This is a genomic window from Vreelandella sp. H-I2 (genome assembly GCF_052959335.1).
On record NZ_JBRAMC010000002.1, the window covers coordinates 285005 to 342675 of the forward strand.

Genomic DNA, 57671 nt, shown 5'->3' on the forward strand with positions numbered 1-57671 from the left:
CGATATTGCCGGGAGCACTGTAGTCGCGCGGGCGAATCTCATACTTCTCGGAGTCGAGGTACTCCTCTTTGCCGGGTACTGGCGCGCCTTCACACAACTCGAACCCTGAGTACATGCCCCATAGCCCTGAACCCATGGTGGCCAGCGCCGCACGAATCAAAAAGCCAGCCCGCCCAGACGATTGCAGGAAGTAGGGGTTAATATCGGGTGTATTGACGAAGAAGTTGGGCCGGTACCCATCACGAAGCGGCGATTCATTGAGTTGAGTAAAATACTCGGTCAACTCGGCCTTGGTATGACGCCAAGTGAAGTAGGTATAGCTTTGAGTGAAGCCCAGCTTGCCCAGGCGCAGCATCATGGCCGGTCGGGTGAAAGCTTCGGCCAGGAAGATGACGTCCGGATCACGGCGACGAATATCGGCAATTAACCATTCCCAGAAGGGCAGTGGCTTGGTATGCGGATTATCAACACGAAATATTTTTACGCCTTCATCAACCCAACCTTGAACGACATCACGAAGTTCGATCCATAACGAGGGGATGGCGTCTTCGGCGTAGAAGTCGACGTTGACAATATCCTGATACTTTTTGGGCGGGTTTTCGGCGTAGCGGATTGAACCGTCGGGCCGCCAGGAAAACCAGCCTGGATGCTCTTTTAGCCATGGGTGGTCCGGTGAGCACTGAATGGCGAAGTCGAGCGCTATCTCCAGCCCGTGTTCATTGGCGACACGTACCAGGTCGCGGAAATCTTCACGGGTGCCGAGTTGCGGGTGAATAGCCTCATGCCCGCCTTCTTCGCTGCCGATGGCGTAGGGGCTGCCTGGGTCATCCGGTCCTGCTTCAAGGCTGTTGTTAGGGCCTTTGCGATGCGCCCGACCGACCGGGTGAATGGGCGGAAAATAGAGCACATCAAAGCCCATATCGCGGATCAATGGCAGGCGCCTATGAACATCCTTGAACGTACCATGGCGATTAGGATCGTCGGTTTCCGAGCGGGGGAACAGTTCGTACCAGCTGGCAAAGCGCGCCTTGAGTCTCTCCACTTCAAGCGGATAATGCGTGTCGCTTCTGGTTAGATGCGGGCGAGTATCCGCTTCGTGCATCAACCTGGCGGTGTCACCGTCAAGCAGCAGCGCGACACGGTCGGCATCATGCTGTGCTAACTGAAACTGCTCATGGACGGCTCCTAATGCTGCGCTGAGCACTCCATTGTCGTTTTCAGAGGCGCGCTCAGCCGCGCGTTCGATCAGTTGCCTGCCTTCTTCAAGCTCGAGCTCGACCGGCACCCCCGCCTGGTGTTTTTTGGAAAGTTCGTAATGGTAGGTGGCATAAATATCCCACCAGGCTTCGATGATAAAACGGTGGTCTCCCACCCGCTGAGGCGTGAAACTTCCCTCCCAGATATCCAATCCGAGGGGTTCTATCTGGCGCATGGGTACGCGTTGCTGTTGGCCCTGATCGTCCTGCCAGCAGATCGCGGCTGACAGCACATCATGACCGTCAGCGAAGATGGTCGCTTTTACAACGACCGGTTCATTAACAATCGCTTTAGCAGCAAAACGTCCCTGGTCAAGGGAGGGGGTGACGGATTCGATGGCAATGCGTGGTGCCTGTGTAGCCGCTATTACCTGGCTTGGATCCTGCTCTTGCGCCGGGACTGCCCCGGACGTGGGATAAACAGTTGAACTCATCGCATGCTTCTCCTTGCAACGCGGAAACGACAGCGGAGATCTCCGCGCTGCCTCATCTCTAGATAACGGCGTTATCAGCCTGCTGCACTAGCTCCAATAGGGCCAATGAGCGACCTTCCATCCTATGTTCCTCACCAAAGGCGCGCTGGAAAGGGGTTTCCTCTATGGTGTGGCTAGTATCAAGGCGGCATAACCAACCGCTGCCGCTTGGTGCTTCCGGTAACTGAAAAGCCACTGCGTCGTGGTGAGCATTGAAAATTAGCAACAAGGTGACATCAGCGCCGGCACGGCGTATGCCCGTCGGCTGGGCGCGACCGTCCAGTAACAGGCCGAGTGTGCGTGCCTCGGCATCCTCCCAACGCTCAATGTCCATTTCGGCACCATCCGGCGCGAGCCATGTGACTTCTTTGAGCCCCATTTCCTCGTTGTACTCGCCGGAGAGGAAGCGTCCACGCCGCAGAATCGGGTAGCGTAGTCGAAGCGCAATCACCCGCCGGAGGTACTCGATCATGGCGTGGGCGTCACCATCAAGGTTCCAATCCACCCAACTGATCTCATTGTCCTGACAATACGCATTATTGTTGCCCTGCTGGGTGCGCAAGAGCTCATCGCCAGCCAGCAACATGGGCGTTCCTTGGGAGAACAGGGTGGTCGCAATGAAGTTGCGGATCTGACGCAACCGCAGTGCTTGTATCTCGGCATCGTCACTGGGACCCTCTGCGCCATGGTTCCACGATAGGTTGTGGTCATGGCCATCCATGTTGTCCTCACCGTTCGCCTCGTTGTGCTTATCGTTGTAGGCAACCAGGTCGTAAAGGGTATAGCCATCGTGGGCAGTGACGAAGTTGACCGAGGCGAACGGACGCCGACCACGACGTTGGAAAAAGTCCGCCGATGCCATCAGCCGGGTGGCCAGTTCCGGCAGTTGTCCTTCATCCCCCCGCCAAAAAGCGCGCACGGTATCACGGTAGCGGTCGTTCCACTCCGCCCAGCCCGGCGGGAAACCGCCGACTTGATAACCGCCGGGACCACAGTCCCAGGGTTCGGCAATCAGCTTTACCTGGCTGAGGATAGGGTCCTGGCGGCAGGAGTCGAGAAAGCCGCCACCCTCGTCGAAGCCGTGGGGCTCACGCCCGAGTATCGTCGCTAAATCGAAGCGGAAGCCGTCTACACGCATTTCTGTGGCCCAGTAGCGCAGCGAGTCGGTGACCATCTGCAATACGCGCTGGTGGCTCAAGTTCAAGGTGTTGCCGGTGCCGGTATCGTCGATGTAGTAGCGCGGCTCTTCGGGCATCAGCCGGTAATAGGAGGCGTTGTCGATGCCTTTGAGTGAAAGCGTGGGGCCTAGCTCGTTACCCTCTGCGGTGTGGTTGTAAACCACGTCAAGGATGACTTCCAGGTCGGCGGCGTGATAACGGGCCACCAATTCCTTGAATTCATGGATACTTTCACCCGAGATATAGCGCGAGTGGGGGGCGAAAAACCCCAGCGTGTTGTAACCCCAATAGTTGCGCAGCCCCTGCTCTAAAAGGTGCTGATCATCAACGAAGGCGTGGATCGGCAATAGCTCCACCGATGACACCCCCAGTGAGCGGATGTAGTCGACGACATCGTTGACCATCAAACCGGCGAAGGTGCCGCGTAGCGCTTCGGGTACCGACGGATGGCGCATGGTGTAACCGCGAACGTGGGTCTCGTAGAGAATCGTATGATCCCAAGGCAGTTGTACCCCGCGCGAGCGCCCCCAGGTGAAGGCAGGGTCGATCACCCGGCAGCGTGGCATAAACGGCGCGCTGTCTCGCTCATCGAAACTCAAGTCGCCATCGGGATGACCGATGGTGTAGCCGAATAGCGCCTCGTCCCATTTCAGGTCGCCGACGATCTGCTTGGCGTAAGGGTCGAGTAGGAGTTTATTAGGGTTAAAACGGTGGCCTTCTTCGGGCGCGTAAGGCCCGTGCACACGGTAACCATAGAGCTGGCCAGGGCGGGCGTCAGGTAGGTAGCCGTGCCATACTTCGTCGGTGTATTCGGGCAGCTCGACACGGGCAAGCTCCCATTCGCCGGTTTCATCAAACAGACACAGTTCAACGCGGGTGGCATGGGCTGAGAACAGCGCGAAATTAACGCCTAGTCCATCCCACGTCGCTCCCAGAGGAAACGACCATCCCTCGTGGACGCGTGCGTGCTGCATGACACTGGGAGATTCATCGGTGGCAACGGACTTATCGCTGTCCCGCGAGGCCTGGCTTGTATTCATCGAATTCGTCCTTGAGCCATTGGGGCATTCAAGTGTTTAACTAATGTTTTAGCTACGGTCTTAACGACAGTTTTAACGACAGTCTTAACGACAGTCTTAACTACGGTCGTTCGTCTTAGTCGTTTTAGGTTTCTTCGCCTTTGGGGTAGTTTTTTTCGCTGTTTTGGCCTCTGTCTTTTTAGCCGCCGCAGTCTTACCCGTCTTCTTGCTTGTGCTCGTCTCTTCGGTAGTCGCCAATGAGTCGCTGCTACGGCGAGGACGGCGAGTGCGTGCCACGGTAGCGGAATCGTCAGGCAACGGTTCCATCGGACTCGCTGTATCGGCGGGGTCGGCGGGTGTTTGAGTTGGATGGCCACGATCCTGTACCGGCACGTCCTCGCCAGTCACTTCATCGAAAAGCACGTCATCGACAGGCACTTCATCGACCGGTATCTCCTCGTCAGGCATGTCCTCGCCTGTCAGGGCTTCTTCCTGAAAGGGAACTTCTGCATCTAAGTAGGGATCGCTTTCAGGGTCTTCCAGGGGCAAGCGGTTTTCCTGAATGCCGATCTCGTCCTCTTCCAGTGGCAAGTCATCCTCCAAAATAGGAGTTTCGTCTATTGGCTCGCCTACTTCTTCCAGTTCAGCTTCATTGCCCGCCACTTGCTCCGCGGCAACGATCTTCAGGGCTCTATCCCAATGGCGTTGCTGCTGTCCCTCGGGGCGTCCTTCTGCTTCCCAGATGCTGTAGGCCAGTTGACGTACGCGTTCTTCGTCAGTCATGTCAGCTCTTCCTATGTGCTATTTAGATGTGTCGCGGTATTGATGTAATGGCGAGGTAATCCAATCGCTGCTATCCGTGCCGTCATCAAGCAGGAAAACACCCACGGGTAGCTCCGCCAGCAAGGTGGCGATAGGCACACCTTGCTTACTGATCTCCAGCGATGACTCGGTCAATACGCTTTGCCAAAGACCGGCTTCGGGGAGCAAGTGCGTATCTTCCCAGCGTTGCGGGAGGATATGCGGTTGCTCGGCCTCGCCTAGTAGTTCAGTGGCCAGCCTGGGTACCACCACCAATAATTGGTAACCCGCGTAGCGTCGGGTAAAGGCCACTATGTGGTCGGCATGAACGCCGCTTACCGAGAGAGGATAGTAATCGCCGTGGATGAACAGCATAGGATAACGATGGCGTAGAGCCAGTAACTTCCCGATGATTGCTTGCTTAATGCGTCCATCACGCCACGTTAACAATGCATCTGTAGGCGTCAGCGCTTCATCCAGCGCCGCTTTACGCATCGCATGGTCGACAGGGCGGCGGTTATCGGGATCGACCAAGCTGTAGTCCCAAAATTCGGCACCCTGGTAAAGGTCGGGCACGCCGGGTACGGTCAGACGCAACACCGTCTGAACCAGGCCATTGATCGCACCCGGCAAGTCGAGCTTACGTGCCGCCGCCGCGATGGCGTCGCGCAGTGGCGGCGTCGTCATCAAGTCTTCGAGGAAAGCGCGAGAGGCGGACTCATAAGTATCATCGGGCCATAGCCAGTGGCTGCTTAACTTGGCTTCACGCAAGGCCTTTTGCTGCCACTGCGCGAGCCGCTGGACAAACGCCTGCATCTCGTCGTTGTCTAGCGGATCAAGCGTTGGTGACCAGGCACCCAGCAGGATTTGGTAAAGAATCAGTTCATCACCCGGTGAGGGGGCGGGTCCGTCGCGCAGCGACCGACGTAGTGGTGCTGCTAGCCGACGCCAATGCTCGACATGGTTAGCAAAGTCCGTGGCCTGTTCACTCAGTGCTGCCAGTCGCGCACGGACATCCTCGCCACGCTTGTGGTCGTGGGTGGCCGTGGTCACCATGGTGCGGGGAAACTGGTGACCACGCCGTACGTTCGCCTCATGAAAGCGCTTGCGAGAATGGCTGAAATGCTCGCCATCGAAGCCCACATCGTTACGTGAGATCAACACGGCGCTACGATACCCTGCGGTGTCCTCCACAGCTTTGGCGGCGACCGGCGAGGTAAGCTGCTGAAAGCGCACAATCGCGCGCTGGCGCAGTCGGCGCTCTTCATCATCAGCGACGTCACAAGGCGCTTCGCCGCCCAGCCAACGTTCCATTGCCTCTAGAACCGCAATGTCGGGTGGATTGAGTGCTTGTCGAGCCCCCTTCATTGCTTGAGCGAAGAAGGGGGCATCGGCATCAGGGCGGCCTGCATCGTCGGCATAGCTGCGGTAAATAGGAAAGTGAACAATTAATGCTTCGAGTGCTCGGCTGATCGCCGCTAGGGTAATATCCCGGCTGGCAAGCTGAGCTCGGGCAACAGCGTGTAAGCTACGAGCGCAGGCTGCAAATTCGCTGGCCAACAGCGAAGTGAGTATCTCGCGCCTGGCTAGGTGTACCTCGGTGGTAAAATCATAATCACGACCACTAACGTCATGCCATAGCCGGCTAAGGGGGGCAGCGCCAGCCGGGTCGTGCTGTATTCCCGAAACCTCGTTCATAAATTCGTAGCCACTGGTGCCGTCCACTCGCCAGTCGCAATGTAACGTCTCGCCATCACCTAATATCTTTTCTACATAGAGAGCAACATGGCGCGGTGCCTCTGCTGGTCGCTTTTCCTGCAGGGCATCAAGGCGCTGACGCAGTCGCAGGCAGTAGCTGCGAGGGTCGGCAAGCCCATCAACATGGTCGACTCGCAACCCATCGACCCAGCCTTCTTCAACCAGCCGTAACGGTAGGGCGTGAACAGCTTCAAAAACCTCCGGAATTTCGACACGTACCCCACCCAGTTCGGTAACATCGAAAAAACGCCGCCAATTAATTTCATCGGAAGCGGTGCGCCACCAGGCCAAGCGGTAATGCTGGCGCTCGAGCAAGGTATGAAGACGAGTAGCACCGTGGGGGTTCGCACTGCCGAACAGGGCGATGACAGCGTCAAGAGCCTGTCGGGCAGCGGGGGATTCCATTACCTTGCGTAGCTGATAGCGCGCATCGCCAGCAGCGGTATAGGCGTCTTCACGTTGCTGGAGGGCATCGAAAAAAGCTGCCTGTTCGTGCAGCGCGTTGTGGTCGGCAAAACGCAGTATGTCGCCGTAGTGACGTGGGTCGATGGGAAAGCGGTGCTCATGATAGTCGACATGAAACCCGGCCGTGTCGGCATCATAGCCAAGAACCAGTTCGCCTGACTGCAGTATCTCAGCGTAAGCGTCGCCTAAGAACGGCACAAGCAGCTTTCCGGTAAGCTGCGGATCATCTGAATGCCAGTCGATATCGAAGAACTCGGCATAGGGACTGTCGTTGCCCCAGGCGAGTACGTCCTGCCACCAGCGGTTTTGTGAACCGCCCACGGCCAAGTGGTTAGGGACGATATCAAGGATCAGCCCCATGCCGCGTGAGCGTAGACGCGACACCAGGCGTTCAAGCGCCGCCTCGCCGCCTAGCTCAGGGTCGATGCGCGTTGGGTCGATGCCGTCATAGCCATGGGGCGAACCCGCCCGTGACGCCTGCAGCGGTGAGGCGTAGAAATGACTAATACCCAAGTTGGCGTAATAGTCTATCCAGTGTTCGGCATCCGTCAGGGTAAAGCCGCGGTGAAACTGCAGCCGAACGGTAGCAAGGATCTCATTCATGCGTCGTCCTCCCAAACAGGGCGGACCGCGATGGCTTGCCATGGGAGATGGCCTTGCGTGTACGCGTCAGCTCGGCAAGTCGTTCACGAACCTCATCCGATACCAACAGGTCATTGGCATTGGCCGTCCAGCGCCGACGCCAATTAGGATGCTCATCCACCGTGTTGGGTAGGTTGGCTTGCTCTTCGAGCCCTAAGGCATCCTCGACCGGAAGTAATATCAGCGGTGCGGGGGTGGCGCCCAGGTGCCGTGCGCAAGCATTAAGTACTTGCGAGGCGGGAATGTCGGCTGCTTCCAGCGTTTCTGTGGTGGGCGTACCACCCAGCAAGCCCAGCGTAGTGGCCAGCTTGGCCCGCTCCTGGCGGCGAACTTTCTGTTCGCTCTCAGCGCTTTGAGTCGACTTGAGCAGGCCCAGCCGGCTGCGCCATTCGATGTCACGGCCCGCCCACCAGCCCGCGACGGTGGGCAGGTCGTGCGTCGATGTGGTGGCCATGGCATCGGAGGACCACTCGCCTGCAGCCAAGTAGTGTTGCTCTTCGTCCTGTTCGAACCAAAGCACCTGCATGCCCAATATGCCGCGTGCGGCAAGGCGTTGGCGAAAGCCAGGGGCGACAGTGCCCAGGTCCTCGCCAATAACGATGCCACGATGACGCCAGGATTCCAGCGCCACTAAGCGCAGCATATCTTCCAGCGGATAAGACAGGTAACCGCCTTCCGTGGGAGGAGCGCCATGAGGCACCAGCCATAAGCGCATTAGGCCGAGGATATGGTCGATACGCAGCCCGCCAGCATGAGCGAAGGCACTCCGTAGCATGTCGATAAAGCTACGAAAGCCTGAGTGCTTCAAGCCAAAGGGTGAAAAGGCAGCCAGACCCCAATCTTGACCCTGACCATTAAATAGGTCGGGAGGGGCACCGATAGAGACACCTTCCAGCATGTCCGTTTGGCGGCTCCACGTTTGACTGCCACCGGCATCAGCCCCCACCGCCAGATCGGCGATCAGCCCAATCGTCATGCCGCCCTCTCTGGCTGCGCGTTGGGCACGCGATAAACTGTCGGCGGTTATCCATTGCAAGAAAGCATGAAAACCTATTTCGTGGGCACGCGTCTGGGCAAAGCGGGCAATCTCCGGGCTGGCTGGGTCGCGAAGTTCGGTTGGCCATTCACGCCAGTTGCCGGGGCCGATTTCTCTCTGTAAGGCTTCGAAGCGGCAATGGTCTTCCAGTAGGTCGCCACCTGCCCGCCGAAACGCCTGCATGTCCTGGCGTAGCGCCTGGGCGGCGTTATCTTCCCGGGCCATAAAATCATCGTAAAGGTAACGCAGCCAGGAGAGCTTGGCGCGCGCAGCTTCCGGCCAGTCGAGGAAGTCATTGGCTTCCAGACGGCGTAACTCCGCCTGCAGCCCGTTACGGGCCTGGGCCTCATGGACGCACGCTTCGCCGAACAGGTTTTCAGCGGCACTGTAAAGCACGTTATAGAGTAGCCGGGTGGAGGGGGAATAAGGGCTATAGCGCTCAGGGTCGGCGCTGAACATGGCATGGGTCGGGCTAATCGCTACGGCATCCGCGCCTTGGTTGGCAGCTTGGGCGACGCAATGCTCCAATGCTAAAGCATCGCCGATACCGCCATCCCCGGGTCGGCGCAGCGCATAAAGCTGTGTCGCCAAGCCCCATAGCCTTGGCGCGGTCTTACCGCTGGCATCGGCCGGGGTGTAACACTGGTGTGGGGCAACGGCCAGGGTCAACTCGGTGTTTGCTATATGTAGCTGGTGATAGCCAATCTCCGCTACGCCGGGCATCGTGCCATCCTTGTTTAGGTAGCCTTCTACGCGACCACCTTGCTCAAGCACCAAAACAAAATCGGTGCCGGGGGGCAGCACCGAGGGCAGCGTGATCGGTGTTTCGCAGTCAACAGTAAGCAGCGGTGGCCACTCGGCAGGGCTTTCCGGCGTATGCAAACGCTTTAGGCGCTGCAAGCCTTCGTCCATGGCGGCCTCATTGTCGGTGGGAAAGCCGAGTATGCCCAGCAAGGTGCGTTGAACCTGTGCAGATAGCTGACAGGGCTCGCCGTCACTATTTTCCCATTCAAGCAATAATCCAGCCGCTTCGGCGAGTTGTCTCAGCTTATCTTTCATGCGCTTACCTCCTCGTCACCCGGATTATGGCGCAACCAAGCGGCGGCAGCGCGAGGCGGTATCCGGCCGCTCTGGGCAGCCTTTGCTACCCCCTCGTCGGTTTCATGGAGTAATTGGCCTACTCCCAGCCCCAGGGTGGCCGCTGGATGCTCCCCAAGGTTGAGTGCTATCACCAGGTGGGTTTCGTCATTCATTTGCCAGCGGGCCAGCACTGCTTTGTCGCCGAGTGCTTTAGCGCCCAGCGCTACGGCGCCTTTTAGACGTGGCACGATATGATGATGACGAAGCTTCAATAAGGTGCGATAGCGCGCCATACAGGCAGCATAGGAAGATGTTTCGCGCACGTCGAAGTCGGGGATTGAGGCTTCGAAAGTCGTTAGCGCATTAGGATCAGGAATCTGCTCGCGGCTCTTTTCATCAAGAAAGGCGCTGAAGTCGGCAAACTCTGCTCGCCGCCCTTCACGAACCGCTTGGGCGAGATCTTCATTATGTTCAGTGAAGAATAAGAAGGGCCGCTTGGAGCCCCACTCTTCGCCCATGAACAATAGCGGGACCATTGGCGAAAGCAGCAGCAATACCGTGGCCGCCGCCAGTGACTCGGCATTGGTGAGCACACTCAGACGCTCGCCGAGGGCACGGTTGCCGGTCTGGTCATGATTTTGCAGAAACGCTACGAAGGCAGTCGGCGGAAGATGAGCACTGGGCTCGCCTCTGGAATGGCCATGACGCGACGTGTCTCCCTGAAATATGAATCCTTCGCTGAGGCACCGGGCCAGCCGGGGTGTCGCGTTGTCAACGAAATCGCTGTAATAGCCTTCCTGCTCGCCGGTCAGCAGTACATGCATAACGTTGTGCCAGTCGTCGTTCCACTGAGCAGTAAACTGGTCTGGACTGAGCAGGCTGGCCGTGTTGCCTTCGTTCTCCAACACTAGATGAATATGCCGTTCAGGGGCTATCCGGGCGCGAATTGTCTCAGCCAGTTCGACCAGGAAGTCCTTTTCGCTGATGGCGTGGACGGCATCGAAACGTAAGCCATCCAGGCGATATTCCTCAAGCCACATCAAGGCGTTATCGATGAAATAACGACGTACCATAGGTTGGCGAAAGTCGATGGAGGGTCCCCATGGCGTGACCAAATCCTCACGAAAGAAGGCACCTGCGTAGTTTGCCAGGTAGTTGCCATCAGGGCCGAAGTGATTGTAGACCACATCAAGAAACACCATCAGGCCGTAGGAGTGGGCCTCGTCGATCAGCTCTTTCATGTCGTCGGGGGTACCGTAAGAGGCTTCCACCGCATAGGGAAGCACACCGTCGTAACCCCAATTACGTGCGCCAGGGAATTCAGAGACCGGCATTAGTTCAATAGCGGTAACACCCAGTTCGGCCAGGTAGGGCAGGTGTTGGCGCACGCCTTTAAAGCCACCGAGGGCGCCGACATGCAGTTCGTAAAGTACGGTTTCATGCCAGGGCCGCCCCTGCCAGGTAGGGTTTTTCCATACGTAGTGGTTTGGGTCGATCACCACGCTTGGCCCGTCAATATCACCAGCCTGAGCACGGGCGGCGGGGTCTGGCACTAGGCTTCCCCGCTCATCATTCTCATTGAATACACGGTAGCGATAGCAAGCGCCATGACCACAGGCTACGTCTGCCGTCGCGCAGCCATCACTTTCTTGATTCATGGTGACGCTGGGCAGGCCCTCAACCTCCACATCAACCCGGTGAGCCCCCGGTGCCCATAGCACGAACCGCGTTAGCCTATCCTCAACGACCTGCGCGCCGAAGGTAGGCGTTTGCAACCTGGTTTCTTGGAACTGAGTCTGTCCAAACATTGTTTGTCGCCTCTATCACCGGGTCAGTGTCGCCTCGTTTCCTGCCTGTTCAAGCGCTTGCAGGTACAGCTTGCTGTAGGGGACGATCGACTGCTTCCAGTGATAACGCCCTGTCATCGCAGCCCCGCGCATGGCGTTGAACAGGTCGGTTGACTTGTATACCGCAAAGGCGCGCTGAATGGCATGCATATAGCTACCGAACTGCATGTCGTCAAACAGGAAGCCGGTCACGCCATCCTCAATCGTATCGGCCAAGCCACCGGTACGATGAGCGATCGGTAATGAGCCGAAGCGTTGGGCATACATCTGGCTTAGTCCACAGGGTTCGAAGCGTGACGGCATAAGCAAAAAATCGCTTCCAGCGAAAAGGCAGCGAGCTTGATATTCATCGAAACCGATGTAGGCCGTAATGGCACCAGGAAAGCGAACTGCCAGTCTGCGCAGGGCTTCTTCTACATGGTGTTCGCCGCAGCCCATGAAAACGATTTGGCCGCCCGCATGGACAATAGCCTTCGCTGCCTCAATGGTCAGATCGAGCCCTTTCTGATGTACCATGCGGGATATCACTGCGAACAAAGGGCCTTGGCTGGGGGTTAACCCAAAATGACGGCGAACATAATCTGCATTGGCACGCTTACCGCGCCAATCGTTAGATGAGAAAGCCTGAACCAAATGGCTATCGGTGCGTGGATCCCAGGAGTCGTCAATACCATTGGGAATACCGCTTAAACGCCCCTGTTCGGCTTTGCAGCGAAGCAGCCCGTCCAGCCCACAGCCGAATTTTGGCGTGGTGATCTCTTGGGCGTAGGTCGCACTGACGGTGGTAACTTTCGAGGCGTAGACAATCCCCGCCTTCATAAAGGAAAGCTCGCCATAGTATTCGACGCCATCAATATTAAACGCCTCGTTTGGGATGCCGAGTGCATCAAGGCGTGAAGCATCAAACACACCCTGGTAAGCCAGGTTATGAATGGTGAAAACACTGGGGATGGGCTGCCCTTGGCCGTCCCAATGAAGGTAGGCTGGCGCCAAACCGCACGCCCAGTCATTGAGGTGTAAAAGCTGGGGCTGCCAGTCGAGGTTGGCTTTGCCTAGAGCAATATCGGCAGCCGCTCGTGACAACCTGGCGAAGCGGATGTCATTATCTTGCCAACCTTCATCTTGACCATCGCCGTAGCCGCTTGAGCCGGTGCCATAAGGGGTGCCTGCCCGTTCATAAAGTTCTGGGCATAAAAGCACATAAATGATCAGCCCATCGTCACACGTTATGCGTCCGACATCACACGCTGGCAGCCCAGCAAAGGCAGGCAAGTGACCGACGGTAATAATCTCATGCTCGGACTCGATCATTTCCCGGTAAGCCGGAATTAACACACGCACGTCATGATGTGCCGCTAATGCGCGGGGAAGTGCGGAGGAGACATCACCCAGCCCACCAACCTTAACGAAATCGGTAATTTCTGTAGTAACAAATAAAATGCGTTGTGGTGAATCGAGTTTATCTTTATGGCTTCGATCGATAACGTCATAATGACGATCGTTAATAGATTGATTTGAATGGTATCGGGAGGGCGTTTGGTTATAACTAAAAGGTGTGTCGCTAACTCTGGATTGCACTTTTTCGACACCTTCTACCATGCTCTCTTCCGACATGCTTTTATCTCTCGTAACCTCACTCAAAGCCACATCGCCCATGCTCGACCTCCCTGGATTATCATGGTCAATATCGTCTCACTAGATAGCTCGTTAAAGCTTAATGACTTTTCTAAACGCCGTTGGCTTTCCTGCCTTTAGACGTAGCATCGGAAGTCACTACTTAAGAACTATAGTTGAGAAAGGATAGGTTAGCTAAGTGGAAGACGACATAACTTAAATCAATATCTATGCTAAATACGGATGCTAAGAGACAGTTGGGTTTTGAGCTGGGTTTTAAACTAAGTGCAGTAAAAATTTAAGTTCTTTAACTTTAATCACTTACACGTAGTTTTTAATAAAAGATAAAAGATTTGCGATCTCTGTTTCCAATACGAGCGATTTTTAGCTCTATCAGCCCGAAAGCGAAAGAAAAAACAGGATCAGCGGGGGGGAGAGCAGCGAAAGGATAAACCCGCTGACCACGGCGACAGGCACGCAGCACACGCCGCCATGCTGCTGAATGACGGGCAAAGTGAAATCCATGGAGGTGGCGCCGCCGTAGCCAATCGCCAGTGCAGTGTGACGGTGAATCACTAATGGAATCAGAATGAATGCCAACAGTTCACGGGTAAGGTCGTTGAAAAACGCCACACCGCCCATCAGCGGGCCCAACTGGTCACCAATCAAAATAGCGGACAGCGAGTACCAGCCAAAGCCTGCCGCCATGGCCAGTCCCTCGTTCCAGCGTAGCGACAGGAGTGGGGCGGCTGCTAAGCCTGCCAAGAGTGAACTTAGTGCGAGTGTAACCGCTATCGCCAGCCCCATTCGGTTAAGCAGGATCTGTCTGAGGGGCATGCCGGAGTTGCGCAGCTGACAGCCAATTAGCGCCAGCAGTAAGTAGAGTACCCATTCGGCCAGTAGATCCGCCGTGTGAAAAAGCCCTTCACCCAGGTGCGGTCCTAACAACAGGCCAACCATAACGCCGCCTGCCACCACAGCCACTAGCAGCAGTGAACCCTGCATCGCCGCCAGTTTACTGGTCGGGGCATTTTTCACCACTGGCGAGTTGCCTGCCTTAAAGGTTAAACGGCGCGATAGCCACCAGAGCGCTGTTAGGTTAAACAGTGTAGTAATACTAAAAAGCAGCAAAGCATTGCCGCCTAAACGAGAGAGCTGACTGGTGAGGTTTTCAAGCCCAGCAAGACTCATTCCCATAAATAACAGTATTAAATAGACTGAACTATTCACTGCTTGGTTAATGAGTTTTTGAAAACTCTTGGATCGGACGCGAACTAAGTAACCTAGTACGAGCGGTAACAGAACAATGAATAAACCTGAAAGCATTTAGGGGGCCGACCCCCCCTCTGGTTGAAACTGAGTTAACGTCAGTTGTGTTTCGCGGCGGCCCTCTTTTTGGTATACCGCCGATAGTATCAGGCCGGGCCAGTCGGGGTGAAAGTTGAGCTGCAGAAGTCGGTCGGGCTTCTCAGTATCAATCAGCGATACACTCAGTGCTTCAAACTCACCGGCAGGTACGCTGATGGTCGTTGGCTCAGATCCCTTCTTTTCATGCACATAATATTGAAAATGCTCGTCACGCCCTTTCTGATCGACGAATTCAATCTCACAGGGCGCGCTCTCAGTACAGTTTTCATGCCCTGCTCGGCGGGACAGAGCAAACAGTGCCGTTTGCCGATCTAAGCTGCCAATATCACTTTCGTTCAACTGATAGCTATCGCCCATGCCTAGCACTGAATAACGGCTGCTAAAGAGCAGCGCCTCGATATCATCATCGTTCAGCGTAAAACGGCTGAATTCCTGGCCGCGTGCCACGGTAATTGAAAAGCGCATGTCGCTTAACCAGTGATTCCCTTCGTTAGATAGACGATGAGTGATGGTTGCCCCAGGCCAGCCACGTACTTCAAGACGGTATTTAGCCTCAAAGGGTTGCGGGTCTGGAAGCGTCTCTGCTGCTAAAGTCATGCCACTAGCGCAGATGGCAGCAAGGCTAAACCCTACTCCGGCGAGCGTGCGACCAAGCCGTCGTGCGAAAACAGTGACCAAGGGCGTTTCCTCTAAAATTGGTGTCTTCCTAAGAGCCTTTAGCCAGCACTTGGTTCCCAGCACAGGAGTATAGCCGAGGCGGGGTTTAGCGTCAGTAGCCTGCGTCCGGGTTAACGGTGGAAAGTTTCTCACCTGATTCAAAGGTATGCAGATAGGAAATTACTTGGTCGATGGCATCATTCAGCGGAGTAGGGGCGGCCATATGCGGGGTGACAATCACTCTTGGATGCTGCCAAAGTGGATTGTTCGTGGGTAGCGGTTCCTCATGAAATACATCCAGCAAGGCACCGCGCAAGTGGCCCGGCTGGTCAGTGCTGCCTAGCGCATCCAACAGCGCTTGCTCATCAATCAAACTGCCACGGCCTGGGTTAATCACACTAGCGCCTTTGGGCAGTTGGGCCAGCCGTTCGGCATTGAGAATGTGTTTAGTGGCCGCTGTGTCAGGCAGAATAGTGATCAGGCTTTGCACTTGGCCAAGCAATTCGGTTAGCCCATCATCGCTGTGAAAACAGTGCACGCCAATGAGCTGTTTGGGAGAGCGGCTCCAGCCCAACACAGGGAAGCCAGCTTGTTGCAAAGCGCTGGCCACATAGCCGCCAATCGCACCGAGGCCTAATACACCGACTGGCCACTGGGATTTATCCACTACCTCTTGTGGCTGCCACGTGGTGCTCTGTTGCTGAGTCAGGTAACGATCCATGCTGCGATAGAAATGCAATACACCATAGAGGGCGTAATCGGCCATTAGCTCGCCCATGCCCGCATCACGTAATTTTACGATAGGGACATCGCGGGGCAGCCCTGGCGTTTTCAGTAGATAATCCACTCCAGCGCCTAAGTTGATGATGCCTTTTAGCTGAGTTTGTTCTTGCAGCAAATGTGCGGGAGCTTTCCAAATGGCGAGGTAGTCAGCATTTTTGCGCTCATCCGCTGATGCATCGCTGGTGACGACGGTCGCCTGTGGTAGCGCGTCAGAAAGCGCCTCTTGCCACTGTGCAGCCTCATCAATATGCACGACAATTTTCATTGTTTGTCTCCCGCTAAGGTGGTTATTCATGTCGGCTATGATGAGGAGCGTAAAAGATGGCTGCAAGTGGTTTAACAATGATTAGTTAGCATGCCTCCTCTTGTTTGCCTCGTAAATTAGCGCGTTAGCATCTTTTTTGTCACACCTTCTCTCACGAAAAATATTAACAATGTTCCCGCAGAACTGCGCTTAAACAAGGTCGCGTGGAATCTCTTCGTCCCAGCTTTTGGAAAAAATGCGGCTATCTCCTTCATAGGCATCCATGGTCGCCCGCAAGCGAAAGCTACTGGCGTTGGATGTCATCAACGTGCGGGTCATGCTGCGTACTTCCCAGTCGCCGCGTCGGAAACTACGCTCCCACTCGGTCCAGCCGCTGAGGCTGTTGTAGTTCCCGTAGGTATAAGTATAGCGCTCAGTCACCCGTGAAGAGAGTTCTAGATCGATATCATCGAGACGGAAGGTGCCTTCGTCATTGATGACTTCAAGCGTGGTTTGATCCTGGGCCAGGTCGCGTATTACTCGCCACGATTCTTGGCTGGGCTGCAACAGGGTCACGGCGAGTGGCGGTGCGCCTTCCGGCTCGCCAAACGGGGTCAGCGCCGCTTCTTCCTGAGGCCGGGGCTCACGGCTAGGCAGGATTAGCTGACAGCCAGCAGGATGTACGGTCAGTTTGACAGGAACGGGCGACGGCCAGGCTAGCGGCCAGTAACTGGTTGAGAGCGAGAGCCGCATAGCGTGGCCTGTAGGAAATTTCTGCGCGATGTGTTTAAGCAGTACCCGAACACGGTAACGTTTACCAGACTCAAGAGGCTGAGGGAATTCGTCACTATCACGGTGTGTCAGGTTGAGCAGGCCATAGGAAATCCGGGTCGCTTTGTCGTCGTCGGCAATATCGCTGAGCCGAACTGCTACCATCGCCACCGGCTGATCGGCTTCTATGTCGAGCTCGACAACGGGTTGTCCGCAAATCTCGATGCCCTGATCAAGCCGGGCCGTCTGGAAAATCAGTGAACCGCCGTCCTCGTCGCGTTGATCGTGAGGCAGATCCGGTGGCGCGTTATAAGAACACCACTTGCCAGCAAACAGGCCTACTGATAGCGGCGAACGAACGGTAAGAGGCGTATCGTCGCCAGATACAAACGCCGCTGGCCCTTGGGGTACAGGCAGCAAGTCATGGCCACTGGTGAGACGGAAGTGCTTTGGTTCGATATGCGGTGATGGCCAGCTCGGTTCGGCAATCCAGCGCCCCGGTCGTTCCTCGTAACGGGCCGATGGCGGAACGGAATCCTGCATCCATACGCGCAGCATGGGCTCGTCCATGATGCCCGTTTCCTTGCCTTTCAACCAATAATCCCACCAGCGCAGCGATTCCTGCAAAAAACCGATGGCTGGGCCCGGAACACCAAGGTGGGGGTACTTATGCGACCAGGGGCCTACCAAGCCCTTACGAGGTACGTCGAGCCCCGCGAGCAACCGAAATACAGCATTGCAGTAACCATCGGCCCAGCCGCTAACGGCATACACAGGGCAGCGAATGCGTGAGAAATCCTCACAGACTGAACCATGCTTCCAATAGTCGTCGCGGCGCTGATGTTGGAGCCACGTCGCCAGCCAAAGCCCGCTATGCTCCAGGCGCTCCATCCACATATCCCGCCAGCGTTCACCGACCAATTGCGGGTCGGGTGGGCAAGTATTGGCATCGAACATGGTCGAGGCCCACGATAGGTTATCGCCCAGCAGGCAGCCACCCATGTGGTGGACATCATCGGCATAGCGATCGTCAGTTGAGCACAGCGTAATAACGGCCTTGAGCTCGGGCGGCTGTAGCGCCGCGATCTGAAGGCCATTGAACCCGCCCCAGGAAATGCCGATCATGCCGACATTGCCGGTACACCAGGGCTGTTTGCCTAGCCATTGCAAAATTTCGACGCCATCGTCGAGTTCCTGTTGCAAGTATTCGTCAGTCAGCACGCCGTCCGACTCGCCGCTGCCACGCATATCAACGCGCACCCCGGCGTAACCGTGGCCAGCCCAATAGGCGTGCGTCTGCGCGTCGCGAATCGCCGTCAGGTCTCTCTTGCGATAGGGCAGGTATTCAAGAATGGCCGGTACCGGGTCGCTTTCGGCATCCACCGGGCGCCAGATACGGATGGCTAGGCGGCAGCCATCTGCCAGCGTGATCCAGTCTTCTTCCTCCTGCACGTTGCGGGTGAAGTGGCTGACGATATGCATGGACCTGCTCCTTAGTGAGTAAAACGACGCTCAGCCGACGATATCCTCGAAGCCAAAATGTAGCTGCTCGGCAAGTCGCGCATAGTTCTCTTCAAGCGTGAGGTCATCCTTTGCCCCCATCCACACGTAAGCCATGGCGTAACTATAGCTGTCTTGCTCAGGCAGGGAGGATAAGCGCATACCGGCCTCGACCTGAAGTGTGATTACGGTGCCGGGGAAAGCCTGCTGTAGCGCTTCGATCTCCTCGGCACTGGGGACCTGGCTGACGGTGGCGTCGGTGAAGAACACTCGGTAGAAGAATTTTGCAGCCACCTTGAATGGCCCCTCTCGAAAAGGCATATCGGGTAACTGCCCTAACGCCAGATCCACCGTGACTTGTTGGTGGCTGATTCCATCGACTTTTTCGAACAGGTCGCAATGCGATTGCGCCACGCGGGTATTGATCTCCAGCAGCCAGACGCGATCCTGCACTTCGTCCCAGAAGTATTCGATGTTGAAGGCCGCATTGTCATAGCCAATATGGGCCATGATTTGACGCGTAAGGTCCTGCATCTTAGTTTGAATGGCATCGGGAAGGCGCGATGGATAGCGATAGTAGAAAAAGCTCAGCACCTGCGGATAGCGAATCGAATCGACAATGCCATACGGGACAACATCACCCTGGAAGACGTAGCCCTCGACTGTACATTGCCAGCCGCCGATGATCTCTTCCGCCATACAGTAGCCACCATCGACCGAGCGTACGTTATCAGGCAGGTTGGCGTGTTCCAGCACGTAGTTAAAGGGCTCTGAAATCGTCCCGATGCCTTCACACAAACGCTCGACGGCGTGGGCAAAATCTTCGGGGCTTTCGATGCGAAAACCCAGCCGTGAGCCTGACGACTTGATGGGTTTGACGAAGAATGGGAAATACAGCCCCGCTTCCCCTATATGCTGAAGGGCGTCTGGGTCGAAAGGGTCAAAGGCGGTAAAGCGCGGTATATAATCGGCGATCACTTCCTTCTGAACGAGTCGACTCCAGTACTTGTGTTCGCATTTTAGTAAACTTTCAAGACTGGTCGAAGGCGTGTCCAGTCGCTCACAGAGTAGCGGTAGCATGGTCGAGACGGGGAAATCCATATAACCCACGATGGCATCGATAGGCTCACCAAAGGCTTTCAGCTGGGTTTCGGCTCTGGCCAGCATGTCTTCGATAGGAAAGATGTCCGTATCATTGACTTCTGCTGGTTCGATCACGCCATGGAACCGGTAATTTTCAGCCCCACGTAAATGTGCAAGACGTTGACGATTAAGTTCATCCAGCCCGACAACAAAAATATTCCGATTGTTCATGATCGCCTCCTGGCGAAAGCGCGGTCTTCTCAGCACTCCTTACCCAGATGCAAGGGGCATCAGACAGGAGATGAAGGCTTGCCTGGACTGATCGACAGGCTAGGCGTGAGGAAAGGCCGCTTTTCGAAGTATAGCGGCTTAACATTGCTACGCTTGGCTAATACGTAAGAGAGCAGGAAAGGGGCTGCTCTGCAGGAGATGTTTCGTCAGGCCGAAGAACCTTGATTAATCTGGCAGGGGAAGTTTCCAACTGTTATAACTGAATTGTTACAAGTGAAAAGCTAGATTAAAAATCACGCGATACGACATTATTGCCGCTATCGGTAATGATTCAGTGTCCCTCAAAAGCGTCGCTAGGCGACGAAAGGGATATGGCCTCTCCCATTTTTTTGGCATCCGGTCACCTCGTGGCCATCGGCGGTGCAGAAGACAGAACCTCTGACCTTGAAATCCTCAAGAAGGTCTTTTCCCTAGCTCCTGAGGGTTATCAGGAGGTCGCGGTCATCGCCACGGCCAGCAGTATCTCCGACCAGGTTCTACCCGAATACGAAGCGGCCTTCCTACGCCTGGGTGCACGTGACGTTCATTCGCTGGGTATCCAGGACCGAAAGGCGGCAACTGATGCTGAAACGGTGCGTTTGATCGAGCAAAGCGGCCTCATCTTCTTTACTGGCGGTGATCAGCTGCGCCTGACCAATGTGCTGGGCGGCTCGCCGGTGTTGAAGGCCATCCGCCAACGCTTGCAGGACGGGGCCGTGGTGGCCGGAACCAGCGCGGGCGCAGCGGCCATGCCGGGCACCATGATCTACAACGGTGCCGCCGCCGATGCCTTGCGCAAAGGTGGCGTCAACCTGACCTTCGGCCTGGGTTTCGTCGATGACCTGATCATCGATAGCCACTTTCTCGAGCGCGGGCGCTTCACACGGCTGATGGAGGTCGGCGCCAGCAATCCCGAACACCTGGGGGTGGGCTTGGGTGAGGACGCTGCGGTAATTATTCACCCCCACGGCATTCTTGAAGCCATCGGTTCAGGACATGTCATCCTTATCGATAGCCGGGATCTGGCGAGTTCAAACATTGCCGACCTCGCCATGGGGGAACCCGTGGCCGTCGAGCATATGATCTTCCATGCGCTGGTTAGCGGCCACGGCTTTGACGTTGAGGCTCGACGCTATCTCGTCCCCCACAAACTTGGCGCCATTCTCGCGGTGGGGCGATGAATATTCTTGAACATCGGGCTCTACGAGGCCCGAACTACTTCAGTCGCTATCCGGCCATTTTTATGCGCCTTGATATTGGTGAGCTTGAGGGACGGCCGAGCGACCTTGTGCCCGGTATCGTTGAAAGGTTGACCGCGCTGCTACCGACCCTGCAGGAGCACCGCTGTTCGGTGGGCCGCCCGGGTGGCTTTTTGGAGCGGCTGGAACGCGGCACTTGGGCTGGCCATGTCGTCGAACATGTTGCCATTGAGCTGCAGAACTTGATCGGCTTCTCGGTGGGTTATGGCAAGACCATTGACAGCTATGAGGCCGGTATTTACAGCGTAGTCTATCGCTACCGCGATGAGGCCTGCGGACTGGCTGCCGGTGTCGAGTCAGTCAATCTTGTCGAGCACTTGTTTTGCGGTGAAGCGATTGATTTGCCGGCCATCCTTGGCCGCCTCAGGCAGGTACGTGACGACCACATGCTTGGCCCTTCCACGGCGGCCATCGTCAATGCCGCTACTCAGCGTGGCATTCCCCATACGCGTTTGAGCGAGGAAAACAGCTATATCCAATTCGGTCACGGCCACCGCCAGCAGCGCATCCAGGCGACGGTGACCGGCCATACAGACCTTATCAGCTACGGTATCGCCGACGATAAAAAGTGGACCAAGCAGGTCCTAGGTGATGCCGGCATTCCAGTCCCCCAAGGGCGGGTGTGTAGCTCTTTCGATGAGGCGCTGGACGCCGTTAGTTTCATCGGCTATCCCGTCGCGGTGAAGCCGGTCATCGGTAACCATGGCCGCGGGGTAAGCACCAATGTCGAGGACGACCAAGCGCTGAGTGATGCTTTCAACATTGCCTCGCAACGCAATTCATCGGTGATTGTCGAGCAGTACATTCGCGGTGAGGATTACCGCCTGCTAGTCATTGACGGCAAACTCGTCGCCGCCGCAAGGCGCCGTCCGGCCCATGTGGTGGGCGACGGGGTGGCAACACTCCAGGTGCTGGTCGACGCTGAGAATCGCGACCCGCGCCGCGGGGTCGGCCACGAGAACCTGCTAACCCAGATAAAGTTGGACGAGCAGTCGCTACGGCTAATCGGCCAGCAAAACCTGACCCTGAAGAGCGTGATTCCTGCGGGCGAAATCGTTTTTCTCAAGCCCACGGCAAACCTTAGCACCGGAGGCACGGCGACAGACGTCACCGACGATGTCCACCCGGAAGTGCGCTATGTAGCTGAGCGTATCGCGCGGCTGGTAGGGCTGGACATCATCGGCATCGATTTGCTCGCCGAAACCCTGACGAAGCCCCTCGAGGAACAATCGGCCGCGGTGGTTGAAGTGAATGCAGGCCCCGGCTTTCGCATGCACCTTTCGCCTACCCACGGGGAGTGCCGCGATGTGGGTCGCCCGGTGATCGACATGCTGTTCCCCGACAGCGAATCAACCGGGCGTATTCCCATTGCAGCGGTTACTGGCACCAACGGCAAAACCACCACGGTGCGGCTGCTCTCTCACCTGCTACGTCAGGCGGGACGCAACGTCGGCATGGCCTGCACTGGAGCCATCGAGATAGACAATCATGTCATCCTGCGCGGCGATTATAGCGGCCCCCAGGCGGCAGAGATCGTGCTTCGCGAGCCCACGGTCGAGTGTGCCGTATTGGAAGTCGCCCGCGGCGGCATCATGCGCCGCGGTCTGGGCTTCGACGAGTGCGACGTGGGCGTATTGCTTAACATTGCCAGCGACCACCTGGGCGAGCACGATATCCACACGCTTGATGAGCTGGCGCGCTGCAAGACGGTGGTGATCGATGCCGTTCGCCAGGGCGGTACGGCGGTGCTCAATGCCGATGACCCCCGTGTGTTGGAAGGTCAGCAGTGGGCTCGGGGTGAGATCATCTTCTTCACATTGGACCCTAACTCCCGCCCCGTTCGTCAGCATGTCCACGAACAAGGTGTCGCTTTTACCGTCCACAACGAGCGTATCGTGATGCGTCAGGGCCATGTTGAAGCCGAGTTGATCCCGGTAGTGGACGTGCCAATCACCTTCGAAGGGCATGCCCGCTTTAATGTGGCTAATGCCCTGGCGGCCAGTGCCGCCGCCTATGCGCTGGGTCTTTCGATCGCCGATATTCAGATGGGCCTGCAGACGTTCAACCCCACCCCCGGCCAGAACCCTGGGCGTACCAACCTCATCGACGCAGACGGCATGAAGGTGCTGATCGACTACGGCCACAATGTGCCAGCGCTTGAGGCTCTGAGCGAACTGGTCGGATGTATTCCGGCCCGCCGACGGATTAGCGTGGCCAGTGCACCCGGTAATCGTCGCGACGAGGATTTGTTCACGCTGGGTACCGTGCTTGCCAAGATGCACGACGTCGTCTTTATCTACGAGACCGACGCTCGCGGACGCCTCCCCGGTGACGCCGCTCGGTTGTTGCGCGAAGGGGCCGAGTCTATCCCGGGCGCCTGCCGGGTGGAGGTCATCATGGAAGAGCATCAGGCCGTGGAACGTGCTTTCGAGGAGGCAAGCGAAGGTGACCTGCTGGTCTTGCTGATCGACGATGTCGAAAGCGCTATTGAGCGGATCAGAGGGCGACGCTTCCGGTCGGTTGACGTCACAACGCCAGCCGGTGAGTCGCCATGACGCCCGCCAACGCCCAGAATGACCGGTTGCTGACCCTGCTGCGGGTCGGCAGCATCTATGCGCCGGAACCTCTCGAGGCGAACGATATCCTGATCGCCGATGGCCGTATCGCCGCCCTGGGGCGTGACCTCGAGATCCCCGCGGGCTGGCCGGTGCGGGTTGTGGATGCGCGGACGCTCACCGCGGTGCCGGCCTTTATCGATCAGCACGTTCACGTGACCGGGGGTGGCGGCGAAGGCGGCTGCGGCACCCGCTGTCCGGAAATAACCGCCCATGAGATCACCTCGATGGGGATTGGCACGGTGGTGGGGGTGCTGGGCACCGACAGTATTAGTCGTTCCCCAGCCGGTCTGCTGGCCAAGGTCCGTGGGCTGAAAGCCGAGGGTATATCTGCCTATATGTACACCGGTGCGTATCGCGTCCCGCCTCCCACGCTGACCGGCGATATCCAGCGCGATCTGGCCTGGATACCCGAAGTCATTGGTTTGGGCGAAATCGCTATCTCTGATCATCGATCGAGCCAGCCGCGTCAGGATGAAATCGAACGCCTCGTCAGCGATACCCGCGTGGGCGCCATGCTGGCGGGTAAGCGAGGTATTTGCCATTTCCATCTCGGCGATGGAAAGCGGGGACTGGAACCGCTGCGTAGATTGCTATCCGAGACTGAGATTCCCGCCGAGCAAGTGATTCCCACCCATGTGAATCGCCACCCTGCCTTGCTCGAAGAAGCGGCGGACTATGCGTTAACGTTCAACGCCAGCGTCGATGTCACCGCCTTTGAAGACGCCGGCGACGGTCTGTCTGGTTTTGATGCTGTGTCTCGCTTACTCGAGCGCGGCGTCCCGTCTGAACTCATCACCATGAGCTCCGACTGCAACGGCAGTTTGCCCGAATTCGATACCCAGGGGACCTACCTGGGGATGAAGGTCGCCAGGAACACGACACTCATTGCAGATTGGCAGCGCTTGGTGCGTGAAGGTGTGTTGCCTCTTGAGTCAGCGTTAGGCTTAATTTCCACCAATGTCGCTAGAGTCCTCGGTTTACATGCCCAAAAGGGGCGTTTAGCAATCGGCTTCGATGCTGATGTGACGCTACTCGACAACAAACTTCAGCCGCAGCAGACGTTCGTAGCGGGAAAATGTATCTATGACTTGAGCAGAGTGGAAGGATAACCGCTGTAGCAGTTATAAGCTCGCTCAGCCTAAATAATGATGTTCTATGCACTTTTTGTCATAAAGCCTTTGACCACGAACCAAGGGTGGGTGCTAGTATCGGCTTAAGACGACATTGGCAGGCCTGCTGCGGCGGTGGTCAGGTCGATCCTGTGGCCCAGCTTTGCGTGCCTATCGTAGGCAGTACGCTGGTTCTTGGTGATCTTTAATGGCGAGTTGCCCGATGACTCAGGTTTCCCTGCCTTTCACGCGCGAAGAGTACGCTAACCGCCTGTGGAAAGTGCGCGCTGAAATGGCCAGTCGTGGTATTGACGTATTGATCGTCAGTGACCCTTCCAATATGGCTTGGCTAACCGGCTACGATGGTTGGTCATTTTATGTGCATCAGTGTGTGCTGGTGGGTCTTGAAGGAGAGCCGGTATGGTTCGGACGGCGTATGGATGCCAACGGTGCGCTGCGCACCTGCTGGATTGATCCCGAAAATATTACCTATTATCCGGATTACTACGTGCAGAATCCGGATATGCATCCGATGGAGTATCTGGCCCAGTCGATCATGCCGGATCGCGGCTGGCACTTGGGCGTAGTAGGCATGGAGATGGATAACTATTACTTCTCTGCCAAGGCGTATTTAAGCCTGTTACGCGAGCTGCCCCATGCGCGTTTTATGGATGCCAATGCGCTGGTGAACTGGTGCCGGGCGATAAAATCGCCCCAAGAAGTGGCTTATATGCGCATTGCTGCCAAGATTGTGGAAGGCATGCATTCGCGCATTTTGGAAGTGATTGAGCCCGGCTTGCCGAAGAGCAAATTAGTCTCTGAAATTTACCGTGTTGGCATCGAAGGTTTTGTAGACGAAAACGGCAAGGTCTTTGGTGGTGACTATCCCGCCATCGTTCCCATGCTGCCTACCGGTAAAGACGCTGCTGCCCCTCACCTGACCTGGGATGACACACCGTTTCGCAAAGGCGAGGGTACCTTCTTTGAAATTGCCGGGGTATTTAAGCGCTACCATGCGCCGATGTCACGTACGGTTTTCCTGGGTACGCCGCCCACCGACTTTATCCGCGCGGAGTCGGCTCTGCTGGAAGGCATCGAAAATGGCTTAGCGGTCGCCAAGCCCGGCAACCGCACGGCGGATATTGCCATGGCGCTGGGTGCTGCAATGGATAAGTATGGTTTTGACCGTGGCGGTGCCCGCTGTGGTTACCCGATCGGTATTTCCTACCCCCCCGATTGGGGCGAGCGCACCATGAGCCTACGCCCCTCTGATGAGACTATTCTTGAGCCGGGCATGACGTTTCACTTTATGCCGGGGCTCTGGGAAGAAAACTGGGGCTTGGAAATTACCGAAAGCATATTGATTACCGAAGACGGCTGCGAAACCCTGGCCAATTTTCCGCGCCAGCTATTCGTCAAATAGTCGCTTGTTAAAGAGCCGCCCGTATAAAAAGGAATACCCAATGATCGATCAGTCGAGCCAACTACGACCAAGCCCTATTTCCGCCACCGTGGATTTCGACGCTGACGGCGTGCAGCACGGCTTTTTAAAGCTGCCCATCTCTACCGACGAGTCTGCCTGGGGCGCGGTGATGATTCCAGTGACCGTGGTCAAAAATGGTGAAGGCCCAACGGCATTGCTGACGGGTGGCAACCACGGCGATGAGTACGAGGGTATTACCTCGCTGCTGAAGCTTTCCTCGACGCTGAAAGCGGAAGACGTAACAGGGCGTGTGATCATCGTGCCTTGCATGAATACGCCGGCAGTGATGGCAGGTAAGCGCACCTCGCCAATGGATAAAGGCAACCTCAATCGCAGCTTTCCCGGTGATCCCAATGGTAGTGTGACGCCGCAAATAGCCGATTACTTCACCCGGGTGCTGGTGCCGATGGCGGATATCGTGCTCGACCTACACTCCGGCGGCCGTACGCTGGATATCCTGCCGTTTGGTGCGTCCCACGTGTTGGATAACAAAGCGCAGCAGCAATCCGCCCTTGAGGGCGCCAAAGCCTTTGGGGCGCCTTACGCTATGGTGATGTTTGAACTCGATGCAGAACGGTTGTTCGACACTGCCTGCGAGCGTCAGGGTAAAGTCTTCGTCGCCACAGAATTGGGCGGCGGTGGCACCTCGACACCCCAAAGCATCGCTATTGCCGAGCGGGGTGTGCGCAACTTCTTAATCCATTACGGCTTGGTAGAAGGCGATGTTGAAATGCCGCAAGGCGGGCAGATCTATCTCGATATGCCCGATGCCAGCTGTTATGTGCAGAGCCAACACACCGGCGTGTTAGAACTGTTAGTGGCGTTGGGTGATGAGGTGAAAAAAGGCCAAACCATCGCCTACGTGTATGACATGACGCGCAGCGGTACCGCTCCGGTGGCGTATAAAGCCGAGCGTGATGGCATTTTGATGGCCCGCCGTGCGCCCTCGCTTATCAATATGGGGGACACCCTGGCGGTGATCGCCGATGTTGTTGAACGCCTGGAGGCTTAGCGCCTGGCATGATGAAATTGGACCGGTATGATCTAAAAATCCTCGATATCCTCTCCCGTGACGGGCGGATCACCAAGTCCAAGCTGGCCGAGGCGATTAACCTCTCGGTCAGCCCCTGCTGGGAGCGAGTAAAGCGGCTGGAAAAGGCGGGTGTTATCGAAGGGTACACCGCCCGTATCAATGCGGACGTGCTGGTGCCACGCAACCCTGTTTGGGTGCAGATCGAACTCAAGCAGCACAACGCCGAAAGCTTCTCTCGTTTCGAAGCGCTGGTCATGCAAACTCCTGAGGTGACCGAGTGTGTGGCGGTAGGCGGCGGCGTTGATTACCTCGTTAAGTTTGAAGCGCGCACCATCGATAGCTATCAGCGTTTAATGGATAAGTGGCTGGTGTCTGAAGCGGGGATTGAGCGCTACTTCACCTATATCGTCACCAAGACCGTCAAACGCGAGCCAATTGGCATCGATATCGACGTGGGCTACTAAGCGTTATCGGCGTCAACGCTCTAAGTCGGTAGCGGTGGAAGGGCGCTACCCTTCGTGTGTGAGCCGTAGCGCACCCGGTTGCGCCCCTCGCGCTTGGCTTTATAAAGCGCGACATCGGCGGTTTTGATCAATCTTTCGAGCTCTGTTTCCGGGTCGAATGGCCCAGCACAAACCCCCACGCTGACCGTTACCTTACCCTCTTGCGTGGGCTGGTGGGAATAGCCAAACTGGCTACTTTGTGGCGAATGTTTTCCGCGAGGGCGAGGGCACAGCGTGGCCGCGGGGTGTGTTCGGAACGCAAGATGAGGAACTCTTCGCCGCCAAAACGACACGCCACGTCATCGTTGTCACAGGCGGTGCGGATCGCGCTGGCAACGGCACGTAAGCAGCGATCCCCTTCGGCGTGGCCATAATAGTCGTTAAAGGTTTTGAAATAGTCCACATCGACAATAATGACCGCTAGGTAGCTTTGCCTGGGTGGCTGTTGCTGTAACGCCGCCGCATGGCGATCAAGGGCGCGGCGATTGGCAAGCCCTGTTAGCGGGTCGACGTGGGAAATTCTTTCAAGCTCTGCATTGCGTGCAGCCAACTCTTCGCGCAGCGCTTCCACACTCACGTTTTCCAAGTAGAGCCGCAGTGATTCTGCGCAAAAACGGTAGTTGGCTATCAATGTTAATACCAGCACCGGGACACTCAGTGCCAGATAGTTCATCACATAGTTGCTGTTAGCCCCGGCTAAAAAACCTACCGTGGCATACAGGCACGCGAAGACAAACAGCGAACCATAGAGGCTGTATTCAAAAGGCGGGATGAGAACAATGGTCAGCACCATTAGAAATACCAGGCCCGCGTAAAAGTAGCCCAAGACATGCGGGTTCTCTGAGCTGAATAGAACGGCGCACCACACCACCGTGGCAAGACATACCACCAATACGGCGGCCAGTTCTTTGCGCCGTATCGAAACAGGGCGCTTGTAATAGGCAAAGAGCATGACGGTGGGTGGCCCGACGATGAAACCGCGTAGTAACACCGAACGGATAGCGATATCAGGCAGCAAAAAAATATCGACCAGCGTGTAAGAAAAATAGAACAGTGCCAGTAGTGATGTGTGCAAATGCAATGACCGCAGACGCGTATCGTGACGGTCGATATCGTACTTGTGGCGTACCGTCATTGTGCCGATACGTTGTGAGAGCTGTTGGTAATAGGAAAGTCGAAACACGTTTACCCTCACACAGTTCGTCAAACCATCACGTCATCGCCTTGTTATAGCGGTACGGCTAACTTTATTAAAGAGAAGCCAAGCTTAACCGAGAAATTACCCGCGTGGTGCTGAAATATTTATTTACAATAATTGTTTAGCTTTGAATGAAAGGGCTATGTTGTCGTCTCGACGCGTTAAATGAATATCTCACCAAAAAAAACCACTGCCAAACGCTCATCGACAAAAAAAGTCGCGTGATAAGCCTCGGTTTTCAAAAACACTTCGTGGCCCCTCTCCGTTAACCTGTGTGCATTCGATAGCAAGGCTTAAGAGCGCTTGCTACCAATGCCACACAGTGACTGCAGCGCTCGGTTAGCCAGACTGCATTTGAGGGGAGGTTTCCATGACCACACTATCGACCACGCTCGCCAAGCGCCTGGAAGATCCGCGCCTTTTCCGTCAGTATGCCTATGTGAACGGTAAATGGACGCATGGAGAAGGTGGTCGCGAAGAAGCGGTATATGATCCTGCCACCAATGAAGCGATCGGCCATATCCCGCTGTTGGAAGCCGAACAAATTACTGCTGCGGTAGATGCCGCTGAAGCCGCTTTCGTTCACTGGCGGGCACTGCGTGCCGACGAGCGCTGTGAGCGTTTACTGGCTTGGTATGACCTGATTCAAGCCAACCGTGAAGACCTTGCCACCATCATGACGCTGGAGCAGGGCAAGCCGCTGCCGGATGCCCGTGGTGAAGTGGAATATGGCGCAAGCTTCGTGCGCTGGTTCGCCGAAGAGGGCAAACGCACATACGGCGAGACCATCCCCAGCCATATTCCTAATGCATCGCTCGGTACCATTAAAGAGCCGGTCGGCATTGCCGCGATGATTACGCCGTGGAACTTCCCACTGGCGATGATTACCCGCAAAGCCGCCGCGGCACTGGCGGCGGGCTGCCCTGTAATTATAAAACCGGCCAATGAAACGCCCTTTTCAGCGCTGGCGTTGGCGGAGCTTGCCGAGCGTGCTGGTATTCCTGAAGGCATTTTCAACGTGGTGCTGGGCGATCCGGCGGAAGTCTCAAAGATTCTCTGCGCAGAATCACGTATCCGTGCATTGTCCTTTACAGGCTCTACTCGCGTGGGCCGGCTATTAATTGAACAGAGCGCGCATACCGTTAAACGACTGTCGTTGGAACTGGGCGGCAATGCGCCGTTTATTGTTGGGCCGGATATGGACCCCAAAGAGGCGGCCTATGCAGCCGTAAACGCCAAGTTCCAAACGGCGGGGCAGGATTGCCTAGCCGCCAACCGCATCCTGGTGCACGAATCCATCCATGATGAATTTGTTGAGCAATTCACCGAACGCATGGCGGCACTCACCGTAGGCAATGGCCTACAGAGCGAGATAGACCTGGGCCCGCTGATTCATCGTCAGGCGGTAGAAAAAGCAGCCGCCATTGTCGATGACGCCATTTCCAAAGGCGCCACCATGATCGGCGGTGATCAAAGCCAGGCACCCGGCGAGAATTTCTTCATGCCAGTGTTGCTGACAGGCGTCACGCCACAAATGAAAGTGTGGCGAGAAGAGAACTTTGCCCCTGTGGCCGGTATCACCGCCTATAGCACCGACGATGAAGTCATTGAAATGGCGAATGACACCGAGTACGGGCTGGCCGCGTATATCTACACTCACGATATTCGTCGTATCTGGAAACTGATGCGCGCGCTTGAGTACGGCATGGTCAGCGTCAACTCGGTGAAAATGACCGGCCCGCCGGTACCCTTCGGCGGTGTGAAGCAGTCCGGCCTTGGCCGTGAAGGTGGCGCCACCGGTATTGATGAGTACTTGGAGACGAAGTATTACTGCCTAGGCGCACTTGGCTCGGTATCAGGCAGCTAGTAGCCAAGTCGACAATAATTTAAAACACCCTCCCTGCAATGCGGGGAGGTTTATCGTACAGAGAGAACGCTATGAGCTTGCATCAGGATTTGATCGAACGCGATCGTAAAGTCACTTTCCACGCCTCTACCCACCTGCGTGACTTCGCCCACGGCGATGCGCCGGGCCGTGTGATTACCGGCGGCAAAGGTATCAATATCGTGGACAAAGACGGCCGTGAGTTTATCGACGGCTTTGCTGGGCTTTACTGCGTCAACATCGGCTATGGTCGCACCGAGGTGGCTGAGGCAATTTACAAGCAGGCGCTCGAACTCTCTTACTACCATACCTATGTGGGCCACTCTAACGAGCCACAGATCGAGCTTTCTGAGCGTATCCTCAAGATCGCCGGTATGAACATGTCAAAGGTCTACTACGGCATGTCCGGCTCGGACGCCAATGAAACCCAGCTCAAGATCGTGCGTTACTACAACAACGTACTGGGCCGCCCGCAGAAAAAAAAGGTGATTTCGCGCATGCGGGGATATCACGGCTCGGGCATCGCTTCCGGCTCACTAACTGGCCTGAAGGCGTTTCACGATCACTTCGATCTACCGATTGATACCATTCGCCATACCGAAGCGCCGCACTACTATCTGCGTGCCGCTGAGCAGCACGGTATGACTGAGCTTGAATTCTCTGCTTATTGCGCCAATAAGCTGGAAGCGATGATTCTGGAAGAAGGCCCCGATACTGTCGCCGCCTTTATCGGCGAGCCGGTACTGGGCACCGGCGGTATTGTGCCGCCGCCGGAAGGCTACTGGGATGCGATTCAAGCCGTGTTAGCCAAATACGACGTGCTGCTGATTGCCGACGAAGTGGTGTGTGGCTTTGGCCGTACCGGCTCTGACTTCGGCAGCCACCACTACAATATGAAACCTGATCTGGTCACCATCGCCAAAGGCCTCACCAGCGCTTATCAGCCGCTTTCTGGCGTGATTGTCGGTGAGAAAGTCTGGCAAGTGCTTGAGCAGGGCACCGGTGAGTTTGGCCCTATCGGCCACGGCTGGACCTACTCCGGCCACGCGCTGGGCTGTGCGGCAGGGCTGGCTAACCTCGACATTATCGAGCGCGAAAATCTTGTAGGTAATGCCGCCGAAACTGGCGCTTACTTCCAGCAGCAATTGAAAGCTAACTTCGAAGGTCACCCGCTGCTGGGTGATGTGCGCGGTGTTGGCTTAATGGCCGCACTAGAATTCTCACCAGAGGCCAAGCAGCGCCTGCACTTCGACCCTGCGTTGAAAGTGGGTCCTCGCGTGGCGGCAGCAGCGATGGAAGAGAACCTGATTGCCCGCGCCATGCCCCAAGGCGATATCCTCGGCTTTGCGCCACCGCTCACCATCAATCGTGGTGAAGTGGACGAAATGATTGGCCGCGCCAAACGCGCCATCGACCGCGTCACCGATGAGCTAACCCGCTCGGGCGACCTGAAAACGGGCCAGCAGGAAGCTGTTTTTACGGTTTAACAGCGCTGCTGACACTGCTAAGCATCAATGCCCGCTAAACGTAGCGGGCATTGTTATATAAAGAGTGAGAAAAGAGAGCGTGCTAGAAGCGATAGTTCACACCTAGGCGTATGTCGCGACCTGGCTCGGCCAGCCCCACAATGCCTTCGTAGCCGGGAATATGCTCGAAGTCGGCGTTGCTGGCATGATTGAGATATTGCTTATCAAGCAGGTTATTGACGGTGAGCGTGAGTGCTAAATCCTCACTGCTGGTCGGTAGCCAGCGAACGTAGGCATCATGGACACCGTAACCCGGCTTGCTGATCGTGCCGACCGAGGTATCCAGTGCGCCAATGCCTTCCACAAACTGGCCACGCCAGCCTACCTGCCAATCGCTGTTCACCTGGTAATCCACATGGGCAGCCCAAGTGTCACCGATGGTGTTACCAATACCGTTGTATTCGTAAACGGTCAGCGGCTGGCCGTTCAGTTCGATATCGTTGTGGTGGAAGCTTAATCCTGCCGAGAGCGCTGACCACTGATAACCAACGCTCAATACATAGCCATCGGACTCAAGGTCGCCCACATTTTGATACACCGTCGGTCGGCCTAACGGGTCGGCAATTACATCATCAATGGTGGAGCGATAAAGCTCGGCACTGAGCTGCCAAGGCCCTTGTTCAAAGCGAGCGGCAACTTCGCTATTGCGAGCCTGCTCGCCGCGCAGGTCGGGTGAATTCGCAGCCCCTTCCAGCTTGAAGGCATCATGGGCTTTAGGGCCGCGAAAGGCGCGGGCATGACCAGCGCTTAGCGTCACGCTGTCGGTCACCGACCACTCGGCATCAATATTAGGGCTAACGTCATCTTCCCGATAGGAGAGGCCGCTATTGTCGGTTAACCGGTAGCGGTCATAGCGGGCACCCACGCCCACGCGTAGCGTCTCGGTGAGCTGCAGGTCATCTTGGATAAAGACACCGGCAATTTCTCCACTTTCCCGCTCTTGCGTTGGGTTCTCGGCATAACCCGCGGTGACTTCGTCATCTCGGTAATCGAGGCCATAAGTGACCTTATGGTTACCCACGCGACTGGTGTTAGCGATGCTAACGCCGGTGGTTTCGGATTCACCAAGGTAGCGGCCCCAACGATCCGCCACGTTTTGCTCCACATCGGCGGTGGTGTGGTAAAGGGTGGCATCAAGATCCAACCATGTTTGTCCCTGGGGGCGCAGGCCGTAGTTGAGCGTGCTGGTTTGGCGCTCGGCATCCAGAGAGTAGAGACGGTTGAAGTCACTAACGACCCACTGGGGGCGCTGGGCACGCTCGCCTTCGTCCTGGCGCAATTCATGGCTCAGCGTAAAGCGCTGAGCACCGAAATCGCCAAGCAGTTTAAGCTGACCTAACTGCTGGTTAGCCTCGGTACCCGCCTGCTCGTTGCCGTTGCCATCCTCATAACGCTGCTGGTCGCGCTCTACCAGTGTGCCCATCGCGCTCCACTGGTCGTTAAAACGGCCAAATAGCGTGGTGCTCACCCGGTAGCTCTCTGGGTTGCTGCCGGCACCAGCGGAGATCAGCCCACCGAAACGCTCTCCATCGCGCAGCAGGTCGTCGGGATCTTTGGTGACAAAGCGAACGCTGCCGCCCAGTGCCCCTGGGCCATCGGTGGCGCGGCCAGCCCCTGCACTCACTTCCACACGCTTGAGTAACGCCGGGTCTACGCCTATGCGTCCCGTATGGTGGAACAGGCTGCCACTTTGGGAAGCGCCGTCGATAGTCACGTTTAACAGCGGGTCTTCCACGCCGCGCACATAAAGTTTCTGAGCAATGCCTAGCGAGCCGCCAACGTTGACTTGCGGCTCTTGGTCAAGAATCTCGCCAAGATCCTCTGCTTGGTAGCGCTCTAGTGTATCTTCCTCTACGACACTGTCGCTGTTATTAAGCGAGTCGGCCACTACTTGGACGGTATCAAGCGGCTGTGTTGATTGAGCAAACGCCGTACTGCTCATTAAAGCGGCAACGGTCAGGCTAAGCGAATGACGAAGGAAACGAGCGGTAGGCTGCATGATAACGAGTAAGCTCCCAATTTTTTTCTATTTGATTATTATTCTCGTTTGAGAGGTGTTGATTGGCTACTGTTTTTACAACTGTTACATCTGCTGCGTGTTCGCCGCGTCCTTTGGGAGGGTAATGGTGTGCTCCAATCCACCCTCACGGTGGTTGCGCGTAGCGATCTCCCCACGCACGGCGTTGATTTGACGCAGTGCAAGGGCAAGCCCCAATCCGGTGCCCTCGGGGCGCGTTTGACGTGCATCCGGAGTGCGGTAAAAAGGTGTAAAGAGGTGCGCAAGCTGTGCTTCCTCAACGCCTGGGCCGTTATCACGCAGTGTGAGCTGGTAGTGATTCTTCTGCTGGCGCAGGGAGAGGTAGAGCGTTGGCGTCTGACAAACAGAGCTTGAGTAATGACAGGCATTACGCAGCAGGTTTTCCAGCGCTTGGGCTAGCGCCCGTTGACTGGAATCTTGAAGCGGCGCGCTATCAGGTAGCGACACACACCACTGGTGGCGGGGGTATTCAAAGCGCACGTCATCAATGAGTGCATCAAGCAGGTCCACCAGATCAAAGGTATCGCTCTCAAGGTTAGGGACCTCATGGGTTAACCAGGCGAGCGTGAGCGCATCATTGACTAGCTGGCGCATCTGCTGGCTCTCCTGTTCAAGCCGGGTAAGCTGGCTGGATGTAGCAGGAGATGCCCGCATTTGGCCAATTGTCAGGCTAAGGCGTGTGAGTGGAGCGCGAATTTCATGGGAAAGATCGGCGAGCAGCTGGCGCTGAGCAGTGATAGTGCCTTGAGTTTTTAGCGCCATGCCATCAAAACGGGCTATCAATTCGCCTAGTTCATCGTCTCGCCGCGTGGGCTGGGCCGCTGAGTGCGGTTGCCCATCAGCCAGCGCCTGGGTAGCATCACGCAGGTAGCGCAGCGGGCCCATAATGTGTCGGTATAACAGCCAGGCAATCGCGAGCAGCGTTAAAAGTGGAATCAGCCCATTTACGAGCCAAATAACCGTATTTAGATGGCTGCCAGGGCGCATGCGCTGAGGTAGGGTGATTAAAAAGTGGCGATACCCCCCATCAAAAGTGATATCCATGATGGGGTTGTCGGCAAAATAAAGATGTATCGGCCACTCGATCAATCGTCCCAGCCGATACCCTTCCTGGAATTGTGCCGAGAGCGTACCACCTGCTAGCGGTGTGACATTAGAGGTAACCACGGCCGCCCAGGTGTCTTCTTGGGCTTGCAGTGCATCAAGCCACGCCGCTAATGCCTCCTCATCGCCCGCGTTGTAGAGTGCTTCTGCCTTCGCGCCCCAGGCAGCCAGGGTGCGCTGGTGTTGTGGAGCGATGACGCTCATTTGTCGTTCGGTCCACTTTTCAAGCAGTGAGGTGGCGAGTACCAAGGTAATGCCGCCCACTGCGACGACGCCGCAAAGCTTCCACAGTAAGCGCTGCTTCATTGCAGGCAGTAGCCTTTGCCGTGTTGGGTTTGCAACCGATGGGCATCAAATCCGGCGCTACTTAGTTTTCGGCGAATCCGGCTGACGTGCATATCTAAGCTGCGGTCATAGGAGCTGTATTCACGCTGAAAAAGGCGATGATAAAGATAGCTTTTACTCAGCGTTTGGCCGCGATGCTGGGCCAGCAGCCACAGTAAGCGAAACTGCAGCGGTGTTAACTCCACACTGCTGCCAGCGACATTTATTTCTGCCGTTGCTTGGTTCAGCGAAAGCGCGCCTAACGTTAACCGTTGGGTTTGGGTGACAGGCTGTTGGATCGTACGTCGTAACAGCGCCTCGATGCGTAAGTTCAACTCTATCGGATTGAAGGGTTTCGCTAAATAGTCATCCGCGCCATTTTGCAGGCCACGGATACGCTCCTCTTCCGCACCGCAAGCGCTGAGCATTAACACTGGCAGTGACCCCTGTTGGCGCAGTGTGGCTAATAGCTCTAGACCACTCATGCCGGGAAGCCGGACATCTAAGAGCAGCAAATTAATATCCCCAGCCTGGGCGCGCAACAGCCCGCTTTCTGCGTCTATGCAGTGGGTTACATGGTACCCCTGATGGCTTAACAATGACGTTAACTGCTCGCCTAAAACAGGGTCATCGTCGACAATTAAAAGGTGCATGCTGGTGGTTGTCATAGAATGATAAGGTGCTTTATTCGCTAATGATAATCATGATTGTTTAAGCGCTGATTAGCAAGCCTCCCTGGCTCTGAAAGGGGCAATGGATGTGGAGGTTTTTAATGGGCCCGCTACGCTTAGGCAGAGTCAATGCACAAATGTTTGAAAGGAGACACCTACGATGCAACCGGTATTAGCCTTCGATGTTTACGGCACGCTGATTGATACTCAGGGAGTGACAACCGAGTTAGAACGACGCTTGACGGATGTTGATAAGGCAGGCGAATTTGCACGTCGTTGGCGCGAGAAGCAGCTTGAGTACAGCTTTCGTCATGGGCTGATGGGGGCTTATGTACCGTTTTCTGAATGTACCCGCGAAGCGCTGGTTTTCGTTGACCGGGCACTTCAGACCGGTCTTTCCGATAACGACCAAGATCACTTGATGGCGATTTATGGTGAGCTACCTGCGTTTGACGATGTTGTTCCCGCGCTGGATCAATTGCGCGATGCGGGCATACGCTGTGTGGCGTTTTCGAACGGCACTGCCGACGCCGTTTCAAAATTACTGACTCGCGCGGGCGTTGAGAGCCACATGGATGACGTGATAAGCGCGGATGAGGTAAAACGCTTTAAGCCAGACCCTGCCGTGTACGCTCATCTTCGCAGCCGCCTAGAGACACGTCCGGAACATACGTGGTTAGTTTCAAGTAATCCATTTGATGTGATTGGCGCCACGCACGCGGGATTACGCAGCGCCTGGATACGTCGTAGTTCTGAATCGCCTTTTGACCCATGGGGTATTGAGCCTGATAAGACAGTCACGGATTTAGAGGCACTGGCTGAACGCATTATTCGTTAGGTTGGTAACCTGCCTAGACAAGCCGCATAATGTTGTACGCTTAACGATTTAGGATATGAGCATGTCAGAAAAAATTTACTGCATTGCTGGCTTTAAACCCAAACCAGGCAAAGAAGAAGCAGTGTTTAAAGCGCTTCAGTCACTTGAGCCGAATTCCCATCGTGAAGATGCTTGTATTCATTACACCGTGACACGTCAAATTGACAACCCTTACGCACAGGGCACAGGTTACCCGATTGTTTTTCATGAAATCTGGGCCAGTCGTGAAGAGTTTGAAGCGCACTGTCAACGCAAAGAGATTCAAGACTTCTTCGCTAAACACGTTGAATCGCCCGATGGTGATATTGAAGATGCTAACGTGTGCGTTTACACCGATGAGCCATGGAATTTTGACGCGCCCAAGGTATAACCCTAGCGTGTAAAATAGGCCAACTAGCTAAACGAAAAGCGACACGGAAAAAGGAGCTAACATGACCGATAAAAAGATGAACGTCGAGAGCTTTAACCTGGATCATACCAAGGTAAAAGCCCCGTACGTGCGTTTAGCCGACATTAAAGAAGGCCAGCATGGCGACCGCATTCACAAATACGACCTGCGGATCTGCCAGCCCAACAAAGACCACATGGAGATGCCGGCGCTGCACTCGCTTGAGCATTTGATGGCCGAGCTGTCGCGCAATCATACTGATAAAGTGGTCGATATCAGCCCCATGGGCTGCCAAACCGGCTTCTATATCGCGATGATTAACCACGATGACTATAACGACGTGCTGACCATCATCGAGCAAACCTTGAACGATGTACTCGTCGCAACAGAAGTGCCCGCCTGCAACGAAATGCAGTGCGGCTGGGCCGCTAGCCACAGCCTGGAAGGCGCTCAGGAACTGGCCCGTAACCTGCTGGCCAAGCGCAACGAGTGGACCGAGGTATTCGCTTAAGCGTTCTGTAACCGTACGAACGTAGCAAGCCAAACGCCTCCTGGATGATAGGTAATCCAGCGAGGCGTTTTTAATGGTAGTACTGCAATAAAATGAAAAAACAACAAAATAGAAAACAACGAATGCTAAGCGCTCACTAAAGCTGGGCGGCTAGTACAACAGGCGCATTTTTCATGGGCGAGGCATGGATATGGTGTTGGATACGTGGCTTTTATACTTGATTGCCTGCATTGGCCTCTCGCTTTCGCCAGGGCCAAACGGGTTGCTGGCGCTGACCCACGGCGCGCTCCATGGCAGTCGCAAAACGCTGTTCACTATCGTCGGCGGTGCCACGGGCTTCATGCTGATTATTGTCCTATGTATGTTTGGCATTGGCGCGCTGCTCAAGTCATCGGTCGTTTGGCTGACGGTATTAAAATGGTTGGGTGGGGCCTATCTTGTCTGGCTGGGTATTCAGGTATGGCGCTCGCCGCCCATTACCGGTGAGATCGATATTAATGCAAGCCGAGCGAGCGGATGGCAGCTGTATCGTCAGGGTATTTTGGCATCGGTTACCAACCCCAAGGTGCTGCTGTTTTTCAGCGCCTTTCTCCCTCAGTTTATCGATCCGCAGCGCAGCTTGATGCTGCAATATTTCGTGCTAGCAGGCACTTTTGTCGTGATCGAATGTGCTGTGGAGGGCTTACTCGCCAAGTTGGCCAACCGAATTCGCCATTGGTTGAAGCGCGTCGGCCGAGGATTCAACCGCACCTGTGGCGGCATCTTCATCGCCATTGGCACCGCATTGCCGCTTAGGACGTAAATTCAGTTAACGGAGTCGGCGAGTGCGTTATAGATAACCATTGACTTCCTTATCTGGTGCCCCTATAAACCGGAGACAATCCATCACTCTAGGCCCTCATGTTTCTCTTAATCACGATTGCTACCCTTTCAATCGCGTTTTCGTTCTTATGTTCTATCCTTGAAGCAGCGCTTCTTTCGATCACGCCTAGTTATATTGCTAAGCAGAAAGAAGATAATCCTAAGTTGCACGCCTCACTTACGCACTTAAAAGCCAATATCGACCGGCCACTTGCGGCTATTTTGACGCTCAACACTATTGCTCATACCGTCGGGGCAACCGCGGTAGGTGCCCAAGCGGCAGTGGTGTTTGGCGAGGCCTCTATTGCCATTGTCTCGGCGGTCATGACAATGCTGATTCTGATCCTGTCGGAGATTATTCCCAAGACTATTGGCGCGACGTATTGGCGTGGGCTGTCCCCGTTTTTGCCACGCTTTTTAAAACCGATGATCATTGGCTTGCTGCCTTTTATCTGGATGTCGGAGCAGATCACCCGCCGCCTGGGTAAGTCAGAGCACGATGTCGACCTGCGTGATGAAATTAAAGTGCTAGCTCGTGTAGGTCTCGAAGAAAAAGTTCTGGACGCGGACGAGTCACGCACCATTATCAATATGCTCAACTTGCACGATATTGTTGTAAGTAAAGCAATGACGCCACGTACCGTGTGTGTCACCGTGCTGCCCGATATGACCGTCGCAGAGTTCGACGAGCAGTATGGCAAAACACCCTTTACGCGTTTCCCGGTAATGGACAACGGCGAGCAAGCGTTTGGCTATGTGCATAAAGCCGATATGTACCATGCAGACGATGCCAAAACGATGCGCGAGCTGATGCACCCGATTGGTAGCGTGGACATCTCTCACAATGTTGAGCAAGTGTTTACTTCCATGCTTAAAGATCACCTGCATATGCGTGTGATATACGACGAACACGGCACCTTTTTGGGCTTGATTACGCTTGAAGACATCATCGAAACCATTCTGGGCCAAGATATTGTCGATGAGACTGATAATGTAGCTAATTTGCGCCACTACGCGAAGCAGCAGTGGTTAAAGCGCGTTAAGCGGGAAGATAAAGACGCCAAAACAGGTGAGTAACCCCTAAGAAGAGGGGCTCTGTTTTTGGGTCTAAAACGGCGCCTTCGGGCGCCGTTCTGCTTTTTGATAGCCAGGCTTTTATACGCGCTTGGCGACGAGAGTGAACATTGTCCCACCACTGGCTGTCTTAGCACTGAATGATCTATAGTGAGGGTGTTGTAAGTCATATAAGGTATTAGGGCATTCAATGCCCATTAAGGAGGAAAGTATGTCATTACGTATCAATGCAGTCGTGCCTGATTTTGAAGCCGAGACTAGCCAAGGGCCAATACGGTTTCATGACTGGATTGGCGATAGCTGGGCAATTCTGTTTTCGCATCCCAAAGACTTCACACCGGTATGCACCACCGAATTTGGTGCCGTTGCCACCCTTAGCGACGAGTGGAAAAAACGCAGCACAAAGGTGATCGGTGTATCGGTAGACGGCGTGGAAGACCACAAACGCTGGGGCACAGACATTAAAAACGTATGCGGTAGCGATGTTGATTTCCCTATCATTGCCGACGATAGTCTGACTGTTTCCAAGCTCTTCGATATGCTGCCTGAAGACGCCTACTTACCCGATGGCCGCACGCCAGCAGATAGCGCGACGGTTCGCTCGGTATTTATTATCGGGCCGGATAAGCAGTTGAAGCTTTCAATGACCTACCCCATGACCGTGGGGCGTAACTTTGCTGAAATTCTACGCGCTCTGGATGCGCTGCAAACCACGGCAAAACACGGCGTTGCTACCCCGGCCGACTGGATGGTAGGCCAAGATGTGATTATTCCGCCCAGTGTCTCTAATGAAGACGCTAAGCAGAAATATGGCGAATACGAAACAGTTCTGCCGTATTTGCGCAAAACACCGCTACGTTAAGGCAGTATCGGTAAGCATCAAAGCCAGTACTTAAAGTGCTGGCTTTTTTATTGGTTCATCGTGGGGATTCCAGCGCTAATTGCTCAATTGAACTTGAAACATTTCGGGCCCCGGAGAGTATCTCATTCACGATAATCTCAATTTCGCCTACGCTGGTTTGGCTCGATTTCCCTTGCTCGACTACCTGCTGCATAGATTGGGTTGTACGTTCTACTAGTGCACTATTCTCTTTAAGCACTCGGGTAATTTCTGCAACGGCTTCGCTTGAGCCTTTGGCTAAACGACGCACTTCATTGGCGACTACCGCGAACCCTCGGCCTTGTTCGCCTGCCCGCGCTGCCTCTACGGCAGCATTAAGAGACAGCAGGTTGGTTTGATTGGCAATTTGTGCAATCGATTCTGTAATGCTATTGATGCTTTTCGCCTGTTGATTAAGCGCGGCGATTAACTGCTGCGCTTCTGCTAACGTTTGCGCCGCTTGTTCAGAGTCCTGCATAACGCGCTGTAAATGGCTAAGTCCATTCTGTGCAATCTGTTCTGTTTGAGAAGACGTACTTTGGGCGTTCGTGACGGCACGTGTCGCTGAATTAGCTGCTTCAACAGAGCGAGTAATGTCGGTGGCAAATTTAACGACTTTTACCACATTGCCATGGCTATCACGGATGGGGTTATAGGTAGCCTCAAGCCAGACGCTGGCACCATGAGAATTTATCCGTTCAAACTTACCTTGCATGTACTCGCCCTGGGCAAGGCGTTCCCAGAAATTTGGGTTGGTTTGGAAAAAGTCAGCTGGACAAAACATTTGATGGTGTGCGCCTGCAATTTCTTCATTGCGATAACCCATCGTGCGCTCAAAATTCGAATTAGCATTAAGGATGTCACCGCTTGGGGTAAATTCTATTACCGCCATGGAGCTATCGAGTGCTTCTAATACGGCATTTTTGCGCTCTGCCTCCTGGTGGGCTGCCGTAATATCATTAGCAATTTTAAGCACTGAAATGACGCTGCCGCGCCGGTTTTTTATCGGCAAGTAGGTAGCTTCCAGCCAGATATCGCTACCCTGAGCATTTATACGCCTAAAAGTACCTTGGCGGCTTTCGCCGCTAGCAAGAGCACGCCAAAAATCCTGATACGCCTGAGTGGCTGTCTCAGCGGCATCACAAAACATGCTGTGATGTTGGCCGGCAATCTCCCTAAGCGTGTATCCCATGGTCTTTAAAAAGGGAGGGCTCGCTTCTTTAATCACGCCAGCGGGTGTGAAGGAAATACAGGCTGTGTGTTGCATCAGGGCACTATGATGAGATGAAAAACGCTGAATGGTTAACATTTATCCTTTTTCTCTTTGGTATAGGTTTTGTATAGATATAAGGGTAATTGAATTTTGGTATGAAAGCACTTTTTTGTACCAAAGCAGTACAGGTGGCGTTTTTTAATTAATAATTGATGAGTTTATGGCAGCCGCTGAGCTGTGCGGTGATTAGGTAAGAGAGGTTGGCGATGTAGCCATTGACGAGAGGGCGAGAGGAGGTGTGGGCTTAGCAACATTGCTCACGCTAAACGTGAGCAATGAGCTTGGTATTACGGGTTAGCAATTTTAAGATGGCGAGTGCGCTACGCTTAATTCTTTTTTACTGCTTGCTCTGCTTGCCAAACGTCCTTCCAATCCCAGCCATCCTTCTGGACGTAAGCTACCAATATTTTCTGGTAGGGCAGCGACGCTAAATAGTCATGCATTTCAGTACTCGATTTATCAAATCCAGGTAATTCGGCATATCCGTTAAGCTCAGGAATATTAGGAATATGATGGTTAGGCTGGATAAAGGTGCCGCCGAGTGTGTCAAGAAATTGCTCAAGCGCCCTTTGTGAGATTAATAACTGTTCACGGGTAGTGGTATCTAGCTTTGGACTGGCAAAGTAGATAAGGGCGATAGCTTGATAAAGCCTTGCGATAGCTAGCGAAAGCGCTTTGCTGCTCGTCTCACTATGGTAATAGTGCAGGATTGGATAGGCTAAATGCTGCTGACCCAACGTACTAATTGATTGTTGTAACGGCTGAAGTTGGCTTACTAACGTTACAAATTTTCCATCATCGTTAGTAGCGGCGATTATTTGCCTTGGATCCCTGCCCAGTGCGTTGATAGACAAGGCTGTTTGGCGTTTCTGAATAACATTTGTGATGATATTGAGAATATAAGTGATAGACAGGGTAAAAAGAAAAAAACCATTAGCAGCTGCAATGACGGGGGGAATTCGCCAACCATCAGTGCCTGGGACATAGTCACCATAGCCCAGCGTCGTGAGGGTATAGCCCGTATAGTAGGCGCGTTCAACTAAGCTAGCGGTGGCCTTTTTAGTGGACACCACCACCGCCTGTGGTGCACTACAAAATAGCAAAAACCAACCCAGCCAAGCGACAAGAAACCATGTCATCAGTAATGTCACGGTTATCCATGGGCCCACAGAGGACAGCATGGCATGGCTTTTTTGCCGACGGTGAATACCCAACAGAACAAACCATAAGCCACTCACCAACCGGTTGGTGAGTGGGCCGCCTGAGCTGGACACCGATAGCGTGGTACGAATGGCGTCGTAAACCACCAGCAAAATGAGTAAGACCCCCACCATCCCTGCTAACGTACTTCCAATCACGGTTAACGCTCCTTTCGTATACAGCTGCGCTGCCTTGCGAGCTGTTAGTTCACCATTAGCATGGCTATTCCTGCTAGGTATAGGCCGATTATTGCCATGCTTTCAAAGCCAATACGGCCAGGTCCTTGTTCTTGTCGCTGTAATAATCCCAGCATCAGCACCCCAGTCATTAGTACTGAGATGGAAACCCACAACATTACATGATCGGGCGTTGCGTGATAAATAGAGCCGCCTCGATAAGCCACATCTGACGCGGCGGCAAACAGTGTGTCAAACGCATTGCCGCCAATAATGCCGGCGACCGCCAGCGTTAATGCCCCCCGGCGCACGGCCGCGACGGTCGTTACCAGCTCAGGCAGCGATGTTGCTATCGAGGTCATCAGAACGCCGACGGCAGCTTGGCTAAGCCCCGTTTCTTCCGCGATAACCGTAGCGCTGCGTTCAAGCAGCCAGCCGGTTATGCCAATTGTAAAAGCAAGGCCCAGAAATATGAGCCATAGCCGCATCAATGTCAGCTTTCCTGGTGTCTCATCGGGCTGGTCTTCACGCGTTTCACGAGTTTTAGCGGGGCTCCACATAGGATGCTCCTGGGAACTCCTAACCAGCCGTAAGCCAAATAAGTAAGAAAGAAATAACAGTGGCGTAATAGGGTGTACGTGCCAGATTGTCCACTCAGGAGCAAAACGCCCTACCATCAACAAACTAAGCAAACATAACAGTAGAGCCGCCTGAATTATGTTTCCCAACGAGGCTGCCGCGTGCTCTAAATTGGCACGTCGATGCGCCATATCGGCAATTGTTAAAAATAGAGTCTGCACTGCAATGCCGCCCAGAGCATTACTCATCGCGAGTTCAGGCTTATCGGTCCAGGCAGCGGTGACAGATACCACAATGCCTGATAGTGAGGTAGCCATCCCAAGTAAGACAGCCCCCGCAATGGCCTCGCCTAGACCAGTACGGTCGGCGAGGTCGTCGACAATCCGCGTTAGCCGGGTGCCGATGATGCCGATGACAACGGCGCAAAAGCCGAATAGAGCGAAAGCGACCGTGAGAGAAATATCATTGAGAGATGTGAGCATCCTGTTACCCCAGTTAGGAAATATCGTCTCGACATACCGTTGGTGGTTGAAGTAGCTCATCTCAACGTAGTCTAAGACGATAAGCTTCACGACTCGGATTGTCAGTTTCGTTTTGCTGGGCCAAACCGTCACGACTGCTTCAAAACCCTCTAGCGTGGCGGTAAGAGGCAGGTTGATCCCTAGGATAATTGCCTTTGGCGCACGGACTTAGCTCATGCCCATGAAGGCTATCGTTATTTATTCATTAGGTATTAGTGCGTTAAAGTACGCGTTGGTACCGCGTTAGACTACGCTGTGTCTTTTTCTTTCTATGCTTTTCAAATGCTAACCGAGTTTATGCTGTCCATGGAAAATACGTTGTTATTAGGTTTTTTGGGCAGCTTAACTGCCGGGTTACTTACCGCTGTGGGCGCACTGCCAGTGCTGCTTGGTAAAGCACCCAGCCGAGGGTTTCGCGATCTAGCGCTGGGTTTTGCTGCAGGTGTTATGCTGGCGGCATCGTTCTTCTCGCTGATTATTCCAGCGCTTGATGCCGCGGAAATTTATTATGCGGGTGGCCCGGTACCCGCTGCGATTGTCTGCGCGGCTATTTTGTTGGGCATGGGGGCGATTGCGCTGCTTAATGAATATCTTCCCCATGAGCATTTCACACAGGGCCGCGAGGGGCCGGAAGCCGCCTCACTGCGTCGTGTCTGGCTGTTTGTGTTTGCCATTGCTATTCATAACCTGCCGGAAGGCATGGCAGTTGGTGTTGGCTTTGGTGCCAATGGATTAGAGGGCGGTATGCCACTGGCGATCGGTATCGGTCTCCAGAATATTCCGGAAGGGCTGGCCGTCGCGGTTGCCTTAATGGGGGAGGGTTATTCAAAGTGGCGTTCCTGGTCGATTGCCGCCTTAACCGGACTAATCGAGCCTATCGGAGGCCTGTTTGGCGCTAGTATTGTCAGTGTCTCCCAGGTATTGCTGCCATGGGGGATGGCATTTGCTGCCGGCGCCATGCTCTATGTGATCAGCCACGAAATCATTCCCGAAACCCACCGCTGTGGGCATCAGAAAAAAGCCACCTTCGGTCTGGCGATGGGATTGGTAATTATGCTCTTCCTGGATGTGTGGCTGGGCTAAGCAAGCGTTAGCGCAATACATCCGCGCCGCCGTGAGGGCCTGCCTGGTGGCAAAGGCTATGATCGCTGAGCACATCAATAATATGGCAATGGCCAATATTGCCACCGGCACACTGGTTAATCATTCGCTGAAGCTCATCGCGCACCGCGGTGAGCCGCGCGAGTCTTGCCTCAACTTCAGCAAGATGATGCTTTGCCAATGCGTCTACCTCACCGCAGGGCATGGCGGGGTAATCCGCCATTTGTAAAAGCTCCCGTACCGCCTCAACTGAAAAACCAAAATCTCGCGCATGGCGTATAAACGTCAAGCGACGGATAGCCGACGCCGTATAGCGCCTTTGGTTGCCTTCATTGCGGGGCGCTGCAGGCAGCAGGCCAATGCGTTCGTAATAGCGCACCGTTTCTGGTTTGCAGCCTGAATCGCGTGCCAGTTCGCCAATGCCAATGTAGCGCTCAGTGTTAGTGGCCTGTGGGGGGTGATCTTTCATCGCTTGAACCTCTAGTCGCTATAGGTATTACGCTGTCGCTAAGATAGACGAACTTGGAGTTCTATGCGATGAGTAACACAACATCCACAACGGCTGCGCCGACGACCCTGCGCGTGCAGGGCATGGACTGCGGGGGCTGCGAACGTAAAGTGGAATCCGCACTAACGCGCTTAAATCATGTTGAGCACGTTTCCGCGAGTTCCGTCACAGGCTCCGTGCGGTTAACCGCACCGCCTGGGAAAACACTTCAGCGTGCTGAAATTGAGTCGACCATCACTGCGTTGGGCTATCAGGTAATTGATGAGTCGGCGGCCACGCCTGGCGCGAAGGAATCTGCCCCATGGTGGCGTACGCCTAAAGGGCGTTTAGTGCTTGTCAGTGGTGCACTGCTGGCACTGGCCTGGGTACTTAAATTTGCTTGGCCTAGCCTGGGCACTTGGCCATTTGTCGCCGCGACGGTAGTTGGCCTTGTGCCTATTGTTCAGCGTGCTGGGCAGGCGCTTAAGATGGGCAATCCTTTCACCATTGAAATGTTGATGAGTATTGCCGCTCTGGGGGCGCTTGCCATTAATGCAGCCGCCGAAGCGGCCGTGGTGGTGTTTCTATTTGCGGTGGGCGAGATGCTCGAAGGTGTCGCCGCTGCTCAGGCGCGTCGCAGTATCTCAGCGCTTTCTCAACTCACACCCTCTACCGCACGGTTGCTGGAACAGGGCGAACCCCGCGAAGTTGCCGCCGCTTCGCTTGTGCCCGGCCAGCGGGTACAGGTGCGTCCCGGCGACCGATTGCCCTGTGATGGCAACATTATTGCCGGACACTCTTCAATCGATGAATCCCCAGTTAATGGTGAATCGGTGCCACGGGAGAAGGAAGAGGGCGAGCCGGTGTTTGCCGGTACCGTGAATCTAGATGGTGTGCTTGAGGTCGAGGTGACCCGCAGCGCTGAAAACAACACCATTGCCCGCGTGATTAAACTGGTGGAAGAAGCTCAGGCGGCGAAAGCACCGGTCGCGCGCTTTATTGACCGCTTTGCATTTTACTATATGCCTGCGGTGGTTGGGGTGGCGCTGTTGGTCGCTGTCGTACCGCCGCTGGTGTCGACGATGCTGTGGTCAGAATCCATCTACCGCGCGTTGGCGCTACTGCTGATTGCTTGCCCCTGTGCGCTGGTAATCTCGACCCCCGCAGCGGTTGCTGCCGGGTTATCGGTAGGTGCTCGGCACGGTTTATTAATGAAAGGCGGTGCGGTATTAGAGCAATTAGGTAAGCTCGAACGAGTCGCCTTGGATAAAACCGGTACGCTGACGGCGGGCACGCCCGCGGTCACTGATGTGGAGAGTCTTGCCGCTGACGGTAGTGCCGTCGAGGTATTGCGACTCGCCGCTGCTCTCGAAAAGGGGGCAAGTCATCCGCTCGCCATCGCTATTATTAGTGACTATGCCCGCAAACAGATGGGGGAAAAGATTCCGGCAGTGCAAGGTGCTCGAGCATTAGCAGGGCAGGGCGTTGCCGGGCAGGTGGAAGGGCGTGAGTTGATCCTGGTGAGCCCACGCTACTTGCAGCGCTTCTCCCCGCGCTCCGATGAGGTAGAAACACGCATTGCCGCGCTGGAAGCGCAGGGCAAAAGTTTAGCCGTATTGATAGAAATAGAGATTGAGGGCGAGCGCCCCTTAGGGCTCATCGCATTACGGGACGAGCCGCGTGAAGATGCTCGCAAGGGCCTCCAAGCGTTAGAGCGCTTGGGCGTGCAAGCCATCATGCTCAGTGGGGACAATGCCCGCAGTGTAGCTGTCATCGCTGAGCGACTGGGCATTGAAGCAGAAGGCGAGTTGATGCCCGAAGATAAAGCTCAGCGCGTGCGCCAATGGCAAGCACAAGGGCTTGGCCCAATAGGCAAGGTAGGCGATGGCATTAATGATGCACCAGCGCTCGCAGCGGCAGAAGTGGGCATCGCGATGGGCAGTGGCACCGATGTGGCACTTGAAACCGCCGACGCCGCGCTGCTTAAGAACCGGGTAAGCGGGATTGCCGAAATGATCGCGCTCTCTCGGGCGACCATGCGCAACGTTAAAACCAACGTGGCGTTGGCGCTTGGCTTTAAGGCGCTATTTTTGGTCTCTACAGCGATGGGAATTACGGGAATGTGGGTCGCCGTGATGGCCGACACTGGGGCGACCGTGCTGGTCACCCTCAATGCATTGCACTTATTGCGTTACCGCTTTAACGACATTGGAGCGTAGTTAAGCGCGAGCGCCGTTATCCTTGGTTATCCTTGCACATACTCCACTAACGCCTGGGCAAAGGAATCGGTGCTGCCGGTTCCGCCCATATCGGGGGTGACCATGTCGCGGCGGGTTTCCAGCACGGTACGAATACCCTGGCGGATTGCGTCGCCTTTTTCGTTCATGCCCAAGTGATCGAGCATTTGCGCAGCGGCCAGCAGTAGGGCACAAGGGTTGGCGATGTTTTTACCTTCGATATCCGGTGCTGAACCGTGGACAGCTTCGAAGATCGCCGCTTTTTCGCCGATGTTCGCCCCAGGGGCCAGGCCCAAGCCGCCGACTAACCCGGCGCATAGGTCAGAGAGAATATCGCCAAACAGGTTGGTAGTGACCACGACATCAAACTGGTGTGGGTTCATCACCAGCTGCATACAGGCGTTATCGACAATCATCTCCTGGAACTCGATCTCAGGGTACTCTTTGGCTATTTCACGGGCCACGTCCAAGAACAAGCCAGAGCTGGTTTTAATAATGTTGGCTTTGTGTACTGCGGTGACCTTTTTGCGGCCATTGTTTTTAGCCAACTCAAAGGCATAGCGCACAATACGCTCGGACCCTTTGCGGGTGACTTTGATGACTGAAATGCCGGTATTGCCGTCGTCAATCATCTCCTGACCGTCGGAAAGATAGGCGCCTTCGGTGTTTTCGCGCACGGTGATCATATCGATGTCGTCGTAGCGCGATTTAGTGCCGGGGAAGCTAATAGCGGGGCGCACGTTAGCGTAAAGATCAAAGTGGCGGCGCAGCTGTACGTTAATTGAGGAGAAGCCCTTGCCAATCGGCGTTGTGAGGGGGCCTTTAAGCGCAATGCCGTATTTTTCAATGGCATCCAGCGATTCCTGGGGAATCAGCGTGCCATGCTTTTCAAGGGCACCTAAACCCGCGTCAATATGCTGGTACGTTAAGCCACAATCTAACGCGTCAAGGACACGCAGCGTGGCATCCATAATTTCGGGGCCGATGCCGTCGCCCTTGATGACTGCAATAGATTGGCTCATGTGCTGCTCCTCTTTTAGCTTAAGGCTTATTCGACACTTATCTTCTAGATAAAAAAATAGTGCCGCTTCAACGTGAAAGGTTGGGAATCAATGTCTCGTTTAGTGGCGCAATGGTACGTTAAATTGAACCTAGAGGGCACCCTGCAAAGGGTGTAGGACGGGTGCAGTCAGCAATAATTGCTGCTAGAATACGGCGGCTTATTACAACGCGATTTAACGTTGCGTACTTTTGACAGCAAGGCATAACGGTAATGACCCTTTCAAATTCAACACAAGCACTACCCACTTCAGGGCTGATGACTCCGCCCTAGGTTTCCCCCTCTTCAAGCGATACGTCTAGACACGTTAATTGCGTTGTCATGGCGTTACGGCATGCTATTGCCATTCTTCCGCCGATTGGCGGGCCGACCCCTCGATTGCTCAAGCACTGGCTTATCGCTCTCATAGCGCGCGTTTTGCGTGTACCACTGTGTTGCGTCGAGAGTTTGTAAAATTTTAACCTTCATCCATGGACTCACTGAATGTCTCTCTATAGCAAGCAAGAGTGGTTTTCTAACATCAAAGGCGACACGCTCTCGGGAATCGTTGTTGCCCTCGCTCTCATTCCCGAGGCGATTGCCTTTTCAATTATTGCCGGCGTAGATCCCAAAGTTGGCCTTTACGCCTCCTTCTGTATTGCGGTGATTATTGCCTTCACCGGTGGTCGTCCTGGCATGATCTCAGCGGCAACCGGCGCCATGGCGCTGCTGATGGTGACGCTGGTGCGCGAACATGGCCTTGAATACCTGCTGGCGGCAACGCTGCTTACCGGTGTGCTGCAGATTGTGGCTGGCTATCTAAAGCTTGCCGATCTGATGCGCTTTGTCTCGCGCTCGGTGGTCACCGGGTTCGTTAACGCGCTGGCGATTTTGATCTTCATGGCGCAACTGCCGGAATTGACCGACGTGACTTGGCATGTTTACGCCATGACGTTGGCGGGCTTGGGTATTATCTATCTATTTCCCTATTTACCCGTCATCGGCAAATCAATTCCTTCACCGCTGGTCTGCATTGTGGTGCTTACCGCGGTCTATATGATCAGTGGGATGGATATCCGCAGTGTCGGCGACATGGGTGAACTGCCCGATACGCTGCCTGTTTTCCTGTGGCCCAGCGTGCCGCTGAACCTGGAAACGCTATGGATCATTTTACCCTACGCGTTAATGTTGACCGTGGTGGGGCTACTCGAGTCGATGATGACTGCCACCATTGTGGATGACCTGACCGATACACCGAGTAATAAAAACCGCGAGTGCAAGGGGCAGGGTATTGCCAATATTGGCTCTGGCCTACTAGGTGGCATGGCTGGCTGTGCCATGATCGGTCAATCGGTAATCAACATAAAATCCGGTGGTCGTACGCGGCTCTCTTCACTGATTGCCGGTGTGGTGCTGCTGCTGATGGTGGTCTTTCTGTCAGACTGGGTATCCCAGATTCCCATGGCGGCATTGGTCGCCGTAATGATCATGGTATCGATTGGAACGTTCAGTTGGGAGTCGATTCGTGACCTGAAAAAACACCCGTTAAGCACCAATATCGTCATGCTGGCTACTGTGGCGGTAACGGTTAGCACACACAACTTGGCTATCGGCGTATTTGTCGGTGTGCTGCTGGCGGCGCTGTTCTTCGCCAACAAGGTGGGCAACATTCTTTATGTTGGTTCAAAAGAGATCGAAGCGGGCAAGGAGCGTGAATATCAGGTGGTAGGCCAGGTATTCTTCGCTTCTTCCGAACGCTTTACCGCTGCGTTCGATCTCAAAGAAAGTATCGAGAAAGTGACCATTGATCTTTCCCGTGCTCACTTTTGGGATGTGACGGCCGTTCAGGCGTTGGATCGGATCGTCATCAAGTTCCGCCGTGAAGGGACCGAGGTAGAAATGGTGGGCTTGAGCGAAGCCAGCGCGACGGTGGTGGATCGCTATGCGGTTCATGACGACCCCGAAGCGGTTGAAAAGTTGATGGGCGGCCACTAACAAAGGCAAGGAGCACAACATGACAGATCAGGTATTAGCCGCTATTGACGGCTCCCAGTTTTCCGAAGGCGTCTGCGATTATGCCGCCTGGGCAAGCTTGGCCATGGATGCACCGTTAACCTTTGTGCATGTGGTCGACAATCATTCCGACGCCCCTGAAGAGCAGAATCTTTCCGGCAATCTGCACTTCGGTGCCCGCGAAAGGCTGATGAAAGAGCTTTCTGAGCTTGATGAGCAACGCGCGAAGGTAAATCGCGAGCAGGGCAAGCTAATGTTGGAAGCTGCCAAAGCACGGGCGATAGAAGATGGGGTCAGCGATCCCATCACTCGCCAGCGCAACGGTACCCTGGTTGAAACGTTAGTAGAGCTTGAAAAAGACGTACGCTTGCTGGTGGTGGGTAAGCGCGGTGAAACCGCCCACCAGGCGAGCGGCCATCTTGGCTCTAACCTTGAGCGGGTGGTGCGTGAAATGCACCGCCCGATCCTGATGGTGCCGAAAACCTTTAAGCGTCCTGAAAAAATATTAATGGCTTTTGATGGCAGTAAAACCGCCCGTAAAGGTGTGGAAATGCTGGCCCGTTCACCGCTCTTCGCAGGCACCGAGTGCCATGTGCTGATCGTGGGTGCGGAAACGGCGGAACGCCGCTCCGAGCTTGAATGGGCCTTAAGTACGTTGCGCGAAGCGGGCCACCAAGCAGAAGGCGCTATTCGTGCTGGCGAGGTGGACGAGGCTCTACAAGGTTATGAAAAAGAGTACAGCATTGACCTGCTGGTGATGGGCGCCTATGGGCATTCCCGTATTCGTCATCTGCTAGTAGGTAGCACCACAACGGCCATGCTACGTGGTAGCCGCATACCGGTATTAATTCTGCGCTAAGGCTCACTAAGCAGTAGCGCATAACCGTTTAGCTCGCATTGCTTATTTCCCCGCAGCCGGCCCTCATTTCTTGAGTGTGTCGGCTTTTTTGTATTTAATCAGCGTTAAGTTAGCTTATTTAACTAAGCTAATATTGCAATGCGCTTCTATGCTGATAGTCAGGTTATTTCCAATCACTACACTGGGAAAATGCGGGGAGCCTGCCTTGAATATGCCTATCCTAGAGAGAACTGTCCCTATTGGGTTCGATGAAGCCTCTCCTTCCCACCGTTTTGTCGTCGAGTTGCTGGCCCAAGCCGATATTCAGCTGGATGGTCGTCGCCCTTGGGACATACAGCTAAAAGCACCCGGCGTTATCGATAGCGCCCTTTCGCGAGGTAATCTTGGGCTTGGCGAAAGTTATATGAAAGGGGATTGGGATGCTGAGCGGCTTGACGAGCTTTTTTACCGATTAATGCGTGCCCAGCTCGGGCAGCGTATTAAGCCTACCCAGCTAATGTATCACTCGCTACGTTCACGCCTGCTGAACCGTCAAACAGTTAAGCGTGCATGGGAAGTGGGCGAAAAGCATTACGATCTTGGTAACGATTTCTACGCCGCTATGCTTGATCAGCGCATGACGTATACCTGCGGCTACTGGAAAGACGCCAAGACCCTCGACGAAGCCCAGGAAGCCAAGCTTGATTTGATTTGTCGTAAGCTTGAGCTAAAACCCGGCATGCGGGTGCTGGATATCGGCTGTGGCTGGGGTAGCTTTATGGCCTATGCCGCCGAGCATTACGGTGTTGAATGCGTAGGCCTTACTATCTCAAAAGAGCAAGCAGAGTTCGGTCAGCGGCTGATCAAGAAAGGCTTGCCAGTTGAGTTCCGTTTGCAGGATTACCGACATGAAAATGAGCGATTTGATCGCATTGTCAGTATCGGCATGTTTGAGCATGTGGGGCATAAAAACTATCGCGAGTTCATGACCGTTGCAAACCGCTGCTTAAAAGATGACGGGCTTTTTTTGTTACATACCATTGGCAAAAATTTGAGTAATACGGTCACCGATCCGTGGATTGATAAGTACATTTTTCCCAATGGTGAACTGCCTACACTAGGAAAAGTCACTGACGCTGCTGAAGCGCTTTTTGTTGTGGAAGATGTGCATAATTTTGGGGCTGATTACGACCGTACTCTAATGGCTTGGCATCAAAATTTTGAGGCTCACTGGCCAACGTTTAAAGCCCAGTATGGTGAAGAGTTTTATCGCATGTGGCGCTACTACTTATTATGCTGCGCCGGTGCCTTTCGGGCCAGGGAAATCCATCTCTGGCAGTTCGTGATGAGCAAGCAAGGTGTGCTTGGGGGGTATTCCCGCGTTAGTTAGCCAGCTCGCTCTGGCAATAGCTTGTTAGGCACCCAGCGTAAGAAAGCCACCATGCCAAATAGCTCTACCAGCGATTGGAATACAATGACCATCACCGCAGGCTGCCATGCACTGGGTAGCGTCAGCGCGATAGGCAACATGACAAAGGAGTTGCGTGTGCTGAAGCTAAAGGCCAGGGTTCTCGCGCTAGTGGTGGGTAATGCAAACAGCTTGCCCAGCCCTTTGCCCAGCAGCGCAGCGAAGATTAAAAAGCCGATAAAAATGAAAACGACCTGAGCCAGTACTTCGCTAAGTCCAAATACTGCGTTGACCTGAGAGGCGGCAATTATAAACACCACTAACGCCAATAGCGGCACTGGCAGTAGCCCCAGATAGGTAACGTTGCGTTTAAGCACACGGTGGCGTTGGGCAAGGTGCTCGGTCAGCCAGGCGAGCGCTAATGGCGTAAGAATAAGGCCCGTAAACGCACTCAGCAGTTCTTTAGAAAATGTTAGCTGAAACCACTCACTGCCTAAAAACAGCCACAGATAAACGGGTAGTGCGACCATTTGCACCAGCAACAATAAGGGTGTGGCAGCAACGGCCCTGGCACTATCGCCTTTGCCTAAGTGCGTGAAGGTGATAAACCAATCGGTACAGGGCACCAACAGTACTAGCAGAACGCCTGCCAGTACGGCGGGAGATAGCGGTAACCACACAACGAAAAGCGCTAAAAAGGTCGGAATAGCAATAAAGTTACCCACCATCAGCGCTGTCATGAAGCGCTTATCTTTAATGCTTGTCGCAATACGCAGCAGAGGAATCTGGGTGAAGGTGGCGTAAAGCAGCAATGCTAATAAAGACCATACTGCCTGTTCCAGCAGCTCAGCAAATTCCGGCGCGCCAGTGCCTAAGGCTAACCCCAAGCCAATGAATATCAGGTAGAGCCAAGACTGATACTTTTCCATCTGATCGCGCATGCTGAATAACCTGTAAGCTGGGTGGAGTAATGAATGAGGCCGTTTGGTACCGGCTAACGAGCCAGCGCCAGCCGCTCACCTATCACGGCAGCCATTAACCACAGGGGTAGGCTGACCAGTATATAGGTTAGCGCCAGCCCCACGTGGCCCAGTTGGAACAGATACAACGTTTCTAAGCTGAACAGCGAAAAAGTGGTAAACCCGCCGCAAAATCCGGCAACCAGTAGCGGTTGCAGACGCGCAAGCGGGCTGTGAGGGAAGCGCGAGAGGGTGGCAGCCAACCAGCCGATTAAACAAGAACCCAGTACATTGACGATGAGGGTTCCCCAAGGAAAATACCCCCCTAATGTCGCCTGGGATAATAGCGAAACGCCGTAACGTAGAACGCTGCCCACACCGCTACCGATACCCACCGCAAGGTACGCTTTCCAGGCACTCATAAGCTCGCCCCTGACAGCATCGTTCCTGACAATAGCCAACCAAGCGTCACCATGGCGAGTCCCAGAAGCAATGTGATGCCAATATTAATGCTGGCGCGCAACGTTTGGCCTTCCTGCCATAGTTCTATAGTTTGTAAGCTAAAAGAGGAAACGGTGGTGTAGCCGCCCAGCAAACCAGTCACTGTAAACAGCCATAAAGAGGAAGGAGCGCTGGCTATGCCTAGGCTGCCCAGTAGCCAGCCGGTGAGAAAGGCGCCGCTGGCGTTAACCGCCAGGGTTCCCCAGGGAAAGGCCCTGCCTAAATAGCGGGCGAGTAAATTTGATACCGCAAACCGTCCCATGCCGCCTATCGCGCCGCCTATTGCGACTAACAGTACGTTTATTAGGCCATACTCCATACCGTTACCCCAGGCGCCCATTTCAATAGGCCGCTAAGTGTAGCATGCAGTCATGCGAAGAATAGAAGTTGGATCAAGTACGTTTTTGGGTGTCACGTGTCAATGAGTTCGTGTAGAAAAGGAGGAGAATATAACAATAATGCACCCGCTCAAGGAGAGGTAACTCATGTCAGATCGCGTGTTGGCCGCTATCGATAGCTCTCAGTTTTCAGAAGGCGTTTGTGATTATGCGGCCTGGGCTGCTAAAGCGTTAAATGCTCCACTCAGCTTTATTCATACCGTGGATAACCATGCTCAGCTCGCCGAGCCCGACTTAACCGGAAATTTAGGATTAGGTACTCGGGAGCACCTATTGGAAAAACTCTCTGACATTGAAGAGCAGCACGCAAAAATTTCCCGTGAGCGAGGCCGCCTGCTGCTAAACGCCGCTAAAGAGCGGGCGATTAATGCTGGCATTGCTGACCCACAATGCTTACAGCGCAACGGCACCCTGGTGGAAACACTGGTCGAGAATGAAAAAGAAGTGCGCTTGCTGGTAGTGGGCAAGCGTGGGGAGAAGGCGCATCAGGCAAGCGGGCATTTGGGGGCCAACCTTGAGCGTGTGGTACGGGAAATGCGTCGGCCGATTCTTATGGTGCCTAAACAGTTTACGGCGCCGCACAACGTGATGATGGCGTTCGATGGCAGCAACACTGCGCGTAAAGGTGTGGAAATGCTGGCCAAAAGTCCTCTGTTTGAGGGCGCCACCTGCCACGTGGTGATTGTGGGCGCGGAAACGGCTGAAAACCGCTCTCAGTTAAACTGGGCACTGGAAACCTTACGCGAAGCCGGGCACACCGCCGAAGGGGCTACTCGCGCGGGCGAAGTGGAAGAGACGCTGCGAACCTATAAGCAGGAGCATAGTATTGATATGCTGGTAATGGGCGCCTATGGCCACTCCCGCATTCGTCACCTATTGGTTGGCAGCACTACCACGGCAATGCTACGTAAAGCCCAGTTGCCGGTATTGATTTTGCGCTGAGCCTCCCTGAGCGCTCATTTTCGTTGCTTGCTATTTACTGCTCGGCCGTGCTGTTGGCGGCTTCACGCAGCACGCGCTGGGCCAATAGCCAACCGGCAATGATAAACACCAACATGCCAAATAAAAGCGTATAAAAGGGCGCTCCTGCGCCAAGGGCTAACCCCAGTACCGCAGGCGCAATGCCGGTGGAGAACACCATGGAGGCGCTAAGTGCTGAGCGTACCTTGCCAAGATGCTCAGCCCCCCATAGTTTGATCAACAGGCCAGAGGCAATAAGTTCCTGGGCGCCCATGGCCAACCCGCCACCGACCATTAACCCCCAAATGCTGATATTGCCGCCGAAGGTTAACGCCATCACCATAGCGAAGGCGTAGGGCAGCAAGTAAAGGCGCGCTAGCTTCGCGGGCCCCCATTTATCGACCCAACGGCCGCCTAGTAACGCGCCCGGCAGCTTGGCGATCCCCATGCCGGTCAGCGCCAGTGCATAAACAGCCAGCGAGCTGTCGAGTGCTTCGGTTAGCTGCGCTTGATAAATAAACAGACCCGTCATGGTGATAGGCAAGGACATTAACAGAGGCAGCAACAACCAAAAGCGTTTATCACGAAAGGGGCGAGGGCCGTGGGGTGTTTGTTTGGTTGGTTTAACGCCCGGTGCACTGGGCCAGGGGGCTTTCATTAACAGCCACAGCCAGGGAAGTGCAATAGTGCCGCACAGCAGCCACCAAAAAGTTTGCCAACTGCTCCAGATAAGCGCCGCCGCCACTAACGGAGGGAGCAGCGCTTCGCCTAGTGGAATGCCTAGATTAGCCAGC

Annotated in this window: 44 protein-coding genes and 2 pseudogenes (2 of these 46 running past the window's edge); 20 read left to right on the top strand and 26 right to left on the bottom strand. The window is 54.8% G+C overall.

Going from position 1 to position 57671, the window contains the following annotated elements:
* From ACUVOF_RS05870 to ACUVOF_RS05925, 12 genes are all read right to left on the bottom strand, one after another.
* Positions 1–1690, bottom strand: the 5' portion of a protein-coding gene (locus ACUVOF_RS05870; RefSeq protein WP_447043451.1) for an alpha-1,4-glucan--maltose-1-phosphate maltosyltransferase. 350 nt of this gene lie to the left of the window's left edge; only the first 1690 of its 2040 coding nucleotides appear in the window; its start codon is at positions 1688–1690; its stop codon lies beyond the left edge, outside the window.
* A gap of 58 nt (positions 1691–1748) precedes the next feature.
* On the bottom strand, positions 1749–3947 hold the full coding sequence (gene glgX, locus ACUVOF_RS05875) for a glycogen debranching protein GlgX (RefSeq protein WP_447043452.1): 2199 nt from the start codon (positions 3945–3947) through the stop codon (positions 1749–1751).
* Positions 3948–4043: 96 nt separating this feature from the next.
* The gene (locus tag ACUVOF_RS05880) at positions 4044–4709 is read right to left on the bottom strand and encodes a DUF2934 domain-containing protein (protein ID WP_447043453.1); all 666 of its coding nucleotides are present in this window, start codon (positions 4707–4709) and stop codon (positions 4044–4046) included.
* Positions 4710–4727: 18 nt separating this feature from the next.
* Entirely contained in the window at positions 4728–7553 is a 2826-nt protein-coding gene (gene treY, locus ACUVOF_RS05885) for a malto-oligosyltrehalose synthase (RefSeq protein WP_447043454.1), read from the bottom strand.
* Positions 7546–9687, bottom strand: coding sequence for a 4-alpha-glucanotransferase (gene malQ / locus ACUVOF_RS05890; RefSeq protein ID WP_447043455.1), 2142 nt, complete (start codon positions 9685–9687; stop codon positions 7546–7548). Before malQ ends, treY begins: the two co-directional genes overlap by 8 nt.
* A complete protein-coding gene (gene treZ, locus ACUVOF_RS05895; protein ID WP_447043456.1) occupies positions 9684–11516 on the bottom strand; it encodes a malto-oligosyltrehalose trehalohydrolase in 1833 nt (610 codons plus the stop codon). Before treZ ends, malQ begins: the two co-directional genes overlap by 4 nt.
* Positions 11517–11531: 15 nt before the next feature.
* Positions 11532–13211: a glycogen synthase GlgA gene (glgA, locus tag ACUVOF_RS05900; protein ID WP_447043457.1), complete on the bottom strand. Its 1680-nt coding sequence runs from the start codon at positions 13209–13211 to the stop codon at positions 11532–11534.
* A 351-nt stretch (positions 13212–13562) separates the two neighbouring features.
* Complete coding sequence (locus ACUVOF_RS05905) at positions 13563–14495, bottom strand: lysine exporter LysO family protein (protein WP_447043458.1); 933 nt, start codon at positions 14493–14495, stop codon at positions 13563–13565.
* Complete coding sequence (locus ACUVOF_RS05910; RefSeq protein ID WP_447043459.1) at positions 14496–15215, bottom strand: hypothetical protein; 720 nt, start codon at positions 15213–15215, stop codon at positions 14496–14498.
* A gap of 91 nt (positions 15216–15306) precedes the next feature.
* Positions 15307–16242, bottom strand: a complete 936-nt coding sequence (locus ACUVOF_RS05915) for a 2-hydroxyacid dehydrogenase (protein WP_447043460.1) — start codon at positions 16240–16242, stop codon at positions 15307–15309.
* 189 nt (positions 16243–16431) lie between these two features.
* A complete protein-coding gene (locus tag ACUVOF_RS05920) occupies positions 16432–18474 on the bottom strand; it encodes a CocE/NonD family hydrolase (protein WP_447043461.1) in 2043 nt (680 codons plus the stop codon).
* A gap of 30 nt (positions 18475–18504) precedes the next feature.
* Complete coding sequence (locus ACUVOF_RS05925; protein WP_447043462.1) at positions 18505–19806, bottom strand: ATP-grasp domain-containing protein; 1302 nt, start codon at positions 19804–19806, stop codon at positions 18505–18507.
* 326 nt (positions 19807–20132) lie between these two features.
* Between ACUVOF_RS05925 and ACUVOF_RS05930 the strand changes: the two genes are divergently transcribed.
* The 6 genes from ACUVOF_RS05930 (at position 20133) to ACUVOF_RS05955 (ending at position 27811) form a co-directional block, all read left to right on the top strand.
* Positions 20133–21026, top strand: coding sequence for a cyanophycinase (locus tag ACUVOF_RS05930; protein WP_447043463.1), 894 nt, complete (start codon positions 20133–20135; stop codon positions 21024–21026).
* Positions 21023–23659 carry a cyanophycin synthetase gene (cphA, locus tag ACUVOF_RS05935; protein WP_447043464.1) on the top strand — a complete coding sequence of 879 codons (2637 nt, stop codon included), beginning with the start codon at positions 21023–21025 and terminating at the stop codon, positions 23657–23659. Before ACUVOF_RS05930 ends, cphA begins: the two co-directional genes overlap by 4 nt.
* On the top strand, positions 23656–24831 hold the full coding sequence (gene iadA, locus ACUVOF_RS05940; RefSeq protein ID WP_447043465.1) for a beta-aspartyl-peptidase: 1176 nt from the start codon (positions 23656–23658) through the stop codon (positions 24829–24831). The genes cphA and iadA overlap by 4 nt, the downstream gene beginning before the upstream one ends.
* Before the next feature lie 223 nt (positions 24832–25054).
* Complete coding sequence (gene doeA, locus ACUVOF_RS05945) at positions 25055–26254, top strand: ectoine hydrolase DoeA (RefSeq protein ID WP_447043466.1); 1200 nt, start codon at positions 25055–25057, stop codon at positions 26252–26254.
* Positions 26255–26294: 40 nt separating this feature from the next.
* The gene (doeB, locus tag ACUVOF_RS05950) at positions 26295–27326 is read left to right on the top strand and encodes a N(2)-acetyl-L-2,4-diaminobutanoate deacetylase DoeB (protein ID WP_447043467.1); all 1032 of its coding nucleotides are present in this window, start codon (positions 26295–26297) and stop codon (positions 27324–27326) included.
* Between the two features lie 8 nt (positions 27327–27334).
* Positions 27335–27811 (top strand): Lrp/AsnC family transcriptional regulator, encoded by a 477-nt coding sequence (locus ACUVOF_RS05955; RefSeq protein ID WP_447043468.1) that lies wholly within the window; start codon positions 27335–27337, stop codon positions 27809–27811.
* A 20-nt stretch (positions 27812–27831) separates the two neighbouring features.
* On the opposite strand, the pseudogene ACUVOF_RS05960 reads toward ACUVOF_RS05955, so the two are convergent.
* Positions 27832–28985: pseudogene (locus ACUVOF_RS05960) on the bottom strand (diguanylate cyclase domain-containing protein).
* A gap of 433 nt (positions 28986–29418) precedes the next feature.
* On the opposite strand from ACUVOF_RS05960, the gene ACUVOF_RS05965 reads away from it, so the two are divergent.
* On the top strand, positions 29419–30915 hold the full coding sequence (locus tag ACUVOF_RS05965; protein ID WP_447043469.1) for an NAD-dependent succinate-semialdehyde dehydrogenase: 1497 nt from the start codon (positions 29419–29421) through the stop codon (positions 30913–30915).
* Positions 30916–30986: 71 nt separating this feature from the next.
* Positions 30987–32420 (top strand): aminotransferase, encoded by a 1434-nt coding sequence (locus ACUVOF_RS05970; protein ID WP_447043470.1) that lies wholly within the window; start codon positions 30987–30989, stop codon positions 32418–32420.
* Between the two features lie 82 nt (positions 32421–32502).
* Here ACUVOF_RS05970 and ACUVOF_RS05975 read toward each other — a convergent pair whose 3' ends face one another.
* The 3 genes from ACUVOF_RS05975 to ACUVOF_RS05985 all read right to left on the bottom strand — a co-directional run bounded on the left by ACUVOF_RS05975 (position 32503) and on the right by ACUVOF_RS05985 (position 36593).
* Positions 32503–34458, bottom strand: coding sequence for a TonB-dependent receptor domain-containing protein (locus ACUVOF_RS05975; RefSeq protein ID WP_447043471.1), 1956 nt, complete (start codon positions 34456–34458; stop codon positions 32503–32505).
* An 84-nt stretch (positions 34459–34542) separates the two neighbouring features.
* On the bottom strand, positions 34543–35907 hold the full coding sequence (locus tag ACUVOF_RS05980) for a histidine kinase sensor domain-containing protein (RefSeq protein WP_447043472.1): 1365 nt from the start codon (positions 35905–35907) through the stop codon (positions 34543–34545).
* Positions 35904–36593 carry a response regulator transcription factor gene (locus ACUVOF_RS05985; protein WP_447043473.1) on the bottom strand — a complete coding sequence of 230 codons (690 nt, stop codon included), beginning with the start codon at positions 36591–36593 and terminating at the stop codon, positions 35904–35906. Before ACUVOF_RS05985 ends, ACUVOF_RS05980 begins: the two co-directional genes overlap by 4 nt.
* A 163-nt stretch (positions 36594–36756) precedes the next feature.
* Between ACUVOF_RS05985 and ACUVOF_RS05990 the strand changes: the two genes are divergently transcribed.
* The 6 genes from ACUVOF_RS05990 to ACUVOF_RS06015 all read left to right on the top strand — a co-directional run bounded on the left by ACUVOF_RS05990 (position 36757) and on the right by ACUVOF_RS06015 (position 41169).
* Positions 36757–37434: a haloacid dehalogenase type II gene (locus ACUVOF_RS05990; RefSeq protein ID WP_447043474.1), complete on the top strand. Its 678-nt coding sequence runs from the start codon at positions 36757–36759 to the stop codon at positions 37432–37434.
* A 61-nt stretch (positions 37435–37495) separates the two neighbouring features.
* Positions 37496–37843: a putative quinol monooxygenase gene (locus ACUVOF_RS05995; protein WP_447043475.1), complete on the top strand. Its 348-nt coding sequence runs from the start codon at positions 37496–37498 to the stop codon at positions 37841–37843.
* A 61-nt stretch (positions 37844–37904) separates the two neighbouring features.
* Complete coding sequence (locus ACUVOF_RS06000) at positions 37905–38372, top strand: S-ribosylhomocysteine lyase (RefSeq protein WP_447043476.1); 468 nt, start codon at positions 37905–37907, stop codon at positions 38370–38372.
* A gap of 184 nt (positions 38373–38556) precedes the next feature.
* Positions 38557–39174, top strand: coding sequence for a LysE family translocator (locus tag ACUVOF_RS06005; protein WP_447043477.1), 618 nt, complete (start codon positions 38557–38559; stop codon positions 39172–39174).
* Positions 39175–39272: 98 nt separating this feature from the next.
* Complete coding sequence (locus ACUVOF_RS06010; protein ID WP_447043478.1) at positions 39273–40310, top strand: CNNM domain-containing protein; 1038 nt, start codon at positions 39273–39275, stop codon at positions 40308–40310.
* Between the two features lie 208 nt (positions 40311–40518).
* The gene (locus tag ACUVOF_RS06015) at positions 40519–41169 is read left to right on the top strand and encodes a peroxiredoxin (protein ID WP_447043479.1); all 651 of its coding nucleotides are present in this window, start codon (positions 40519–40521) and stop codon (positions 41167–41169) included.
* Between the two features lie 55 nt (positions 41170–41224).
* On the opposite strand, the gene ACUVOF_RS06020 is transcribed toward ACUVOF_RS06015, so the two are convergent.
* The 4 genes and pseudogenes from ACUVOF_RS06020 to ACUVOF_RS06035 all read right to left on the bottom strand — a co-directional run bounded on the left by ACUVOF_RS06020 (position 41225) and on the right by ACUVOF_RS06035 (position 44897).
* Positions 41225–41665: a methyl-accepting chemotaxis protein gene (locus ACUVOF_RS06020; RefSeq protein ID WP_447043789.1), complete on the bottom strand. Its 441-nt coding sequence runs from the start codon at positions 41663–41665 to the stop codon at positions 41225–41227.
* Positions 41666–41770: 105 nt separating this feature from the next.
* Positions 41771–42496 (bottom strand): annotated as a pseudogene (locus ACUVOF_RS06025) (PAS domain-containing protein); the annotation flags it as partial.
* A gap of 290 nt (positions 42497–42786) precedes the next feature.
* Complete coding sequence (locus ACUVOF_RS06030; RefSeq protein ID WP_447043480.1) at positions 42787–43611, bottom strand: potassium channel family protein; 825 nt, start codon at positions 43609–43611, stop codon at positions 42787–42789.
* A 251-nt stretch (positions 43612–43862) separates the two neighbouring features.
* Complete coding sequence (locus tag ACUVOF_RS06035; RefSeq protein ID WP_447043481.1) at positions 43863–44897, bottom strand: sodium:calcium antiporter; 1035 nt, start codon at positions 44895–44897, stop codon at positions 43863–43865.
* A 321-nt stretch (positions 44898–45218) separates the two neighbouring features.
* Here ACUVOF_RS06035 and ACUVOF_RS06040 point away from each other — a divergent pair, with 321 nt between their 5' ends.
* A complete protein-coding gene (locus tag ACUVOF_RS06040; protein WP_447043482.1) occupies positions 45219–46019 on the top strand; it encodes a ZIP family metal transporter in 801 nt (266 codons plus the stop codon).
* Between the two features lie 7 nt (positions 46020–46026).
* Here ACUVOF_RS06040 and ACUVOF_RS06045 read toward each other — a convergent pair whose 3' ends face one another.
* Entirely contained in the window at positions 46027–46506 is a 480-nt protein-coding gene (locus ACUVOF_RS06045) for a MerR family transcriptional regulator (RefSeq protein WP_447043483.1), read from the bottom strand.
* A 68-nt stretch (positions 46507–46574) separates the two neighbouring features.
* Here ACUVOF_RS06045 and ACUVOF_RS06050 point away from each other — a divergent pair, with 68 nt between their 5' ends.
* Positions 46575–48743, top strand: coding sequence for a heavy metal translocating P-type ATPase (locus ACUVOF_RS06050; RefSeq protein WP_447043484.1), 2169 nt, complete (start codon positions 46575–46577; stop codon positions 48741–48743).
* A 26-nt stretch (positions 48744–48769) separates the two neighbouring features.
* Here ACUVOF_RS06050 and ACUVOF_RS06055 read toward each other — a convergent pair whose 3' ends face one another.
* Positions 48770–49783, bottom strand: a complete 1014-nt coding sequence (locus tag ACUVOF_RS06055; protein WP_447043485.1) for an isocitrate dehydrogenase — start codon at positions 49781–49783, stop codon at positions 48770–48772.
* A gap of 521 nt (positions 49784–50304) precedes the next feature.
* Here ACUVOF_RS06055 and ACUVOF_RS06060 point away from each other — a divergent pair.
* The 3 genes from ACUVOF_RS06060 to cfa all read left to right on the top strand — a co-directional run bounded on the left by ACUVOF_RS06060 (position 50305) and on the right by cfa (position 54041).
* Positions 50305–51795, top strand: a complete 1491-nt coding sequence (locus ACUVOF_RS06060) for a SulP family inorganic anion transporter (RefSeq protein WP_447043486.1) — start codon at positions 50305–50307, stop codon at positions 51793–51795.
* Positions 51796–51814: 19 nt separating this feature from the next.
* Entirely contained in the window at positions 51815–52672 is an 858-nt protein-coding gene (locus tag ACUVOF_RS06065) for a universal stress protein (protein ID WP_447043487.1), read from the top strand.
* 205 nt (positions 52673–52877) lie between these two features.
* Positions 52878–54041: a cyclopropane fatty acyl phospholipid synthase gene (cfa, locus tag ACUVOF_RS06070; RefSeq protein WP_447043488.1), complete on the top strand. Its 1164-nt coding sequence runs from the start codon at positions 52878–52880 to the stop codon at positions 54039–54041.
* Here cfa and ACUVOF_RS06075 read toward each other — a convergent pair.
* Genes ACUVOF_RS06075 through crcB (ACUVOF_RS06085) form a run of 3 tightly spaced genes read right to left on the bottom strand, consistent with a single transcriptional unit; the run spans position 54038 to position 55838 of the window.
* On the bottom strand, positions 54038–55000 hold the full coding sequence (locus ACUVOF_RS06075) for an arsenic resistance protein (RefSeq protein WP_447043489.1): 963 nt from the start codon (positions 54998–55000) through the stop codon (positions 54038–54040). The genes cfa and ACUVOF_RS06075 overlap by 4 nt on opposite strands.
* Positions 55001–55053: 53 nt before the next feature.
* The gene (gene crcB / locus ACUVOF_RS06080) at positions 55054–55440 is read right to left on the bottom strand and encodes a fluoride efflux transporter CrcB (protein WP_447043490.1); all 387 of its coding nucleotides are present in this window, start codon (positions 55438–55440) and stop codon (positions 55054–55056) included.
* Positions 55437–55838 carry a fluoride efflux transporter CrcB gene (gene crcB, locus ACUVOF_RS06085; protein ID WP_447043790.1) on the bottom strand — a complete coding sequence of 134 codons (402 nt, stop codon included), beginning with the start codon at positions 55836–55838 and terminating at the stop codon, positions 55437–55439. Before crcB (ACUVOF_RS06085) ends, crcB (ACUVOF_RS06080) begins: the two co-directional genes overlap by 4 nt.
* A gap of 166 nt (positions 55839–56004) precedes the next feature.
* On the opposite strand from crcB (ACUVOF_RS06085), the gene ACUVOF_RS06090 reads away from it, so the two are divergent.
* Positions 56005–56859 (top strand): universal stress protein, encoded by an 855-nt coding sequence (locus tag ACUVOF_RS06090; protein WP_447043491.1) that lies wholly within the window; start codon positions 56005–56007, stop codon positions 56857–56859.
* Positions 56860–56893: 34 nt separating this feature from the next.
* On the opposite strand, the gene ACUVOF_RS06095 is transcribed toward ACUVOF_RS06090, so the two are convergent.
* On the bottom strand, positions 56894–57671 hold the 3' portion of the coding sequence (locus ACUVOF_RS06095) for an MFS transporter (protein WP_447043492.1). Its footprint extends 419 nt past the window's final position; the window shows 778 of its 1197 coding nt (coding positions 420–1197); its start codon lies beyond the right edge, outside the window; it ends in the stop codon at positions 56894–56896.

Bases quoted from the DNA above. Each gene is read 5' to 3' on its own strand.
- doeB (WP_447043467.1), top strand. From the start codon at position 26,295: ATGATCGATCAGTCGAGCCAACTACGACCAAGCCCTATTTCCGCCACC.
- iadA (WP_447043465.1), top strand. From the start codon at position 23,656: ATGACGCCCGCCAACGCCCAGAATGACCGGTTGCTGACCCTGCTGCGG.
- ACUVOF_RS06015 (WP_447043479.1), top strand. From the start codon at position 40,519: ATGTCATTACGTATCAATGCAGTCGTGCCTGATTTTGAAGCCGAGACT.
- ACUVOF_RS05905 (WP_447043458.1), bottom strand. From the start codon at position 14,495: ATGCTTTCAGGTTTATTCATTGTTCTGTTACCGCTCGTACTAGGTTAC.
- cphA (WP_447043464.1), top strand. From the start codon at position 21,023: ATGAATATTCTTGAACATCGGGCTCTACGAGGCCCGAACTACTTCAGT.
- ACUVOF_RS06075 (WP_447043489.1), bottom strand. From the start codon at position 55,000: ATGCGCGATCAGATGGAAAAGTATCAGTCTTGGCTCTACCTGATATTC.
- ACUVOF_RS05880 (WP_447043453.1), bottom strand. From the start codon at position 4,709: ATGACTGACGAAGAACGCGTACGTCAACTGGCCTACAGCATCTGGGAA.
- glgX (WP_447043452.1), bottom strand. From the start codon at position 3,947: ATGAATACAAGCCAGGCCTCGCGGGACAGCGATAAGTCCGTTGCCACC.
- ACUVOF_RS06055 (WP_447043485.1), bottom strand. From the start codon at position 49,783: ATGAGCCAATCTATTGCAGTCATCAAGGGCGACGGCATCGGCCCCGAA.
- ACUVOF_RS06090 (WP_447043491.1), top strand. From the start codon at position 56,005: ATGTCAGATCGCGTGTTGGCCGCTATCGATAGCTCTCAGTTTTCAGAA.
- ACUVOF_RS06045 (WP_447043483.1), bottom strand. From the start codon at position 46,506: ATGAAAGATCACCCCCCACAGGCCACTAACACTGAGCGCTACATTGGC.
- ACUVOF_RS05985 (WP_447043473.1), bottom strand. From the start codon at position 36,593: ATGACAACCACCAGCATGCACCTTTTAATTGTCGACGATGACCCTGTT.
- ACUVOF_RS06065 (WP_447043487.1), top strand. From the start codon at position 51,815: ATGACAGATCAGGTATTAGCCGCTATTGACGGCTCCCAGTTTTCCGAA.
- ACUVOF_RS06050 (WP_447043484.1), top strand. From the start codon at position 46,575: ATGAGTAACACAACATCCACAACGGCTGCGCCGACGACCCTGCGCGTG.
- ACUVOF_RS06010 (WP_447043478.1), top strand. From the start codon at position 39,273: ATGTTTCTCTTAATCACGATTGCTACCCTTTCAATCGCGTTTTCGTTC.
- crcB (WP_447043790.1), bottom strand. From the start codon at position 55,838: ATGGAGTATGGCCTAATAAACGTACTGTTAGTCGCAATAGGCGGCGCG.
- ACUVOF_RS06060 (WP_447043486.1), top strand. From the start codon at position 50,305: ATGTCTCTCTATAGCAAGCAAGAGTGGTTTTCTAACATCAAAGGCGAC.
- doeA (WP_447043466.1), top strand. From the start codon at position 25,055: ATGACTCAGGTTTCCCTGCCTTTCACGCGCGAAGAGTACGCTAACCGC.
- ACUVOF_RS05970 (WP_447043470.1), top strand. From the start codon at position 30,987: ATGAGCTTGCATCAGGATTTGATCGAACGCGATCGTAAAGTCACTTTC.
- ACUVOF_RS06000 (WP_447043476.1), top strand. From the start codon at position 37,905: ATGACCGATAAAAAGATGAACGTCGAGAGCTTTAACCTGGATCATACC.
- ACUVOF_RS06005 (WP_447043477.1), top strand. From the start codon at position 38,557: ATGGATATGGTGTTGGATACGTGGCTTTTATACTTGATTGCCTGCATT.
- ACUVOF_RS05995 (WP_447043475.1), top strand. From the start codon at position 37,496: ATGTCAGAAAAAATTTACTGCATTGCTGGCTTTAAACCCAAACCAGGC.
- glgA (WP_447043457.1), bottom strand. From the start codon at position 13,211: ATGGGCGATGTGGCTTTGAGTGAGGTTACGAGAGATAAAAGCATGTCG.
- crcB (WP_447043490.1), bottom strand. From the start codon at position 55,440: ATGAGTGCCTGGAAAGCGTACCTTGCGGTGGGTATCGGTAGCGGTGTG.
- treZ (WP_447043456.1), bottom strand. From the start codon at position 11,516: ATGTTTGGACAGACTCAGTTCCAAGAAACCAGGTTGCAAACGCCTACC.
- ACUVOF_RS06035 (WP_447043481.1), bottom strand. From the start codon at position 44,897: ATGCTCACATCTCTCAATGATATTTCTCTCACGGTCGCTTTCGCTCTA.
- ACUVOF_RS05915 (WP_447043460.1), bottom strand. From the start codon at position 16,242: ATGAAAATTGTCGTGCATATTGATGAGGCTGCACAGTGGCAAGAGGCG.
- ACUVOF_RS05925 (WP_447043462.1), bottom strand. From the start codon at position 19,806: ATGAACAATCGGAATATTTTTGTTGTCGGGCTGGATGAACTTAATCGT.
- treY (WP_447043454.1), bottom strand. From the start codon at position 7,553: ATGAATGAGATCCTTGCTACCGTTCGGCTGCAGTTTCACCGCGGCTTT.
- ACUVOF_RS06020 (WP_447043789.1), bottom strand. From the start codon at position 41,665: ATGCAGGACTCTGAACAAGCGGCGCAAACGTTAGCAGAAGCGCAGCAG.
- ACUVOF_RS05965 (WP_447043469.1), top strand. From the start codon at position 29,419: ATGACCACACTATCGACCACGCTCGCCAAGCGCCTGGAAGATCCGCGC.
- ACUVOF_RS05920 (WP_447043461.1), bottom strand. From the start codon at position 18,474: ATGCATATCGTCAGCCACTTCACCCGCAACGTGCAGGAGGAAGAAGAC.
- ACUVOF_RS05930 (WP_447043463.1), top strand. From the start codon at position 20,133: ATGATTCAGTGTCCCTCAAAAGCGTCGCTAGGCGACGAAAGGGATATG.
- ACUVOF_RS05955 (WP_447043468.1), top strand. From the start codon at position 27,335: ATGATGAAATTGGACCGGTATGATCTAAAAATCCTCGATATCCTCTCC.
- ACUVOF_RS05975 (WP_447043471.1), bottom strand. From the start codon at position 34,458: ATGCAGCCTACCGCTCGTTTCCTTCGTCATTCGCTTAGCCTGACCGTT.
- ACUVOF_RS05980 (WP_447043472.1), bottom strand. From the start codon at position 35,907: ATGAAGCAGCGCTTACTGTGGAAGCTTTGCGGCGTCGTCGCAGTGGGC.
- ACUVOF_RS05990 (WP_447043474.1), top strand. From the start codon at position 36,757: ATGCAACCGGTATTAGCCTTCGATGTTTACGGCACGCTGATTGATACT.
- ACUVOF_RS06040 (WP_447043482.1), top strand. From the start codon at position 45,219: ATGCTAACCGAGTTTATGCTGTCCATGGAAAATACGTTGTTATTAGGT.
- malQ (WP_447043455.1), bottom strand. From the start codon at position 9,687: ATGAAAGATAAGCTGAGACAACTCGCCGAAGCGGCTGGATTATTGCTT.